The sequence below is a fragment of the Peribacillus glennii genome (assembly GCF_003429105.1).
GTDB lineage: Bacteria > Bacillota > Bacilli > Bacillales > DSM-1321 > Peribacillus > Peribacillus glennii.
Map to the genome: position 1 here is coordinate 115,344 of NZ_QVTD01000005.1, position 57,671 is coordinate 173,014.

Genomic DNA, 57,671 nt, shown 5'->3' on the forward strand with positions numbered 1-57,671 from the left:
CCAGCGGCTGACCGTTTACTTCCTGATCCAATATGGGGAAAAGCTTACGAATTTCGTATGGGTTCATTATCTGACTTTCCTTTCAATTACCTCTGTCAGCTGCTTTTTAACTCCTTCGATTGGAAGTTCATTCACAACCGGTGCAAGGAATCCATGGATGACAAGCCTTTCTGCCTCTTGCTTCGCAATGCCCCGGCTCATCAAATAATACAGCTGAATCGGATCCACACGTCCGACAGAAGCAGCATGTCCTGCGGTGACATCGTCTTCATCAATTAAAAGGATCGGGTTTGCATCCCCGCGTGCTTTTTCACTTAGCATCAGAACGCGCGATTCCTGCTCAGCATTTGATTTGGACGCACCATGTTCGATTTTGCCGATTCCATTAAAGATGGACGAAGCGCTGTCCTTCATAACACCATGCTTCAGGATATATCCTTCTGAACGTTTACCATGGTGAATGACCTGTGTGGTAAAGTTTTGCTTTTGTTCTCCTCGGCCGACCACTACTGTTTTCGTATCGCCGAAAGAACCGTCTCCCATGAGATAGGTTGTATTATCCGAAACCGTATTGCCGTCATTCATCAGGCCAAGCGCCCATTCAATGCGGGCATCACGGCTGGCTGTGCCTCGACGATTAACATAAGTAGTGTAACCTTTGGATAACGTATCAACCGCACCATACGTAACCTTCGCATTATCACCAGCAATTACTTCAGTGACAATATTGGCTACTCCGTTTTCTGCTTCTACAGTAGAAATATAGTTTTCCACGTATGTCACCGAGCTATTGACATCAGCAACGACCAGCACATGGTTAAACAGCGCAGTGTCAGCGTTGTCTACAATAAATACAGACTGGATTGGCTTGCTGATTTCAACATTCTTAGGCACATAAAGGAATGCACCGCCATTCATCAAGGCTGCATGGAGCGCAGTCAACCGGTGCTCGTTCACTTTCACGCCGTCTTTCATGAAATATTTTTGGACAAGGTCGCTATGTTCACGAGCTGCTGTTACAATATCCGTGAAAATCACGCCTTGATTCTTTAATTCTTCATTCAGGCTGATGAAGGCTGCCGTATTGTTGCGTTGAATATATAAATTGCCTGCTTCTTCTATATTAATCAATGACTTCACTTCTTCCGGAAGCTCATCCAAGGAAGAGAATGCCTGGCTCTCGACTGTATGGGATTTAAAAGAAGTGAAATTCCATTTGTCAATTTTGGTTTTATCCGGTTTAGGCATCGGAAGGTTTTCAAATTCAGCCAATGCCTGAACTCGAAGTTCCGATAGCCAGGATGGTTCATTGTTTTGCTGTGAATAGGAGCTGATAGTCTCCTTTTCGATCGGTAGTTTCGTTTCCGTAGTCATTTCTGGTCCTCCTGTTTACGCTTCTTGGCCAACTGTTTCGTCTTCGATCCCTAATTCTTGTTTAATCCAATCGTAACCTTCTGCTTCCAGGCGCTGTGCCAGCTCAGGTCCGCCGGATTTCACTACGCGGCCTTGCATCATAACGTGTACGTAATCAGGAGTAATATAATTTAATAGACGCTGATAGTGAGTGATAATCAAGCATCCGAAATCTTCCCCGCGCATTTCATTGATTCCTTTTGAAACTACTTTTAAAGCGTCGATATCCAAACCTGAATCGATTTCGTCAAGAATAGCGATCTTCGGCTCGATCATCATAAGCTGAAGGATCTCGTTCCGTTTCTTTTCACCGCCGGAGAACCCTTCGTTCAGATATCGTTGGGCCATATCTTCGCTCATTTCAAGGAATTCCATCTTTTCATCCATTTTACGGATGAATTTCATTAATGAAATTTCGTCGCCTTCTTCGCGGCGGCTGTTGATGGCTGAACGAAGGAAGTCCGCATTCGTAACACCATTGATTTCACTTGGATATTGCATAGCCAGGAAAAGACCGACGCGCGCGCGCTCGTCTACTTCCATTTCAAGTACATCCTCGCCGTCAAAAGTGATGCTTCCGCTCGTTACTTCATATTTCGGGTGGCCCATGATCGCAGAAGACAAAGTGGATTTCCCTGTTCCATTCGGTCCCATGATCGCATGGATTTCCCCGCCTTTTACTTCAAGGTTAACCCCTTTCAGGATTTCCTTTCCCTCGATTGATACATGTAGATCTTTGATAGTTAATGTAGAACCTGCCATTTTAATACCTCCGTGGACTAATTCCTTATTTATAGCATGGACAGCCTTTTACTATCCTTCTATTTATAATGTTTGGTGCTCATTCTCATTTTATTCTCATTACAATCTTATAACAAATGAAAAGTGGAAGCAACTAATATGAGCAGATTTCCCCTATAAATGTAGTGTTTAAGAATAGTGCAGTGGATTTCTTTAAGCGTATAGGAGAACTGTCTTGATTATTCCCTTTTAATTCATAACCGTTTCCCACGCCATAGCTTTTGTAATAACGTTATTCTTCATTCTGAATTATCTATATTTGTTAAAAAACCCGGATTTGGCGAGCCATTATTAAAGATGAACACATAGGGGTAGTAGGGCCCTCAGGATGTGGCTCACATAGGCATTGCTCCGAGTGCAGCGCACTTAGCCTGTGTATTTACTCTAGCAAGTTCTAAATGATTCATACTTTTTATCTGTCTGGAAAAATGAAAAAGGCCGGCCTGTAAACCCTTGTTTAATGTCCGGCCAAAAGTTTTCGCTTTATAGAAAACTTTCGCCAGGACATACATCACTTGAGCTTATTGGCCAGCCTTATATCGTATATTCATGCAAACTTACGGGTGAAGCCTGCGCTGGAGATCATTCACGATTCGATTACATTGTTCATACTCTCTTTGTCTGCGTTTTTCCACCTGGATGCGGAGATCTAATTTCCTGCTGTATTCGCTGTAGCCAAATCCATGAGATTGCTGCATCGCCTTTTCCATTTCGCTTGTAACGTTCAAATCTAGAGAGTTGATAATGAATCAATCCTTTCCATTTTTCGGTTCGCTTATATTCTATCATTGCTTATTTTGTTTACACAATGTTCTTTACCCACGATAAACTTTGATTAAACATGAAATGACCTGCTTTAGAAAAAAAGGATATATGATGCTTTACATATGCTCAGGATTGCTTTGTTTTTCTTCCATATATTAGTCTGCCATACTGTATGAACAAAAAAACCTAAGCGGAATCGGACATGCATGCATAACGCAACATTCTGCTTAGGTTTATTCTTCCTGGATAAAAAGTATACAATTTTCAACATGCATTGATGCCTAGCTTCGACCTACAAAGATGTACTAATGACGGTGTTGCGAAAGGGCGTGGCAATTCGCTAGCTGACGTTCTTATGAAGGATAGTGCACCTTTTCTTTAATGCAGCTCTGATAATTCCTGTACAGCATCCTGGACGAGCGTAACCGCCTGGCTCATGACTGCTCCGCCTCCAAAGGCAGCGGAAACGCCTATTGCTTCCATGATTTCCTGTTCACTGGCTCCATGGTCCAGGCATCCCTTGACATGATATAGGATGCAATACTCATCCTGAGTGTAGACACTTATCCCCAGCGCTATCAACTGTTTTTCTTTATAGCCAAGTGCCCCTTCCCTAAAGCAAGCTTCCGTAAAGGCATTATAATGCTGGGCAAGATCCGGCATTTTCTGCATAAAAACCCCAAGGCCCTCTTTATAATCATGGATGGCAGCTTCAGAAGGATTTCTCGGTTCATTACTCATATAATCAGCTCCTTCGAGTCAATATCTTGTTTAGTATTTTACATGCTGAATTCATATATGCAAAGAACACAACTATAAGGTAAAAGTTAAAAAGGATATCAGGAAGAAAAATTCATAAATCGAGGCTTGAACTAACAGGAAAAGGGGGCGGCTTTTTTAAAGCCACCCCCTTGTTTCACTTTTATTCTGCAGGCAATACTGCGCCTTTGTATTGGTTTGTGATGAAATCCTGGATTTCTTTAGAGTGCAATACCTCAACCAATGTTTTGATTTCTTCGCGGTCTTCATCGCCTTCACGGACAGTGATGATATTTACATATGGATTGTCCTCTTTCGATTCAACTGCGATAGGGTCATTAACCGGGTCCAATCCTGCATCAAGGGCATAATTGGCATTGATGACTACTGCATCACCTTCATTGTTATTGTATACCTGCGGCAATAACCCAGCTTCAACATCAGGCTTGAATTTAAGCTTTTTTGGGTTTTCAACAATATCATCGATTGTAGCTTCTGTCTTATCAACACCATCTTTGAGTTTGATGAGGCCTTTTTCTTGGAACATTGTTAAGATACGGCCGTGGTCAGCAACGGAGTCCCTCATGATGATGGTTCCGCCTGCCGGGATATCCTCAAGGCTTTTGTGCTTCTTGGAATAAATGCCGATTGGCTCGATATGGACTCCGCCGGCATTGGCGAATTTATAGCCTTCATCCTTCATTTGAAGTTCCATGTAAGGGATGTGCTGGAAATAGTTTGCATCAATTTCCTCGTCAGCAAGTGCCTTATTTGGAAGGATATAGTCCTGGAACTTTTTGATTTCAATATCCACGCCTTTTTCTTTCAGGATTGGCTTAGCCTTTTCCAGGATTTCAGCATGCGGGATATTGGAAGCACCCACCACAAGTTTCTTTTCATCAGATTTTGACTCAGTTGAGCCGCCGCCTCCTTCATTGCTGCCGCAAGCGGATAAAGTAAGTGCCAGCGCTGCAGAAGCAGCAATTGCAGTAAACCATTTTTTCATGTTCTTTCCTCCTGTAATTTCATATTTCACTTACCTTTTATCTATTTTAGATGTGATAGCATCCCCGATAAATTGGATGATAAAAACAATGACCAGTATAAGGATTGTTGCCAACAATGTAACATCATTATTATTTCGCTGAAAACCTTCCAGGTATGCCAAGTTTCCAAGGCCGCCGGCACCGATTGCGCCTGCCATGGCCGTGTAACCGACGAGGGCAATGGCCGTGACCGTTATCCCCGATACCAATGCAGGCATGGATTCGGGAAGTAGCACCTTGAAAATGAGTGTGCTTGTTTTTGCACCCATGGATCTTGCGGCCTCTATTACACCTTTATCAACCTCGCGCAGGCCAATTTCCACCATGCGCGCATAGAATGGTGCGGCACCGATAATCAGCGCTGGAAGGGCAGCGCTGGCTCCCAGCATTGTACCGACTACTATCCGTGTAAACGGTATAAGAAGAATAATCAATATAATGAAAGGAATCGATCGGAAAATATTCACAAACGCCGCGATGATTATATTAATAAACTTATTCTCCCACAGCTGGCCCCTAGAGGTGAGGAACAGCAGCAAACCCAGCAGGATTCCAATAAAGAAGGTTGCCACAAGCGAAATTGCTGTCATATAGAGGGTTTCCCGTGTGGCTATCCAAATGTTTTCCCAGATGACATTCGGAAACATTTCACTCATCATTTGAAATCACCTCCACGCCAACCTGCTGCCCTTTAATAAATTCGATGGCACGATTGATTTCATCCGCATTGCCGTTTATGTGGATAAACAGCGTTCCGTAAGACCCGTTTTGGGTTTGGGAAATTTTACCCTGCAGGATATTGACCTCCAGGCTGAAACTTCGAATAAGCTGGGTAATCAAAGGATTATCAGCACTGTCCCCAACAAAGGATAACTTGATCAACTGTCCATTTGGATATTGATGCAAGATATGCTCAATCGCTTCCTTTGTTTCTTCCGGTTCCGTAACCTGTTGAACAAAACGTTTTGTTATTTGTTCGGCTGGATTTCGGAACACGTCCAGTACAGGCCCCATTTCTACCACCCTGCCGCTTTCCATTACAGCCACGCGGTGGCAGATCTTGCGGATAACATGCATTTCATGGGTGATCAATACGATGGTCAATCCTAATCGATGATTGATATCCACCAGCAAATCCAAAATGGAATCAGTCGTCTGGGGATCCAGCGCTGAAGTGGCTTCATCGCAAAGGAGAACTTTTGGATCATTTGCGAGCGCCCTTGCAATGCCCACCCTTTGCTTCTGTCCGCCACTGAGCTGGGAAGGATAGGCATTTGCCCTGCCGTCAAGCCCGACAAGCTTGATTAGTTCCTCTACCCGTTTTTTTCGTTCAGCCGCCGGAACACCTGCAATTTCCAGAGGAAACGAAATATTTTCAAATACTGTACGTGACCATAAAAGGTTGAAGTGTTGAAAAATCATGCTGATATCCTGGCGCGCTTTTCGAAGCCGGGCTCCTTTGATCCTTGAAACCTCGTTGCCGGCAACTGTAACGGAACCTTCCGTTGGAGTTTCGAGGCCATTCAGCATCCTGATCAGTGTGCTTTTTCCTGCGCCACTGTACCCAATAACACCAAAGATTTCCCCTTCTTTTATAGTCACATTTACATTATCAACTGCTTTTATCGAATCGCCTGATGCACCACCAGAACGAAATATCTTGCTTACATTTGAAAGAGTAATCAAAGTCAACTCACCTCTATCCCGTGAAAACTATGAACTTAATATATTGCAGTCAGTTTTTAACGACTACAACTGCCGGCACCACTTAGGCTAAAGGTACCAGCAATAAAAAAGCCTTTCCGCATGAGCAGAAAGGCATGTATATTGAAAGCCTTCCCTCATCTCCCAAAGCATCCGCTTTGTGTGAATTGGCACCTTTACAAGGTGTTAACCTTGCCGGTTGCCGGGCTTCATCGGGCACATCCCTCCACCTCTCTTGATAAGAGCAATAATATATTCGTTTTTATTAAGTTCATGTTTTAGTACGATAGTGATTTTATCACGGTAAAAGAGAGAGTGTCAATGTATATGGCCTCATTGAATAATTTAACATCAGTCTGTTGCCGGTTTCCGAGAATAAGAGATAGGCAATTTATTGAGTTTCTGCCTTATCTGGATTTTTCCGTAAGGGAGACTTTGCCTGTTGCCTTCTCAATGGCCTGCTCCAAATCCTCGATTAAGTCGTCCGGATTTTCAATTCCGACCGATAAGCGGACCATATCCTCACTGACACCGGATTTGATAAGGTCTTCGGAATTCAATTGCTGATGGGTTGTGCTTGCAGGGTGTATGATCAGGCTCTTTGCGTCCCCTACATTCGCCACATGAGACCATAGCCTGATTGAGTTGATCAGCTTTGCACCCGCATCTTTTCCGCCTTCAATTCCGAAAATGACGACAGAACCGGCGCCTTTTGGCAAATATTTATCCGCCAAAGCTTTATCAGGATGGCCGGCATTCCCGGGATAGGTTACCCATTTGACTGCATGGTGATTTTCCAGGAATTGAATTACCTTTTTAGTATTGGCGATATGTTCTTTCATTCTAACATGGAGGGTCTCAAGCCCGAGTGTAAATTGGAAGGCATTCTGCGGACTGATGGCCGGTCCAAGGTCACGGAGCAATTGGACACGTGCCTTTGTGATATAGGCTGCGGCTCCGACTGCCTCTGTATACACGATTCCTCCGTAGCTTTCATCCGGTTCAATGAATCCCGGGAACTTAGGAGAATTCCAGTCGAAATTTCCCCCATCGACAATAATTCCTCCAAGGGTGGTCCCATTTCCCAACAGCCACTTGGTTGCTGAATGGATCACGATATCAGCACCAAACTCGATTGGACGGCATAAATATGGAGTGGCAAATGTATTGTCTATGATTAACGGTATTCCTGCCTCATGAGCTATGCCAGCAACCTTCTCTATATCAAGGATCTGCAGGCTCGGATTGCCGATTGTTTCTCCAAAAATAGCTTTTGTGTTTGGAGTGATGGCGTTCCTGAAATTTTCAGGGTCAGAAGGGTCGACCAAATGTACCTTAATTCCGTACTTAGGAAGCGTATTGGCAAAAAGATTATACGTTCCACCATATAACGCGGAAGCAGCCACAATATCGTCACCCGCCCCTGCAATATTCAGGATGGACAAAGTGATTGCAGCCATGCCGCTTGCAACCGCCAGGGCTCCGATCCCGCCTTCAAGCAGTGAGACCCTTTCTTCAAATGTTGTCACAGTCGGATTATGGATCCGTGTATAAATGTAGCCCGGCTCCTTTAATCCGAACAAGTTTGCGGCATGATCGGTATCTTTAAACAGGTACGCATTGCTCATGTATATTGGCAATGCTCTTGCACCCGTAACAGGATCGGCCTCCAGCCCGCCGTGGATGCTCAAGGTTTCAAACCGGTAGTTTTTTTGCTTTTCTGACATTTCATTACACTCCTTCTTCGCATTGTTTTGCAGGTTACGTGCGGCTGTGTACATGAGTACCGGCCAAACAAAAAGTCCACTTCATAAGAAGAGGACCTATCTCTCCTTATCTGCCAGAGCCAATACTCTGCTGGAATTAGCACCGTGTATGTTATTACCGGTTGCCGGGCTTCGCAGGGCCAGTCCCTCCGCCTCTCTTGATAAGTTATACTGAATATTCAATTAGTTCTGCTTACTGGGAATATATCACACTGCCACTTAACAGTCAATCTATTTTAATCCATTGTTTAGCACTTTAAAGCGACGGGGGTCTGACCCCCAACGACATATTTTAACGCTTTAGATTGCCCCCTTTAGAATATCATACAGGTAAGGGACGGATTGGAAGGCGTATATCTTCTTTTCCGGCTGGCCTTCTTTAAATATCAGCAGGCAGGGTACGCTTTCTATTTCATATTGTGCGGGTATGTCCTTAGCAAAGTTCATATTCATTTTGCCGCATGTGATATCCGGAAACATTTCCAGCACAATGGAAAGCATCCGGGACGCGACCTGGCAAGTCCCGCACATAGGTGTATATAAATAAACGCAAAAGGTTCTTTTCCATTGTATCGCTGTTTTCAATTCCTGTTCTGTCCAATCCTGCATAAGCCGCTAACTCATCCTTTGTTCTACAAATTCCATATTCACATCAATATTGGCGCTTAATAATACAGTTGCTATATGATAGGCGGGCGCCGTGGCGACTTCCCTGTACATTTTATCTATATACAGGTGTGAAGCCTCAGGGAGTTCCCTTTTGAATTGCTTCCTGAGTTTTTCACCTGATTCATCTGCATCCACCAGGATATACACATCCTTGTTGTACAGTTCATCAACAAGTTCATCAAGCCTGGATAAAGAAATCGTTCCATTCGTACAGATTACTTCTATGTCTTCCTTTAGCACACTTAATACTTTCCGTTTATCAGAAGTACCTTCAACAATGATCACTTTGTCATCTAGTCCGCTTTCCATCGTTATCACCTGTATTGTGGCCCCATGGGACAGGGCCGGAATGAAAGAATCTTTCTCTTTACCATTATAATTTCCTAAATCGCAGTGTGACTGCTTCAAGAAACTATTTCCTTTTTCCCGATACCCTATTGTTGAAACCATGGAAAGGCTTTATAAAAATGGAGAAGGCATATTACAGCCTTCTCCATTGGTTTTATCCTTCGTTCGTCATTTCTTCATACTGCTCGGCAGTCATTAAGTTATCCAGTTCGCTTCTGTCGGAAGGCTCGATAACGACCATCCATGCTTTTTCATAAGGAGATTCGTTTACAAATTCCGGATTGTCATTAAGGTCTTCGTTGACCTCAACAACCTTTCCGCTAACAGGTGCATATAGTTCAGAAACAGTTTTTACGGATTCAACGCTGCCAAACGGCTGGTCCGCAGTCAGCTCATCTCCTACTTCAGGAAGCTCAACGAAAACGATGTCACCTAATTCGGATTGTGCGAAGTGTGTAATGCCCACCCGAACATTGTCGCCTTCCGTTTTTACCCACTCATGCTCCTCAGAATAACGAAGTTCCTTTGGTGTTGTCATTATTATTTACCTCCAAGCTTATGTAATAAAAAATATATCTATTTCTTAAAATAGATTTAGTTATTGTTGGCAATGGATTATGATTGCCACGTTTCCTCATACTCTTCCTCTTTAAAGCCGACTGTTACTTTATGGCCGTCAGTGGCAATCGGTCTTTTGACCAGCATGCCATCGCTTGCTAACAAATCGAGCATTTCCGCTTCAGTCGCAGTCTTTAGCTTTTCCTTTAAACCAAGTTCCCTGTACTTTTGTCCACTTGTGTTAAAAAACTTTTTCAGTTCCAGTCCACTTTTGCGGTATAAATGTTCCATTTCAGAACGGGAAGGAGGGTTTTCCGCGATATGGACTTCATTGTATTCAATATCACGGCCGTCGAACCACTTTTTTGCCTTTCTGCATGTCCCGCATTTTGGATACCAGTAAAATGTTAAGGCCATTGTTTCACCACCTACTGATAGAATACCCGTTTTCTTTTCTCAATACAAAATATATGATGTAATTATTTTCTTTTTGTTTTGATAAAAACGAGATGATACAAAATAAAAAATCAAAACGGGAATACCCTAGAAAGGATATTCCCGCCAGGCAAGTTTCTGCCATTAAGGCTAAATTATAATGCGTATTTTTCTGTTTCGATGATTTTCACGGATGCTTCACGTTTCTTGGCGATTACATTGATAGGGCTGTGCCTTGTCAATTTACGAAGTGCGGACAGCATGATTCGCAATGTATCTCCGCTTTCAGAAGCGATTAGTGTTTCTTTTGCATGCTGTTCAATTTGGTTGAACGCTTCCTGACAGAAGATTTCAGTGTATAGCACTTTTTGCTGGCTCTTTTCAAGTCCAGCTGCTGCGATTGCTTTTTCCGTACGCAACACTACAGATTCCATGGCATATGCAAATGATGCAATGTCAGCGATATTCACAAGGATTTCCTGTTCTTGCTCAAGCTTTGTGCCAAATTTTTGTGCAGCAAGCCCTGCAGCCAACAAGCCGATTTTCTTGGCATTCCTCACCAAAATCTTTTCTTGTGCCAAAGGCTCGTCTCCTGGCTCTTCCGGCATCATCATCATCAATTCTTCCTGCAGCGCCTGTGCTTTTTGAAGAAGAGGCAGTTCGCCTTTCATTGCTTTCTTTAAGAATGTTCCCGGAACCAGCAGGCGGTTGATTTCGTTCGTACCTTCAAAGATACGGTTTATGCGTGAATCACGATATGCGCGTTCGATTTCATATTCCTGCATGAAACCATATCCGCCGTGCAGCTGAACGCCTTCATCAACAACATAATCCAATACTTCAGAAGCAAAGAACTTGTTCAGTGAGCACTCAATCGCATACTCGGCAATGGAGTTCGCCACTTCTTTCCCGTCTTTGACTTCTTCATCAGTAAGCCTGCTCATGCGTTGTTCAAAAAGGCCGACTGTACGCCAAACAGAGCTTTCCGATGCATATATTTTCGATGCCATTGTGGCAAGTTTTTCTTTTGTAAGGTTAAAAGAAGAAAGCGGTGTCTTGAACTGCTGGCGCTGGTTTGTATAAGCCGCAGTCAATGCCAATGCGTTCTTCGCTCCACCGACACCACCGACACCTAATTTATAACGGCCGATATTGAGGATATTGAAAGCGATGACATGGCCTTTCCCAGCTTCACCAAGAAGGTTTTCTACAGGAACCTGTGCATCTTCCAATATCAATGTACGGGTGGATGAGCTTTTAATACCCATTTTCTTTTCTTCAGCACCGGTAGAAACGCCTGGATATTCGCGTTCTACAATGAATGCTGTGAATTTCTCGCCATCGATTTTTGCATAAACCACAAATACATCAGCAAACCCTGCGTTAGTGATCCATTGCTTTTCACCGTTTAATACATAATGTGTTCCTTCGGCGTTTAATTTAGCAGTGGTTTTGGCACCAAGTGCATCAGAACCGGAACCTGGCTCAGTCAGGGCGTAAGCAGCGATCTTTTCTCCGGTAGCCAACGCTGGGAGGTATTTTTGCTTTTGTTCTTCATTACCGAAAAGGACGATAGGAAGAGACCCAATCCCCACATGTGCACCGTGCGTGATAGAGAAACCGCCGGCACGTGCCATTTTTTCCGTAATAAGAGCAGAACTTACCTTATCAAGGCCAAGACCACCGTATTCTTCCGGAACGTCAGCACCAAGCAATCCAAGCTCCCCGGCTTGCTTAAGCAGTTTGACAGAACGGTCGAACTCATGGTTTTCAAGGTGCTCAACCTGAGGAAGAACTTCGTTCGCTATATAATCCTCAGTTGTTTTCGCAATCATAATCTGTTCATCTGTAAAATCTTCCGGAGTGAAAATTTGTTCATGCGTAATTTCTTCAATTAAAAAGCCGCCGCCTTTGATTAATGTTTCTGTTTGATTCGACATTTTGTTACCTCCTGGAAAGTATCATTTTTCGGTATGAAATGTAAATGTTCCGCTCTGGAAGCTTCCCGTCCAGAGCGGATAAATTTTAAATACCTTAAGCCATCAGTTCAAATACGCCTGCAGCACCCATTCCGCCGCCGATACACATTGTGACGACCCCGAACTGTTGGTTTCTGCGCTTCATTTCATGAAGAAGAGTAAGTGTCAACTTAGCACCTGTACAGCCGAGTGGATGGCCCAGGGCAATGGCGCCCCCATTAACGTTAACCTTTTCTTCATCCAGTCCAAGTTCGCGAATGATCTGTATGGATTGGGAAGCAAAAGCTTCATTCAGTTCGAACAATCCGATATCCGACAGTTCAAGGCCGGCTAGTTTCAATGCTTTCGGAATGGCAGCAACCGGGCCGATTCCCATGATTTCCGGCGGTACACCCGCAACGGCAAATGAACGGAATTTGCCTAATGGCGCCAGGCCTAAAGATGAGGCTTTTTCCCCATCCATAACCATGACAGCTGCCGCACCGTCACTTGTCTGTGAAGCATTGCCTGCTGTGACCGATCCAGTCACGGAGAATGCAGGACGCAATTTCCCTAAAATACCGGCAGTAGTACCCGCACGCACTCCCTCATCCTGAGCAAACTGGAATGTTTTTTCCTTAAGCTTGTTATCCGGGCCTATGGAACGGAGCGTTACGTCGACAGGAACGATTTCATCTGCAAACTTTCCTTCTGCTATGGCCTTCGCTGCCTTTTCATGGCTTCGGACAGCAAATGCGTCCTGGTCTTCACGGGAAATCCCGAATCTCTTTGCAACCTCTTCAGCCGTATGGCCCATTCCCATGTAATATTCAGGAGCAGTTTCGGCCAGCTTTGCGTTCGGACGTGTGATGTGTCCCATCATCGGTACAAGGCTCATGGACTCTGCTCCGCCTGCGATGATCGTATCGCTTTGGCCAAGCATAATTCTCTCAGCACCGTAAGCAATGCTTTGAAGGCCGCTGGAACAATAACGGTTAATCGTGATTGCTGGTACATCATGGGGCAGGCCGGCCAGCGCCCCGATGTTTCTTGCCATATTCAAGCCTTGCTCTGCTTCAGGCATCGCACAGCCAATAATCAGATCATCAATATTTCCTTCATAATTTCCCGCGCGCTTTAATGTCTCTTTAACGACAAGAGCACCTAAATCATCCGGGCGTACTGTAGCAAGAGAACCCTTTTTTGCTTTCCCTACCGGAGTACGCGCCCCGGCTACAATTACCGCTTCTCTCATGAAGATCCCCCTTACCAATTTTTTTCGCAAGCAGTCCATAAAACTATCGATCATTTAAATGAATTAGTTACGCAATGGTTTTCCTTTTACGAGCATGTGCTGCATCCTAGCTTGAGATTTAGGCTGGGCGATTAAGCTTAAGAAAGCCTCCCTTTCCAAATCAAGCAAGTACTGTTCATCAACTTCAGTACCGTATGGAACTTTCCCGCCTGCAATAACGTAAGCAAGCTTTTTGGCAATATACATGTCATGGTCGGAGATATATCCGGTTAAGCGCAATGATTCCGCACCAAGAAGAAGCGCAGCGTAGCCGGTTTCGCCCACTACAGGAACCTTGGCTCTTACCGGAGCCGTATAGCCTTGCTCATAAAGGGCAAGTGCAGCTTGTTTTGCATCATGCAACAGATGGTCCGGATTTATGGATATGCCATCCGCGAAATTCAGGAAATTATTTTCACGTGCTTCTTCTCCTGAAGTCGATACCTTCGCCGTGGCTATGGATTCAAACACTTTGTTGGCAACCTTTTGCAAGTCGAACTCTACACCCTTAGGCATGCTCTTCAAATGCTTGATATACAATTCCTTGTTTCCTCCGCCGCCCGGGATCAGACCAACGCCAACCTCTACAAGACCCATATACGTTTCACTGGAAGCCTGAATGTGCGCTGCGGGCAGGCAAACTTCAGCTCCGCCGCCAAGAGCCATGTTGAATGGAGCCGCTACGACAGGTTTAGAGCTATATTTGATTTTCATCATCGCCTGTTGGAAGTGGCGGATGACCATATCCAATTCAAAAACATTGTCATCCTGGGCTTCCATCAGCATCATGGCAAGATTTGCTCCAACGCAGAAGTTCTTTGCCTGGTTACCTATGACAAGGCCCTTGTAATTCGCCTCGACTTCTTCTACCGCAAAGTTGATCATTTGGACGATATCCAGGCCAATCGCATTGTTTGGTGAGGTGAACTCTAATAGAGCCACACCGTCTCCGATATCGATCAAGCTTGCACCGCTATTTTTCTTAATTACTTTGCCTTGTTTTTTCAAAGTTTTAAGATTGATTACCTTTGGATTTTCAATTAGCTGTTTATATTCGCCGTTCGCATAGTATGAGATCTGGCCTTCTTCCGATTCTTTATAGAAAGAAGTAATGCCTGATGCGAGCATGTCCTTAATCCACTGCGGTACCTGAGTTCCCTCTTCCTCCATGCGAGCTACTGATTTTTCAAGACCGATTGCATCCCATGTCTCAAATGGTCCGGCGCTCCAGCCGAAGCCCCATTTCATCGCATTGTCAATGGCCACAATATCATCGGCAATGGTTCCAAGAAGCTCCGCAGAATAAGCAAGCACCGGGCTGAATATGTTCCAGAGCAATTCCCCTGCACGGTCTCCACTGTAAACAAGCGCTTTCATTTTGTTCGCATGGCCTTTTTGCTGCTTGCTTGCTTCGATTGAAGCTGCCTTCAATTTCTTTCTTTCAACATATTCCAATGTTTCAGGGTCCAATTCAAGGATTTCCTTGCCCTTCTTCAGGAAGAATCCCTGTCCTGATTTGCTCCCAAGCCAGCCTTTTTCAATCATTTTTTGCATGAAGCCCGGGATTTCAAAGACTTCCTTCTCCGCGCCTTCAACCTGGTCATAAACGTTTTTTGCCACATGCGCGAAAGTGTCAAGCCCTACTACATCGAGCGTCCTGAACGTCGCACTCTTCGCTCTTCCGATTAGGGGCCCTGTAATGGAATCCACTTCTCCGACGCTATAACCGCCTTTCAGCATTTCGCGGACGGTTACAAGCAGCCCGTATGTACCGATCCGGTTTGCAATGAAGTTCGGTGTGTCCTTGGCTTCGACTACTCCTTTACCCAATACATCTTCACCGAAAAGCTTCATGAACGAAAGCACTTCAGGGTCCGTATCTTTTGTAGGAATCACTTCCAATAGCTTCAAATAGCGTGGCGGGTTGAAAAAGTGCGTACCGAGGAAATTCTTTTTAAAATCTTCAGAACGCCCTTCAGCCATCGCTTCAATGGATATTCCAGAAGTATTTGAGCTGATGATGCTGCCCGGTTTGCGGTACCGATCCACTTTTTCAAAAACTTGTTGTTTCACATCAAGCCTTTCAACGACTACTTCGATGACCCAATCCACCTCGCCAAGGCGCTCCATGTCATCTTCAAGGTTCCCTGCTTCGATCAACGCCAGGTTTCTCTTCGATGTCAGAGGTGCAGGCTTTTGCTTTAAAAGCTTTTGAATTGCAGTCTGGCTTATACGGTTTCTTACTTGTTTATCTTCTAATGTCAATCCTTTTTTCTCTTCATCCTCTGTCAGTTCCCGAGGAACAATGTCTAATAATAAAGTTGGTATGCCGATGTTCGCAAGGTGTGCAGCAATCCCTGATCCCATAACTCCTGACCCTAGAACCGCAGCCTTTCGTATTTGTCGAACCAAGTTCATATCCCCCTTACATAGTGTATTGAATGAATGCTCATTCATTTTACTGTCAAAAAAATTTATTCATATTTTTCCTGCTGATATTAATATAAAATATTTTCGAAAATTCCGCAATTATAAATACTGAAAAAATTATATTTTCTTAGTATATTGTGTTCGATGATCACCAATTGGTGTACGATCAAAATAAATCTACGATAAATGATAGATCCAGTTTACCCGCGCACCTGGTTATTTGCGGTCGGTTTGCGAAAGATAATACGAAAGAACAGGAGGTGATTAAATGGCGAAGGTAGAGAAAAACCCTTCAAAACGCGGGGTAAGTTCAGCGAGCGTTAAAGGCAATGCCGGCCCCGGGGGCGAACCAAGCAGGATCAATAAGGTGAACAGCCAGAATAACCAGTATCCTCGATGAATGACCAGTAAGTAAGAGAACATATCGGGGATTAAGCGAGTATCTCGAAAATCAAGCGAAAGAAGTTACGATTAAAGCCAAAACTATTATTTAAGCAAAAAGTGTATTCAATAAAAAATCCCGCGGAAATCGTCCGGAAAACCTTGTAAGGTTCCCTCACTAATTCCCGCGGGAATCTTTCACTTAAACATGCCTTTCAAAACAAAGGCCACATTCGCAGGGCGTTCTGCGAGACGGCGCATGAAATAGCCGTACCAGTCCGTTCCATATGGAACATAGACACGCATTTTAAAGCCTTCCTTTACTAATTCCAGCTGGCGTTCATTGCGGATGCCGTATAGCATCTGAAATTCGAATTGGTCTTTCGGAATATTATATTCTGTGACAAGCTGTTTTGTATATTCGATGATTGCCTCATCATGGGATGCCACTGCCGTGTAGTTTCCATTCAGCAGGTGTGTCTTAATGATTTTTTTAAAATTGTCATCCACATCCTTTTTTTCAGGAAAGGCAACCTCAGGGGATTCTTTATATGCCCCTTTTACAAGGCGGAGATTCGGATGGAGGCTGTGTAAGCTCTCTATATCCTTTTCACTTCTGTAAAGGTAAGCCTGTATAACTGTCCCAACATTTTGATATTCATTCCTTAATTTCTTAAAAATATCTATGGTTGTTTGACAGTGGGAGTAATCCTCCATATCGATTGTTACAAATACGCTATTACTCTCTGCAGCTTCAAGGATTCTTCTCATATTTCCCATGACAACATCTTCAGAAAGATCCATTCCCATGGAGGTGAGCTTTAAAGAAAGCTGGGATTTCAAATTATGCTGGCTGATGGCTTCGATAGCCATGATCGAATTTTCAGCCATTTCATTCGCCTCTTTTTCATTATCGACAAACTCTCCAAGATAATCGATCGTGACCTCAAGGCCTGATTTGTTTAGTTCTTTTATTTTTTCCACAGCCATTTCAATCGTTTCCCCGGCGACAAAGCGGGATGCCCCAAGATGCAGTCCCCATTTTTTCGCGATCTTGGTCAAGCTTTTATTTTTAGAAAGAAAGAGAAAAAAATCTCTCATCACTTGCTCCATGACAATGCCTCCCCAAAAATAAGTAAAGAAAGAAAATAGCTAAAACTTAGACAACTTTATGGTACCATCTATCATTCTGGTTGGGTATGAAAACAGTAGAACAAACCGGAGTTACATAAGACATTTGGGTTATACTGCCAGTATATGACTCCAACAACGCCCCGGTGTCATTCTTTGCAGCTCCTCTTGGCCAATCATGCAGCACTCTACCTTTTTGTCCCCAGTTAATGCTGGAATAATAAAAAAACCCGAATAAGGGACCTTTTAAAAAATGTCCCTTATTTGGGTTAGTTCGAAATTTCACTAAAGGAAAAACCATTCCTATTGAGGGGCCTTTTCCCTTTGTTAGTGTTGATCGGGCAAATCCTTAAAAACGATTGTATCAGCTAGAGAATAGTGTGTGATAGTAAGATTTTTACCAGTATTAATTTCTTCTAATGGAGTTACTGATTTAGCTGAAAAAAGTAATGCAGAAAGAATGATGAACCTGATTATGAACTTTTTCATAAAAACACCTCGAAATTAGTCTTTTTGAATCTTCCATATTACACTAATTTCATTGTAACTTGGATTCCAAAATGAAGGATTCCGCCTATTATGCTGTATTTTTGAATATTTATCACATGAACGTCCGCTAACTATAGAACGTGAGTCTCTTAATAATAATTGGAATATTTTCGACAAAAAAACCTACACATCCAAAAGGAAAAAGGAGGATAAATAGAAACCCCGCCTATTTTGCAGGAATATCCAACGTTCCTGTGTTTTTAAGGTGGATTTCCATTAATTTTACAGACTCGACCATTTTATCATTTCCCTGAATATCGAAAGTAGTGATACTTTTCTTTATGTAAATATCTCCATTCAAGAAATCATCTAATCGGAAGTAATTGGATGCACATTGATAATACAATTCACCCAACAGATATAGAACTTCATTCTTCAAAGCATATGAAATCCCTTTTTTACAAATATCCAAGGACTTTTCATATTCTCCAATATCCGTGTACGCTTTGCCTAAACCGTACTCAATTCTCAATCTTATGGTTAGGTCCCTGGGATTTTCAATAAGCCTGATATGTTCGAGTAAACTATTGTAGAGAGTTATGGCTTCATCGTAATCCCCTTTTTCTTTATAGAGAATAGCAATGCTATTGCTTATTTCTATTTCCCTCTCTTTCATTAGCCTATTTCTTGAATAATAGGTAAGGCGGAGGGCAAAATTTAATTTCTCAATAGATTTGGTGTCATTTTTATTCAAATAAAATTCACATATTGCTTCGTGCCATAGAAAAAATTGCTTATGCTCTGTCGAAAAAAATAAAGGATTTTTCTGTTCAGCCTTAATAATGTTATGAACTGCTTCATAATCCCGCTCTCTAATATAGTATCTAATAAGATGATAAACATCCCGGATATAATCAAGTCTTGGATTTTCAGCAATATCAAAAAAGTAATTCATATCAACACCAAGCTTTTTAGCAAGTTGGTATAATAATATAGCAGAAGGTACTTCATTTGAATTCTCGATCTTGCTTATATGTGCCTGTGTACAAATTCCTTCGGCAAGATCTTTTTGGCTCATATTTGAGAATTTTCTTAGATTCTTAATTACTTTTCCGATATCAATATTCACTATCAACTTTTGGCACCACCATAACAGCAACATCTATTGGCTATTTGAACTATATAAGTTGCCTAAAAAATTAAGCATTGTGAAAAATTCAATTGATTCTTGGGCTCATTTAAGGTCGAACCGTATAGGCCGGGCAAAAAGCAGGGCTTCCTTCTCTGCCTATATTGGGGCAACCTTTCTGCTTTGATGAAAGACGTATGAAACTCGTGTTTCACATGAATGAGACAAAGATATATTGGACATTATATTTCAATTAATAAATGAAACTTATATAATTATTTAGATTCTTGGCTGCACTATTTTTCAAACGGTTTATGAAGCCCATGCTGATACAAACGTTCTGGCAAAGATAGGAAATATTTTGTTATAAATATCCCGTAATTTTAGAAATATATGACTATTTTACCATAAACGAAAACAAGCTGCCAGGCATACGATATTCAATGTGCGGCACCAAGAAATATATAAGGAAACTGCGACCTGGACATCTTTCATTGGGCTTTTAGGGCGGTTAGTTATCCTCGCTCAGTTCTTTTCTTTCTTATCATCATAGTGGTAATGCAGGTCTATCTGACTATTAATAGAGAATAAAAAAACAGGCTTGATTATCAATCAGCCTGTTTTCCATCCGCTTTCTGCCCCGAACGGTGTGCATCATTCAATTGTTTGATTTCCTTAATGATTTCCATAAGGCTGCTTTTTGCGTCCGGATGTGTTTCATTCCAATGTTTTGCAAGAGCCGGCATGGACTTCGCAATGTACGTGTAAAGTGCCCAATATCTTACCTTCTCCTGCAGTTCTGGCCCCTTTTCACCGGTTAGCAGTTCCGTGTACTTTTCCAAAAGTGCAGCAAACTTCGAATCGAACTCTTTATCCATTGAATCTCCCTTTCTATTTGCGCGAAAACCTAGGGCACCCTCCACACATTTTTTTTGCCCCTGCTTTATAAGATAAACAGCATGTTTGACGAATTCTGGCCGGTTTTTCGCGTTCAGGCAGCAAAACCTTTTCAGAGTAATAGCGGTGCAAGGGATTAGCGTGGAGATTTCCGAAAATACTGCCTGGCGCCTCGTATACCAAGTACTGGAAATCGGATTCTATCCGTTCAGTTACTTCCAAGTCCATGTATTGTTCGAGCTGCGTTTCATACAGCCAAAATATATAGATAGCAATATTCTCCCAAAGGATCAGTTTTGATAATTTTGTTTCTTTTGAAAGCATATCAATAATGGGGTAAAGATGCCCGGCAAAGGTCTGCCGGCATATTTCTGCACGTGCCTTTAAACGGTTACAGCCAATCGAGTCAGCCGATATATCGCTATATTCGATATCAGGGATAAAACCCGGTTTTCCATTGTCATGAAAAGAAATATTCTCTATGGCCCCATTGATACTCTTATTCAAGACAGACATGGCAAACAAATTAATGACCACATAAAAACTGTACCGTTTCATTAAAATCGAGGCCGTGACCTTTAGATCCGGTGCTCTCAGCCTTTCTTGAATGGCCAGCAGGGTGCCATGTAATCTCTCGCCACTAAGCAAATCAGCAGCATGAAAAGAAAAAGCGGAAGATTCAGCATTACAAGCAAAGCGGTAACCTGCTAATATCTCTATTTCATGTTCTGTCAGTTTGCTATGCATTTATGGGAGTCTCCTTCAAAATACATCTTCCCTTGCCATACGGGATGCAAAGCGGCGTGCCGAAAAGCGGATCAACAGTAACCTCACAGTCCATTTGAAACACTTCCTTCACCAGGGAACAATTAATAATATATTCCGGTTTTCCCTGAGCAAATACCGTTTTATTTTTTAATGCGACAATATGATGGGCATAACGGCTGGCCAAATTAAGGTCATGCAGTACCATGATGATTGTCCGGTTTTCCTTTTCATTCAAGTCAAACAATAAATCAAGAATCTCAATTTGGTGGGTCATGTCCAGGTATGTCGTTGGTTCATCCAACAGCAGGATGTCTGTATCCTGCGCAAGAGTCATTGCAATCCAGGCGCGTTGCCGCTGCCCCCCTGAAAGGGAATCTACGGGATGATATTTCAGATCTGAAAGACCGGTTGCACGCAGGGCTGCTTCCACCTTTTGCTCATCTTCTTCCGTCCATTGCTTAAGCCAGGTTTGGTAAGGGTATCTGCCTTGCTTTACAAGTTGCAAAATTGTCAGCCCTTCAGGTGCTACAGGTGCCTGGGGGAGAATGGCCATTTTTTTTGCCACTTCTTTAGTCGGCAGTTTCGCTATTGCTTCCCCATCGAGCAATACGGAACCTGAAACCGGCTTCAATAAGCGGGCGATTGACCGCAGAAGGGTAGATTTCCCGCAGCCATTACTTCCGATGAACACCGTTATTTCCCCTTTAGGGATGGCTAAATCGAGGTGGTCTATAATTGATTGTTCACCGTAAGATAGTGTTAAAGCTTCGGTTTTTATCGCACTTTCCATTTCCCTTACTCCTTTGCTTCTAGAATAATGTTTTCATGTGTTTCTGGTTTTATATAATAAATAGATAAAATATGGTGCCCCAATACTTGCAGTGAACACACCGGCAGGGATTTCCAGAGGAGCGAACAGCGTCCTGCCTATTAAATCGGCAACAAGTACCAAGACAGCTCCTATCAAGGCAGCTACCGGCAATAAAGCACCAAAATCGCTCCCGACCAGACGCCTTGCCATATGAGGAGCCATTAATCCCACGAACCCGATTCCTCCGCCAAATGCCACAGCCCCTCCGGTCAAGGCAGTAGCAATGACCAATAAAAACAGCCTTTGTTTCTCCACTTTAGTTCCCATTCCTAGAGCAATGTCCTCTCCAAGCTCCTGAACATTTAAATTGCGGCCTAGTGCAAACGCAATAGACATGATGATCAACACCAGTGGTACGAGGATATAAACGTCTGTCCATTTCGCCCCATTAACGGAACCTGTTATCCAAATATTCGCTTGGGACGCCCGGTAAATAGGCCCCAAAATCATCATCATTGTTGTCCCGGCCTGCATCAAGGCGGAGATACCTATTCCTATCAAGACCAGCCTGGTTGGAGCTGCCCCATTTTTCCACGCAAAGGAATAGACGATAAAAGCGGTGATTGCTGCTCCGGCAAACGCCGCCAAGGGAAGCCAGCCAATGCTTACCGTCAAGGAATTGTTCTTGTCGCTGAACAGGGCGAGGAAGGAAACAACCGCAAAGGATGCACCGCCTGTCAATCCGATTATGTCAGGTGAAGCAAGCGGATTTCGGATGATCCCCTGCAGGATTCCGCCAGCAACAGCAAGGGCCATCCCCACCATCATCGCAACCACTATGCGGGGAAGCCTGAATGAAGTAATAACCATCGTTTCCAGTTCATTTCCGGCACCCAACAATGCTTTCGCAACCTGTAATGGTGATATAAACATCTGCCCGGCACTAGCGCTAAGTAAAAATAACGCCAAAAGTAAAAGGAGCAAAACAGCAAAAACATTAATAGCCTTTTTATCCAGTAAATAAGAGATGAAACCACCAAACAAACGAAAACTTTTGTACTTATTCATTTTGCGTTGAACCCCTTTCTCGCAATATATATAAAGAAAGGAGTACCAATGATTGCAGTCATGACTCCGACTGGAATTTCCTGCGGCATGATTACATACCTGGCCAAGATATCCGCTGCTACCAGCAGAATCGCTCCAAGCAGCGCACTGTATGGCATCACCCACCTATGGTCGATGCCAACAGCCGCCCGAGTGACATGCGGAATGACTATGCCGATAAAGCCGACAGGACCAGCAATCGCCACAGCACCGCCGGCGAGTAAAATAACACAGAGTGCGGCAATAATTTTAATGGCGCCAACTCTAAGGCCAAGGCTTTTCGCCACATCATCACCCATTGAAAGAAGGTTCAACCTTGACGCAAGTAATAAAGAGATAATCCAGCCAATTACTAAATAAGGCAGTATACCAGCCAATGTTTCGAGTTTTCGTCCCTGGACTGAACCAGCCAGCCAGAATAGAACCTGTTCAAGAGCTGTCTCATCTATAACCAGAAGCCCCTGGGTCAATGATGAAAACAATGCCGCAATGGCCGCTCCTGCCAGCGTCAATTTCATTGGGGTAAGGCCTTCCCTTCCAAAGGAACCTGCGCAGTAAACTCCTATGGCAGCAACAGCCGCGCCTAAAAAGGATAACCATGTATAGGCCTGCAAACTGCCGACGGAAAAAAGTGTAGCTGCAGCAACTACAGACAATCCAGCTCCCGCATTAATGCCAAATGTACCGGGGGATGCAAGCGGGTTCTTGGTCAATGTCTGCATCAACACTCCGGCCACGGCCAGGCTTGCCCCTACGCAGGCAGCGATCAAGGATCTCGGAAGCCTTACGGATTGCAGGATGATATGTTCATTCGAGCCGTTAAAATTGGTGAAGGCTTCTTTCGCTGTACTCCAGGAAGTATCGGTATATCCGTAAACAACACTGGCACACATTATAAAAAATAAGAACACTAGTAAAAAACTAAAACCCAACGTTTTTTGGGATACGGTTTTTAAAAGCATATACGCGTTTCCTCTCTTAAATAACCTGTTTAATTCCACGTTTTAAATATCTATGTAAAAACAGCTTCTCTTAATCGCGGAAAAACTCTCTTAATATTTTTAGTCTATTGAATTTCAAAATACCTGTCAATGACAATGAAAATCGTTTTCAATTAATTATTGACATAAGCTCCTTTTGATTTTATTATCAAAACAAAGGTGATGATAATGATTATCATTAGCAATTCAATTACATAGTATTTAGGAGGAATATCATGTCAAAGAAACATGCCGTTTTATTGGCAATGCTGTCAGTTATCTTTTCCATCATTCTTTCAGCTTGCGGAGCTAAGGAGCAAAATGCGGAAACGCAAGAAGAATCTGGTTCTAAGGAAAAAGGCTATACAGTAGAACATGCCATGGGCACAACCGAAATCCCGGCAACGCCTAAAAAGGTTGTAATTTTAACTAATGAAGGAACTGAAGCCCTTTTATCCATGGGTGTTACACCAGTTGGGGCAGTTAAATCCTGGATTGGGGAGCCTTGGTACAATCATATCAAGGACGAAATGAAAGATGTCCAGGTTGTAGGAACAGAAAGTGAGATCAACCTTGAGGCCATTGCAGCCCTACAGCCCGACTTGATTATCGGAAACAAGCTGCGCCAGGAGCCCTTCTACGAAAAACTGAATCAAATTGCCCCTACTGTGTTTTCAGAGACATTGAGAGGCGATTGGAAAGAGAATTTTAGTTTATATGCGAAGGCATTGAATCGTAAGGAAAAAGGAAACGAAGTGTTAGGCCAATATGACCAAAAAGTGGCAAACCTGAAGGAAAAACTGGGTGACCAAGTGAATCAGGAGGTGTCTGTAGTACGTTTTATGGCCGGAGTCACACGTATTTATTACACCGATTCCTTTTCAGGCGTGATTTTCAATGAACTAGGCTTTAAACGTGCGAAACAACAAGAAAAACTGTTTACGGACGAGAATAAGCTTGGGAATCTTGCGGTTGAGGTAGGCAAGGAAGCCATCCCCGAAATGGATGCAGATCGCCTGTTTTATTTTACATATGCCCCTGCAGGTGACAAAAAAGCATTGGCTACGGAAAAAGAATGGCTTAACGACCCGTTGTGGAAGAATTTGAATGCTGTCAAAAAGGGAAATGCACACCAGGTTGATGACGCCATTTGGAATACAGCCGGTGGTGTTAAAGCCGCCAATCTTATGCTGGATGATATCGAAAAGATATTTATTGGTAAATAAGCTAATAAAAAGAGGAAACACAGCGCCCGTGTTTCCCTTTTTGTTTTGCATTATGTTACTGTCCTGCTCATTATGTTTAGCCAATACCTGGCTTACTGGATATATCAACAATTTGTTTCCAGTTTATTAAGCCGTCACATTGAGCTAGGTTGCATTACAAAAAAAGCAAATGCATTTGCACTTGCTTTTTTTATGTGTCAGTCGAAAACATGTACTTCTTATAGTGATACCTGATGCTGAAGATAAGTCCGATAGCAAGCATATTTCCCATTAAAGAACTTCCCCCGTAGCTTATGAACGGAAGCGGGATACCAGTGATCGGCAGGACACCGATCGTCATTCCGATATTCTGGAACACGTGGAAGGTAATCATGCTGATCACGCCTACACATACGTAGGTGTAAAAATTATTTTTTGTTTCCATTCCAATTTTGGTGATGTGATAGATTAACAGGAAAAATAAACTAATGACGATGCTCGAACCGATAAATCCAAATTCCTCGCCAATGACGCTGAAAATAAAATCGGTTTGGCTTTCGGGAAGATACACTTCCCGGGAACCGATGCCCTTTCCACCGGTTTGACCGGATCCGATCGCAAGCAGAGATTTTGTTAAGTGATAACCTGCGCTGCTTTGGTAATTATAAGGGTCAATCCAGGAATATATCCGGCCAAATTGATACTGTTGGACACCTAAATACTTCTCAAGGATCTCTGGATGCCAAAGCACAAAATACATGACCGTTCCAGCCAAAGCTGCTCCCCCGGAAAAAATCGGCAATAAAATACGCCAGGAAATGCCCGAAATAAAAACCATTCCAAGCAATATAGCCAAGAGGACGAGCGATGTCCCCAAATCCGGCTGCTGCATGACGAGCGCCAAGGGCAGCAGCGTCACAAGTCCCAGCTTGCCCAGAAGCCATAAATCGGTTTGCATTGTTTTCACAGGGGTTTTTGTATGGTGGCCCGAAATCACATTAGCAAGGGATAAAATCAAAAATACTTTCATAATTTCCGAAGGTTGCAGAGATCCCATAAAAGGGACTTGATACCAGCTTTTTGCTCCATTGACCGGTTTTGCAATACTTTCTGGGGCAATTATCAAGAACGCAAGCAAAAAACATCCGAATCCATATGCGTACCAGGAGATTTTTTTCAGTTGGTCAGAGTCGAAGGTAATGACCCCGATGATGATGCCTACCCCTACGATATACCAGACAATTTGCTTCAGCAGAAAGTTCTGTCCGTATTGGCCTGTAGTCTGGGCACTATAAATCGCAATCGAGCTTGCGATGAACAAAAGAAATATGATAAATGCCAATCCGAAATCGACACGGGAAGATATATTTTTTTCTGATTGCATGGTAACTCTCCCTTTTAAAAAGGATAAAGCAAATAGCGAACTAATTTACCCTATATCATTATACTTGATAGAGATAAAATCACAACAATATTGTAGGATGGGATTTTTTCCCCGATGACGCAAGAAATTTGTCGAACGGAAATGATTTACTTCCCTTTGTTTATTCACCATTTCCTTCTTTAATTCGATTGCAAAATAAGCGGCAGCGAGTTCAATGGAACAAAGGAAAACAATACTCAACAAACCATAAAGCATTTCAGGTTCCCCTTCCTTTTATCCTCATTTTGATGATAGGACATGAAAGGCAATCTTCCCGTCGGTCAGCCTTGATCATTATGCGGCGTTTTCTTGTGCGATGGAATTCCTCTATGAAAAGGGCTGTATGACTTACACCATTTATGTTAAAAATAGCTATTATTTACTAGTCTTCCATAAAAATATATTGCACACATTCCGATGTTTAATTATACTTCAATAGTATCAATTGAATACTTCCTCATTAACCGATGAGGTAGAGGCTGCGGCTTATATGAGTATGGCGGACGAGGTACAGCGAATATCGTTGACTCCACCAGAAGGGATAAGTCGCCGAAGTTTGGATATATTCACTGTATATCCAGGCTGGCGGTGTTTTCCGAACAGGAACACCACTGTCACGTTCTCTGTAATCGAGAACGTGGGGAGCTACTTTCGGAAGGGATTAAACGGGTTATTCAAACAGCCGTCGATCTTCTTCGACGGCTGTTTTTTATTGACCTTTCCCTCCTAAACAAAAAAGGAGTGTTAAATATGAGCAATACAAAAGCACCAAACAATCCCACTCAATTGAAAAGGGGATTGAAAGCCAGGCACTTAACGATGATCTCACTCGGGGGCACAATCGGTACCGGGTTATTCCTGGCAAGCGGCGGCAGCATCCACACGGCGGGACCAGGCGGAGCCCTTGCCGCTTATTCTGCCATTGGCATAATGGTTTACTTCCTGATGACAGGTCTTGCTGAAATGGCCGCCTTCATGCCGGTGGCCGGTTCTTTCCGCGTATATGCATCCAAGTTCGTTGATCCTGCCTTGGGATTTGCCCTGGGCTGGAATTACTGGTACAACTGGGCCATCACCATTGCGGCGGAACTGGCTGCCGTAGTCCTGATCATGAAATTCTGGTTCCCGGACAGCCAGTCCATACTTTGGAGCGCGCTTTGCCTTGCAATTATGTTCCTTTTAAATTACATGTCTGTCAAAGGGTTTGGCGAAGCTGAATACTGGTTCTCCCTCATCAAGGTTGTCACAGTCATCGTGTTTCTGATTACCGGGTTCCTGATGATCCTTGGAATCATGGGCGGTGAAGCTATCGGCTTCAAAAACTTTACAATTGATGATGCACCGTTCAATGGCGGGTTTATGACGATCATGGGGATCTTTATGGCTGCCGGCTTCTCCTTCCAGGGTACAGAGCTGCTCGGGGTTGCCGCAGGAGAAAGCGAAAATCCAAGAAAGAATATTCCAAAAGCAATCCGCCAGGTGTTTTGGCGAATCCTGTTGTTCTACATTCTTGCTATTTTCGTTATCGGACTGATCATCCCTTATACTACGGAAAGCTTATTAAGCTCCGATATTGCAGTGAGCCCGTTCACGCTCGTTTTCGAAAAAGCCGGACTCGCTTTTGCCGCTTCTGTCATGAATGCGATCATCCTCTCGGCTATCTTATCTGCCGGAAACTCAGGGATGTACGCTTCAACCAGGATGCTTTGGGATTTGGCCCGTGACGGAAAAGCCCCTAAATTCTTAGGAAAGCTTGATAAAAGAGGCATTCCGGTCAACGCGTTAATCGTAACATCACTGGTAGGTACACTTGCATTTTTAACAACCTTCTTCGGTGACGGAGTTGTGTATGTATGGCTATTAAATGCCTCAGGAATGTCAGGCTTCATTGCCTGGGTCGGAATTGCTGTCAGCCATTATCGTTTCCGCAAAGCCTATGTAGCACAGGGCCGTGATTTAAAGGACCTTCCGTATCGTGCAAAATGGTACCCGTTCGGACCGCTTTTCGCCCTGGTTGTATGCATCATCGTCATCCTCGGCCAAAATTACAGCGCATTTACCGGCGGTGCAATTGACTGGGAAGGCGCTTTGGTATCCTATATCGGCTTGCCTCTGTTCCTCATCCTCTGGATTGGATACAAGCTTATGAAGAAAACCAAAGTGGTTCGTCTTAAAGAAGCCGATTTTGATGTAGAGTAGGTAAAGGCCCTAGGCCCGGCAATATTTGCAAACAGAGACTGTGTAAAGGAACTCTTTTGCAAAAACTGCCGGGCCTTTTGTATACTCTCTTACCCTTATTTTTCAGTACGCATTATCCAAACCGGGTCCATGTGCCTTCCATCCTTGGTGGTTAAAAGCTCAGTTATTCCGTAATCCCCTCTTGGACAAGCTTTACTTTTACATGAACGGTAACAGGGATAGAGGGATAAATATCATACCAATGTTTTTTGTCGAACCTCCTGATTTGGCTTCGTGCTTTATCACCTAACGCAAGCGGGTCAACATCATTATCTTGGAACATTCGGACCATTTTCTTGAGATTCTTTTGAAAAACTTTTTCCGCATCCCTCTCCAATTTCGAAATCACAGACCTTTTTTTTAAATCAACATCCTGAACTTCCACCACACTGCCCTCGATGTGAACGGAGATATTGGCCGCCGGTTTTTTATTCGTGTTAATGTTATATTCAACACTGGAACTAATATTTTGGATATTCATATAAGAATTTTCTTTCAGCCTGATTTCGTATATTCCGTTTTTGAAATTTCCGTAAAGCATTTTAAATAAAAAACCATCCTCGTACGGGATATGTTTTCCGATGTATTTATCATTTTTAAAGAGTGCGATGCCTTTCACTCTAATATGGTCTTTCTCTTGTTTCAGCAACGGCATGACCGGGTCCATATTATCTCCATAATAATAATATAAAAAAGTGTGGAGGTTGGTTTCAGGGAGATTCGCCTGAGAGTTCTGTTCAATCAGCTCTTTCGTTTTTACATCCGGTGTTTTCAACATCTTCGACTCAATCTTTACAATGTCCTCGGCTTTCCCATCAACGACAGCTAAATACAAATTCCTCCCAATCGCTGGATCTCGCCTGTATGTATCTACATAATCGTAGATTCCCTGTTTGGCAAGCTCCTCACCGTACACAACTGCTTGAAGCCGTCCTCCTACAAGGCGTTTCGATGCTTCCGCTTCCGTTTTCTGTATAAAATTTTTTCCTGTATGGGTAGTTGCCGCATATACTTCCTTTCCCATCTGGGATTTTTCACCCGATTGGGAAACTGCCACGACTGTCGATCCCCGGATTTGATTTTTCCCTGCTGCATCATACCCGGTCACTTCAGCAAGAAGAAGATCCTCTAAAATATTATCCTGAACACCGCAGCCGGTTAAAACCAGAAAAGATATTATAAAAATAATTAATTTTTTCGTCATGGTGTTTTCTTCCTCACTTTATGGACAACTGTGTACAAGACAAACAGTATTGGGATATAAAAATACATTATCCAGAAACCCATTCGCGATAATATGGTATTGATCAGGTCTACCTGCTGGCGCGTTTCAAAATACATGCTGCACATAAGGACAATTGCCAATAGATAGATAAGAGATTTCCGTTGTTCAAAATAGAATAGCCGCTTGACCGCCCTGCTCGCGGCCCATAGGCCCAAGCATATATTTGGAATCACCCCGAACAGCCACATAGAAATTCCAACATATTCAAACCTTTCTACAAATGGCAAGTCTACAATTTTCCATAGCGTCAATGTTGCCCAAACAGAATGCTTTAGCTGATCCTGGCTGAAATACACAAATGACACCAGTGCGGATACCAAATAAATAAAAATGGAAAAGGCATGGCCGAAATGCGCCCATTTTTCAGCTTTTCGAGGTTGGTTGAGAAACGGGTAAAACATAAAAACCAGTTCAAACCCGATATAATTCAACGTCATTGTTTTAGCCGAGAGCAAGATATCTTTAATGGAATGATTAAAGACAGGGGCCAAATTGGAAAAGTGCGCTTGCTGAAGAGGAAAATATTTTAACAATAGTAGAGGAAGAGTAATTAATATGCCCATAAAGGCCGCTCCGGCAATAACCCTGAATCCTCCTATTACAAAGCTGTATACCAAAAGCCCTAATACGATCATCAGCACATAAGCGTTTAGACCCGGAAACATCCATACTTGAATGACTTCTATATATGTCCTTAAAATTGTAACTGTGATCAATAATATATAGAGAATGAAAAAAACCGTCACAACCCCGCCAATCCACTTTCCAAAAGTGAATTGGTGGATGCTGACAATATCATTCCCGTCCTTATGAAGTATTCGGAAGGACAGCCAAAGAATAACATGCACACTTAATCCGCCAATTATAATGGATATCCAGGCATCATATTCTGCATATTTGGCGATAACCCTCTCAAACCCAAGTATGCCCACACCCAATTGCATTTTATGTATGAGGAACATTGCATAGTAAGCGGAAACTTTTCTATTTTCTTTCGGCTGGATGTCCATGCTTTCCCAACTTTCTACTCATCGATATCCCTGGGCTTTGGTTCCTGCTTCGGTTCGAAACGTATAGCCTCCTCAGGCCTTAAATTGACAGGCCTTTTCTTTTGCCTTGAAAAAGGCAGTCGTATGAAGCTGTCCTTCATATCTTGCAACCGCAAAGGATACAGCGGCTCTAAATACGGGCGCCCAAGAGATGTAAGTTTTAATAGGTGGCTAAGAAAAAAAGCCGCACAGATGGCAACACCCAAAAGGCCGTAAAGCTGGGCCGCTATCAAAAATGGAAAACGGATCAGCCGGATCGTATTGCTGATCTGATAAATCGGGGTCGTGAATGATGCAAGCGCAGCCAAGGCGACAAGCATCAATAGTACGTTACTGACAAAGCCCGCCTGTACAGCGGCAGTGCCGATTACAATACCTCCCACGATACCGATTGTCTGTCCAACCTTTGTCGGCAGCCTGGCACCAGCTTCCCTAAGCAGTTCGATTGTACCCTCCAAAATCAGCGCTTCCAGGATAGGCGGGAAAGGGACGGCTCCCCGTGAAGCAATTAAGGTTGGCAGTAAATCTTCCGGTATGGATTGATAATGATACGTAATAACCGCAACATACATTGATGTTGACATTACGGAAAATAGTACAGCGAATAACCGAATTAACCGGAAGCCCGACGCAATATGCCAGTTTAATAAGTAATCTTCAAATGCAGAGAAGAATTCACCAATAGATGCCGGGCCAATAAGGGCATGGGGGGAGCCATCGACCAATATGACGACTTTCCCTTCTGACAGGACACTTGCAGCCCTGTCAGGACGCTCTGTATCGATAAACTGGGGAAATGCCGAGTTTTGGTTGTCCGCAATCATCTGCGCGATATATGAGCTATCAGCAATCGTATCGTAATCCAGTTCCGATATTCTTTGGCATACCCTATTTACATTTTCATGATTAGCAATTCCATCAATATAAAGAATCGCTGTTCTCGTTTGTGAAATCTTCCCGACCTTGATTTCTTTCAGTTGGAGTTCAGGCACAGGCAGCCGTTTCCGGATCAAATTTACATTTGTCTCCAGTGATTCCACAAAGGCTTCTTTCGGGCCTACGACACTAAATTCCGTTTCAGGAACGGAAATCTGTCTTTTTTCTGAGCTCACACATGGCACGAGCAGGCAGTTTCCATTTCCCTTTTCCAACTGAATGATCACGGCCCCCCGCATTGCGGCATTTTGGATGACCTTAAGATCGGTGGATATCTTCATGTTTTCAATTGGTATAACTTTTTTTGCTTCTATAAGAGTAGAAGGTTGTTGTTCTGCCAGGACAAGCAGGATTTCCTTATGTACTTGATTTGGGCTTACAATCGTTTTGAAATAGGAAACGGTAAAAGCACCTTCTGATGGATACTGAAATGAGAGGAAATCCTTTGAAGCTTTAAATTTTTTAAACAGTTCTTCGAAGTCTTCTGCTGGGTCACCCACATGTGGAATGGCTTTATTTTTCGGCAAAGGGGGTATTCGTTTTTTCTTTTTTTTAAAGAAATTCATTTTCAGGCCCCTTTCCACAGGAAAACATATTTTCAGAACAATAGACTAGAAAAACTAATGTTTTTATATTTAAATGTCCCTCTTTCTATCACCAATCGGGCTCTCACAATCATTGAGCATCAGGAAAAATCCGCCTTACTGTATCACTAAATTCATCGGATAATCCACGCATTTGCCTGTTATCCCCCACGATCCTGGACATAACTATCCACTCTGCACGCGAATTCAGGATTGGTTGAAATATAAACATGTTCAGCTTTTCGGTCCGCTTGTTTAACCAGCCTGACAATATTGTCTGTTAAGCCATTTGTCATTTCCATTCCTTGTTCCACCAGCACCCACATAGGCATTATTATCAGTTCGACGGCGGCATGCTCTATCTCCGGCAAGTTTTCTACTTCCTTTGCCGCATCTCCTGATACGATTAAATGACCATTACCTTGACTGCCTGCTCCTAAAATGGCCAATACATCTCGATTGTGATGTTGGTCATTTATCGTTGCGCCTACGCCCGCGCGTTCATTTATATTGATGGTACTGTGGCCGATATTATTTCTTCCCTCAAGATTGTCATTTGTCACCCGACAATCAGCAAAACCTATATTGCGCATACACTCCCTGACGATTTCATCTATTCCATTCCCTTCGAAGTATACACTGTTACTATTTGTAATGAGTGCGGTATTATTCAGTCGAAGGAATAAAAAACAGCATTCCAGTAAAAGGAATGCTGCTATATTTCTTTTATAACGTACTTCCTGCCCGGCGTCCGGACGAAAGCCTTTTTACGTTTTTTTTCTCTTTAAAGGTATGCCATATATCCATAAAAGCCTTCGGTGTCTGCTTCACGTTGTTAATTGTTTGCTGGATTGCGTCTTTTTTGAACTGTACATCTGAAGTAATTTCCTTTTGGGTTAATGCCAATTTATCCGTTTCGGTTTTTACCTGCTCTGTCTTAGCCTGTATCATGGCAGTGGTTTTTGTAATCCTGTTCATGACAGGCTTTGTATCTTTGAATATTTTTACCGCTGAAATGGCTAAGTAAATGAGTGAACCGACCACCAGGACTATACTTAAGTAAACAATAATCACGGGATGCCTCCTCCATAATGTGTTTACATATCTTTACCCACAATCCTCCATTGCAAACGGAAAACGTGCTACCCTTCAAAACATGGTTTGCTATCGCTTGCCGGCACTTCTGTCCCTATTGTCTTGGGTTTCAATCACAGGTGCTTCCTTTAAGCTTTCTCTATCCCATTTGCCCAAACCCCTGCCGGCACCGGGTGCAATGTGTGCCATCGGCAGCTGTTCCAATTCTTTTCCCCTTGGCATATTCCTCATCACCGCCTTCCTATATATACTCTTTCCTTCCGCCTTTCAATAAAATCAGGCATATATGACGCATGCTGAGACATCGCAGAAAGATGTTTTCCAAAAATCAAACGGTCCGGCACCCTAACCAATATTATCCTTTTACATTCATCGAGGATTTTAGTAGGCAAGCTTTTTATGGGTTAATGACTTTTTTCGAACAATGAGAAAATACACGAAAAGAATTTCAGCAGAAAGCTATACTTAAAAAACAAGTTCGTATTAGGGCTTTACCGCCTATATCGATTGGCCAGATTATTTAAATATAAAAAAAACAGGCAAGAAGAATATATATCTTCTTGCCTGTTCCCTATTATTACGGTGTGGTTGTTGCCTTGGAGTCAGCATCCCCGTTCGGATAGTCAAAATCATTCGGATTGATCGGGGTAAAACCGTTAGGTGTGTAGAAACGCAACAGGTCTCCATTCACTACTTCATCAGATAGCCTCAACATGGTTTCAGCCGTCTTTTGATCCTGTGAAATTATTTCGTTTTTCTCGATCAGTTCTCCCGTTGCATTATCATAATATTTCCCGTTCAGAGCAGTAACCTCTGGCGTGATAAAGTCACCATTCCGGAATGGGACGATTTCCACATGCTCTTTTGATAATAGGTCAGAGCCGAATTGTACATATTCCTTGGTGTCTATTCCAAGCAAGTGAAGCATTGTCGGCATCAGATCGATTTGTCCGCCGTATTGGTGCATTTCTCCGCCTTTGACACCCGGTACATGTATCAATAATGGAACACGCTGCAATTGTGTATTTTCAAATTTGCCCACTTCTTTCCCTAGAACCTGGGACATCGCTTTATTATGGTTTTCTGAAATGCCATAATGGTCGCCATACATGATGATCACTGAATTATCATAGAGCCCGGAAGCCTTTAAATAGTCAAAGAATTCCTTTAACGCTTCATCTGCATAACGGGCTGTCTGGAAGTAATTGTCCACAGAAGCGTCGCCGGTCGTATGCTTTTCAATCGTGGCATCCTTCTCATCCAATGGATATGGGAAGTGGTTTGATAACATAATGAACTTAGAATAAAATGGCTGCGGAAGTGTGTCCAGCATTGGGATAGACTCTTTGAAGAAAGGTTTATCCTTTAAGCCATAATTCATCACGTCTTCAGGTTTCATGCTGTAATAGCTGGCATCATAGAACTTGTCAAAGCCAAGGGATTTATAAATTTTATCACGGTTCCAGAATGACTTATAATTCCCGTGAAAAACCGCGGATGTATAGCCATGCTGCCCTAAAATAGCAGGAGCTGCATGGTACCTATTCTGGCCCTGAGTTGTAAAAGCTGCCCCCTGAGGCAAACCGTACAATGAATTCTCAAGGAGGAACTCTGCATCAGCCGTTTTCCCCTGTCCTGTCTGGTGGAAGAAATTATCAAAATACATAAAGTCTTTACTGCTGGCCAATGAATTAAGGAACGGAGTAACTTCCTCACCGTTCAATTTGTAGTCGATTATAAAGTTCTGCATCGATTCAAGATGCAGATAAATGACGTTCTTTCCTTTTGCTTTTCCAAAATAAGCCGGGTTGGGCTCTGCTTTTGTGGCTCTCGTATAGTTGACCACCTCGGCGATATCCGTGCTGTTGGCAGTCGCGCGCTGGGCATAGGTTTTCGTATTCTGGATAGCATCATATACCGTGTAGTTATACATGCCAAGGTATTTCACGATATAGTTGCGGTCAAATGTCCTTGACAATAGCTGCGGACGGTCCTTTTCTGCCAAAGCAAGGTTGACAGTAAAAGTCATAATGGCAGCCACAAACACAGTAGCAACTGTGCGGCGCTTCAGCTTGTCTGCTTCCGGCCTTACGATTTTAAATGCAAAAAGGGCAATTAAAATAATCGTATCCAGGAAGTAAAAGATATCATAGGCATGGAATAAGGCTGTGACGCTTTGTCCCAGATCCCCTGCATTCTTTACCTGTGTCAGTGTCGGCAATGTAATAAAGTCACTGAAGAACCGGTAATACATAATATTCGCATACAAAAGGAAGGAGAGCATGAAATTCAGCCCGATGATCCATTTATAGGCTTTCTTCCCCTTAGCTAACAAAGCAAGGCCAAACACAAAAACCGCGGAACTTAACGGGTTGATAAACAGCAGGAACTCCTGCATGAGATTATCTATACCTAAGTTGAACTCAGCCCTGTATGCACTGTATGTTTTAATCCAGAACAAAATGACAGCGACCGACAAAAACCCGAGTAATTTATTTTTCAATAGATGCTCGCTCTTTTTCAAGAATTGTTTCATTCAATCACCTTCTATCAATCTATTCTTAAAGGTCTTAACATTTACTCAACAATAAAAAACTCCCTTACAAGATAAGAGAGAATGGGCATGAAGTAAATAATAACACCGGGGATTGAACATTACAAGATGTTCATGGCTTTTCCCTGTATTTTACTGAATCCCATCTCTATTTCATTTACAAATTATACCAGGGGCGAATTGGACAAGATACAGTCCTAAATACTCATAATCATATGAAGCCGGCTGTCAATAAATGACAAGCATTTTTTACAAAAAGAAAATGTGGACGTAACAAGCATAACGTAAAACCATTCTATTTTACAAAAAAAAATAACCGGCAATTAAATGTCATGGATATCATGTACGCATTTAATTGGCAGCTCATGCTCGTCATGGGACAGACCATCCAACACTTTTACCATTATATAACAGCCTTAATCTTTTTGCCACTCTACTTTCATAATTTCTTTACATTGTAAGATTCATACTTAACGATAAATCCGTTCAAATCTATCCCGCCAAACACAATTCAGGGAATAGGGAACGGCTTTCTCCCATGCACTCTTGAGCCGAACTAGCCCATTTCGTTAAAGCTGCAAGGTGTCATTTTTCTTCAGGTAATTCCATCGTACTAAGCACAGGTGCTCCATCTAAATACTCCTGCATATTAGCTAGAAATCCCATTTGGATCGTGTATTGCCGGTTTATATTATCGAATGCCATCCTTGTCAGCGGATGCATCCCCATGACTCTTTCTTTAGCCTTCTGCCCGGCTTTCAAATCAGCGAGCTCCCGGCTGATTGTCTTCAGTTGTGCATCAAGTCGAGTCTTGAAGGTCTTCTTTGGAAATGTCATGGACAAAAGATAATGCAGTATATAAAGAGCTTGGCAGCATAACGGAAGATTGTTGAAACGCTTCTTTCAGCAGCCGTTTGAACTCGATTTCCCCGGTTTCCGTAACCTTATATATCGCTTTTGCCCGGTTCCCGGTATGCTCGACTGATTGTAGCTGTACCAAGCCTTCTTTATCCATTTTTTTAAAGCATGGTAAATTGAACCCGGTAGGATTCCTGCCCACTTGTCTGGTTCATCCGTAAACCCTCCTAATTATTTTGTAAAGAGCAAACAGTAAAATTTTTTTTAATTTTTTTCAGCAAAAAATAAATACCAACCGTGATAACGGGTGGTTTTCTCTGTTTTATAATAAAAACTGCCCAGCACATAGTGCTGGGCAGTGGATAAGCCTGCTATTATTTTATTCCTTCTTCCGCTTCCTTTACCATTTCCGCTAACGAAATCAAACCGCCGCCTGATAAGTACCAGTAGCCTGGATCGAGATAAACGATATTATCGTTTTTGTAAGCGTTCGTTTTCTTTACTAAGTCGTTTTCAATGACTTGTTTGGCGTTATTTCCTTCACCTACGGCAGCATCCCGGTCGATTACGTAAAGTATGTCGGGATTTTGCTCAGCAATGAATTCAAAGGAAATATTTTGGCCGTGTATCGGATCGGTTTCCAAGTTGTCAGTTGCCGGCTTAATTCCAAAAACATCATGGATTAGGCCAAAACGTGAAGCAGGCCCAAACGCAGTTACCTTGCCTCCTGACGTCAGTGTGATCAAAGCTTTGTCATCATTGCCTTCTGTTTTTTCTTTAAGGCTTGCAATGGAATCGTCAATTTTCGCAAGCTCTTCCTTGGCTTGGGCTTCTTTGCCGAAAATTTCACCGAGTGTTGTCACGTTTTCTTTAAAAGAATCCATATAATTATTATAGTCGATGCCCATAAATACGGTTGGGGCTATTTCATTGAACTTGTCATAGGAATCTTGCTGCCGCCCAGAAATGATGATTAGATCCGGCTGCAGTTCATTGATTTTCTCGAAGTCAGGCTCCATCAACCCCCCGACATTTTCGGCGTCTTTGTATTTATCCAAAAAGGCAGGAAGATTTTCCGTTGGGACGCCAGTCACGTTAACACCGAGCTTATCCAAAGTTTCCAGCGTTCCAAAGTCAAAAGTCACAACTTTTTCAGGATTCTTCTTTACTTTCGCTTCTCCTAATTGATGCTTGATCGTCATTGTTTCAGATTCCTTGGTGCCCTCTGAACCGCCTCCGTTTTCTGCTGATTCTTTAGGACCGCAAGCAGCGGCGACAATGGTTAACACTGCAATTATTAAAAACAAGGATAATTTTTTCTTCATTTAATTGCACCTCGTAAATTTTTTTATGTAAAGTGATCGACAGATAAGTGTCTTTAATTGCCTGATTGCAGGTCAAAGGGCAAAGCGGACAGCTCCAAAATTATTTGGGCGCCCAGCCATCCTTGCTTTATTCCCATATTCCCTGAAAAATTGACAAGATTAAAAGCAATCCATCGCACCTTTTACCCAATTGAATAACACTATTCTAAGCGTAGTAAACACAAATCCTGTTATCATTGATATTTTCGATACTGATATCCATGTCATAAATATCCTTCAATGCAGGCTGGCTTATGATTGCATCAGTAGGGCCTTCATGCACCACTTTCCCTTCCTTCAGTGCTACGATGTAATCAGAGTAGCAAGAGGCAAAATTAATGTCGTGGATGACAATAACCACGGTCTTTCCCAATTCTTCCGTAAGCCTGCTTAACACCTTCATAATTTGCACGGAATGTTTCATATCAAGATTATTCAGAGGTTCATCAAGCAGGATATATTCAGTATTTTGGGCGATGACCATTGCGATATAGGCTCGCTGCTGCTGTCCTCCGCTAAGCTGGTCGAGGAATTTATCCTGGATATCGCCAAGCTCCATATATTCGATTGCTTCATCTACAAACATCCAATCTTCCTTCGTCAATCTTCCCTGGGAATATGGAAAACGCCCAAAGGAAACCAATTCCCGGATCGTAAGCCGGATATTAATATGGTTCGATTGCTTCAAGATTGAGATTTTTTTAGAGAGTTCATTGCTTTTGCATTTGCTGACTTCCATTCCATCAATCAGGATTTGCCCTGAATCTTTAGTGGTAAGCCTTGCGATCATGGATAAAAGCGTACTTTTTCCAGCTCCGTTAGGGCCGATGAAAGAAGTGATTTTCCCTTTTGGGATTTCCAGGGACACGTTTTCAACAACATACTTATTGCCATATTGTTTCGAGACATTTCTTACTTCTACCATGATTTATTCTCCTTTAACAAAAGATAGATGAAATACGCCCCGCCGATAAAATTGATGATGACGCTGAGCGTTGTTGAAAAGGTGAACACCCTTTCAACGATCAAGAGGCCGCCAACTAGAGCAATGATACTGATCAGGATAGAGCTGAAGATTAAGTAACTATGCTGGTACGTCTTAATAAACTGATAAGCTACGTTAACCACAAGAAGACCAAGGAAAGTAATCGGGCCAACCAGTGCAGTAGAAATGGAAATGAGAATCGCCACCACGATTAAAAGCCTTTTTACGACATAGTTATAGTCCACACCCAGGTTGATCGCCTGCTCCTTGCCGAGTGACAGGACATCAAGGAATTTTACAAACCTGAAAAAATAGATGGAAACAGCCAGCATCAGGACAATCGAAAGCATCAGCAGATCCGTGTTGATATTATTGAAGCTTGCAAACATCCTGTCCTGGATGATCTGGAATTCATTCGGGTCAATAATGACCTGCATGAATGATGAAAAACTTTGGAACAGCGTTCCCATGACCAAACCGACTAATAAAAGAAAATAAATATTCTGTCCTTCACGCTTGAAAAGGAATTGGTATAACAACCCCGCAAACAGTACCATCAACCCAACAGATACCAAAAAGTTAACGCTTTTATTCATAACGGTTAGGTCGGTAGAGCCGAAAACGAATATCAGGAAGGTTTGTATGAGCATATACAGAGAATCCAGGCCGATGATACCCGGCGTAAGAATCCGGTTGTTGGTGATGGTTTGGAATACCACCGTTGAAAATGCTATTGCGGCCCCGGTCAGGACGAGCGCCAATATTTTTATGCTTCTATTTGGAATAACATATCCCCAGTAGTTTCCCATGTCCGTAAAGAGGAAGACGAGGATCAGGATTACGGCAATTGCTGCAAGTATTCCCATTTTGATGTTTTTATGCATATGCCTTTCTCCTCATCAGTAAGTAAAGAAAAATACCGCTTCCTATTACTCCCACCGTAAGCCCGATCGGAATTTCATATGGAAAGATGATGATCCTGCCGAGAATATCACAGAAAATCAGGAAGACTGCTCCCAATAATGCGGTATGTGACAGATTTTTTTTCAAGTTGTCACCATGATAAATGGAAACAATATTTGGAACAACCAGCCCAAGGAAAGGTATCATCCCCACGGTAAGCATCACCGCAGTTGTCGAAATGGCTACTATAACCAGGCCTGTGTTTACCACGAAACGATAATTAAGGCCAAGGTTCGTCGAAAATTCCTCCCCCATGCCGGCAACAGTAAATTTATGCGCAAACATATATGAAATGATCAAAAGGGGAACGCTTATATAAATCATTTCATACCTTCCTGACATGATCATCGAGAAATCTCCATGAAGCCAGGCGGAGATGCTTTGGATCAAATCATGCTTATAGGCGAAAAAAGTAGTGATCGAACTAATGATATTACCGAACATCAACCCAACCAGCGGGATGAAAATCGCATCTTTAAATTTGATTTTATCAAGCAGCCTCATAAACAGGAATGTCCCTGCTAGCGCAAACAAAGATGCAATCAACATTTTCTCCATCATTGTTGCCGAAGTGAACAGAATGAGTGAAACCAGGATTCCTAGCCTCGCCGCATCCATTGTCCCGGCAGTAGTCGGCGAAACGAATTTATTCCGGCTGAGCTGCTGCATGATCAATCCGCAAATACTCATGCTGGCACCGGCCAGTATGAGGCTAACCAATCTCGGAACCCGGCTGATCATCATGATTTCCATCTGTTCTTCGGTTAGACTGAACAAGTCAAGCGGCGTGATATCCTTAACACCGACAAACAATGAAGTAATTGAAAGTAGTATGAATGCTGAAAACAAATATCTCTTCTTCATGGCGGTTCCTGCTCTTCCTGGATAAATCGCATTATCACATAAGTAAATGAGACTCATTATCAATTAATCTCAAAAAAATATTCAATGAGATTCATTATCAATGACGCTCATGAAAAATAATTGAAATCATGTACTCAATGCAGTAATGATATTCATTATCAATTACATAATTATTTTAATTATTTAAACAGTTTCTGTCAATGATTTTTGATTAAAACACGATTGGCGAACCTGGTATACGGCGAAGACAGTTGCATTGGTATATAAATCCTAATATTGGCCTTCTCCGTTTCATGACGCTCCATACTGAAAGTCAGACTTCATTAGTTACAAAAAACTTCCATAAAAAAAAGAGGGAGGAACGCTTTTTCCCTCCCCCCTACTTACCCTTTTAGTTTTCCTTGCAGGAATAAAAGTTCCTCTGCCAGCTCGCTGAGCCTCCGGTTCACATCTTCATTAATGATCTCATTCTCGCGGTTAAAACTATCATTTGAAACAAAAACATTCTTGCTTGCGACCAATGCCTTGAAAAATGAAAGAATCGGGCGCAATTGATTTTCGGCTACAAGGGAATGGTGGTTAGACCCTGCTGTGGAAACAAAACCTACGACCTTTGTCTCAAAAACAGTTGTCGGCAAATGGTCAAACAGGTTTTTTAGGGCTCCGGTAATAGATGCCTGGTAAACCGGTGTGCCGATGACGAAGAAATCGGCTTCCAATATTTTTTCAACGACATTTTTCGTGTCATCATTATAAGATTCAAGCGGCCTGCCATCTACAAATTCGATTTGATAATCACGTAAATCAACAAGCTCAATGTCAAGCCCGGGATTCTTTTCTTTTGCCCGATTTAGCACTTCATTTACAATCTTAGCTGTCTTTGCGCCGATTAAAGCACCTGAAATTCCTACTAACTTCAATGTACTTCCTCCTTGATGATAAACAAATCCAATAAATACATATGTTGTCTTCATTATAAACGGTCGGGAACTGAATTATGTACTTATCTGCTCTAAGAACGACAAGGAAGACGGGGACTGACCCCCAATGCGGTAAAGAATTAATGTGGTTGGGGACTGACCCCGGAGTGGACTCCTGAATGTTTTACGGTTAACCTGAAAGAGGGAAAAACAGTACACTTAAAAAAGATAGAATTTACTTTAATGATTCAGAAATATAAATATGAAGGAAGAAGATATTGTGAAGTCATTCATTACAAAACTATTTTCAAAGGAACAGAAGGTTGTGGTCGAATTTTGCCAGAAAAACCTGGACCGGTTTTTGACGGAGGACAACTTTCCACTTTTCCAGGATTTCCTCGCACAGCCTTCGATTGAGTATAAGGAATTCGAATGTTTAAGCCACTGCAGGCTTTGCAAAAAATCGCCTTATGCCCAGGTTGATGGTGAAATGATTATGGGGGAAAGCCCTGAAGATTTATTGCAAAAATTGAAAAGGCTGAATAATGGATGAAAGATGGCAACCTTAATCGGTGCCATTTTTTTATGAGTAAATTGTAATGATTGGGTTAATTTCCCTAAAAGTTTAAAAATGTATTTGACATTTTTGAATCGGCACCATATAATTATTTCATATTCATATATCTCGAAATTGAGATAAATAATTTAAAAACTTATGGAAATAGGGGGAATTTTTTATGGCAAACATTAAATGGGCAGTAGACCCGGCGCACAGCAGCATTGATTTTTCAGTAAAACACATGATGGTAGCGAAAACAAAAGGAACATTTCACAAATTTGATGCTTCCATCGAAGCTGATCCAACTGACTTAACAACCGCTGATATTGAATTCACCATCGATGTGAATAGCATTGATACACGCAACACTGACCGCGACAACCACTTGCGCTCAGCTGATTTCTTCGACGTTGAAAAGAATCCGGCTATCACTTTTAAAACAACTAAAATCGAGAAGACGGATGACGACGAATATAACGTTACCGGGGAGCTAACGATTAACAATGTAACTCGCTCAGAAACCTTCGCTGTAGTATTCGAAGGCCAAGGGAAAAATCCGTGGGGGCAAGAGGTAGTTGGTTTCAGCGGAACGGGTGCAATCAACCGCAAAGACTATGGCCTCACCTATAACGCTGCACTTGAAACAGGTGGAGTTTTAATCGGGGATAAAATTTCAATTACCTTGGAAATTGAAGCATCTAAACAAGCATAACTGGATATAAGCAGGCAATTTTGCCCTGCACCTCTAATCGTCGGGTTTCCTGACAATTGGAGGTGCAGGGCATTTAGTGCCTGCTTATTTTGTTTCCAATATTTCCTTTCCTGCAAATCTATTTATCTTTTCAGAAACTCTATTGTTTGCCCATATGGCCCCCGAAGAAAATGCTGCTCCCCTGTTTTTGATAATACCCCAGCTGAATACGCCCTCACCTAGTTCCTAGCCAGGAACAAATCTGCTCTAAATCGCTTACTTAAAACCAAAAAAAGCAGGCTGGAGGTTATTGAAAAGAGTAATGACAATCCCCTCTCAAGCCGAATCATTCTGATAATAATCCAAATTCCAAGGTTGATCGCTATATTGCTACAGGACCGGTTCACCCTGGCTGTAGATATCCTTGAAAAAGGATAGAATGTGCCGTGCAACTTTTATCTTAGGGAGGAAACACTGTTTACAGTGAAAGGATGCAGGGAAAATATGAAAGGACAAGGAGGTAATATACATGACAGAGGTAAAAAGCTTTTATCTTGAGGATGACGGGATTATCCCGAACAATCCAAATTTACCGGTCATATTTTATCCGGCAGCGTTAAAGGGGAAGGGCAGCCAGGCAGAAGATATTTTCCATGAAAATAACTGGGGGAACAGCTGGATGGACGGTATATTTGATTTCCATCATTACCACAGTAATGCACATGAAGCTCTAGCCGTTGTAAAAGGTACTGCAACCGTCCAAATCGGCGGTTCTAATGGAAAGGAACTTCAGCTGAGCGAAGGAGATGTAGTCGTGCTTCCAGCCGGCACCGGACATAAAAGGATAGATTCCAGCCCTGACTTTAAAGTAGCCGGGGCATACCCGGATGGAAAAGAGTACAATACAAAAACTGCAAATGGCGAGGATCGGCTGATTGCACTGGAGGATATAAAAAAAGTGCCCCTCCCCAAGTACGATCCTTTATTTGGGACAGAGGGCCCGCTATTAAAATTGTGGAAAAACACCGGAGTCTGATTCCAGCACGAAAAAACCGCTTGGATATCCAAGCGGTTTTTTAGCCTTTTCATAATGGAACCCATCAATGCTCTACTAATCCTAAAGCCACATACTCGATGATTTTCTCCACGATCTCTCCTTTCGAACGATTTATTACCAGGCCGCAAGCATAGATATGTAAAGGAGCCTGAGACCATTTCTCAGCTGTTAACAGACGCAAACAAGGCATTAACGCTAACACACAGTGATTAATCAACTCTGCCTGTTTTGAAAAAGGTGAAGCAGCAGTATAGGAGAAAGATAATCTTCCGGTAGGTCGCCTGATGGCAAACGAAAACTAAATATAAGTTGATCTATCCCGCATAAAAAAAGCCTCCCGACTTGGCAGCCGGGAGGTATTTTAACAGTTATTATGCAGAAATTATTTTCAATTTTCCTTCTTCTACAACCGCTTTAAAGCTTTTGACTTCTGGTTGTTCAAAGATGAAGTCGGCAATTCCATCTTCTAATTGCTCCTGGATGATCCGGCGGAGCGGTCTTGCACCGAATGATGGGTGGTAGCCAAGTTCAGCCAATTTTTCTTTTGCATCCACAGTCACTTCCAAGGACAGTCCTTGTTCAGAGATTGTTTGGTAAAGATCCTGCAGCATAATTTCGACGATTTGAAGCAGGTCTTCTTTCTTCAATGCCGAAAACTCAATAATGCTGTCAAACCGGTTCAGGAATTCCGGCTTGAAGTAATTGCCCAGTGATTGAAGGATTGTTGCCTCTTCCACCACAGCGTCCGTACCAAAGCCCATCACTTTCCGTTTTTCGCCTACACCTGCGTTGCTAGTCATGATGATGACAGTATCCTTGAAATTCACGGTGCGGCCCTGGCTGTCAGTCAAGCGGCCGTCTTCAAGGATTTGCAGGAACATATGCATAACATCCGGGTGGGCCTTTTCAATTTCGTCCAACAGGATGATGCTATATGGTTTGCGGCGCACTTTTTCAGTAAGTTGTCCGGCTTCTTCGTGGCCGACGTAACCAGGAGGTGAACCAATGAGCTTGGAAACGCTGTGTTTTTCCATATACTCACTCATATCAAGGCGAATCATCGCATCTTTAGAACCAAATAGCCCTTCTGCAAGTGTTTTGGAAAGTTCCGTTTTACCGACACCGGTTGGACCCACGAATAAGAATGATCCTATCGGGCGGTTTTTAGATTTCAAACCAGCGCGGCTTCTGCGGATTGCTTTCGCCACTTTTCGAACTGCTTCTTCCTGGCCAATCACCTTCTTGGAAAGCTCTTCTTGCAAATGTAGCATTTTTGCCTGTTCGTCTTCTTGAAGCTTGCCGACAGGAATTCCTGTCTTCTGTTCAATGATTTCATGGATGTGTTCAACCATAACGGTTGGGCGCTTAAATACTTCATTTGATTCAAGCATTTTTTCCAGTTTAGCTTCTTCATCTCTCAGCGTGGCAGCCTCTTCATAGTCTTCTTTTTCGAGTGCTTGCTCTTTTTGTTTATCAATCTCAGCAAGGCGAGCCTTGATATCTTCTTCCTGGCCGCCCTCGATTGTCAGGTTCAATTTCGAACCCGCTTCATCCATTAGATCGATTGCCTTGTCTGGAAGGAAGCGGTCTTGGATATAACGATGTGAAAGTTCAACCGCAGTTTTAAGTGCTTCTTCACTATAAGAGACTTCATGGAAAGCTTCATAGCGCTCTTTCAAGCCATGTAAAATTTCCAAGGCCTCTGCCGGTGTTGGTTCATCGACATTAACTGGCTGGAAGCGGCGTTCAAGCGCAGCATCTTTCTCGATTTTCCGATATTCAGCCAATGTTGTCGCACCTACTAGTTGCAGTTCACCGCGAGCCAATGCAGGCTTTAGGATATTGCCTGCATCCATGGATCCTTCTGCAGATCCTGCCCCGACAATCTGGTGAATTTCGTCGATAAACAGAATAACATTCTTTCTTTCCTGCAATTCTGAAATAAGCTGTTTCATCCGTTCTTCAAATTGGCCGCGGATGCCTGTATTGGAAACGAGAGAAGCTACATCAAGCAGGTAAACTTCCTTTGAACGGAGCTTTGTTGGCACTACGCCTTCTGCTATTTTCAAAGCAAGCCCTTCTGCAATAGCTGTTTTACCTACACCTGGTTCCCCGATCAATACCGGATTATTTTTATTACGCCTATTTAGGATTTCGATTACACGCTTGACTTCTTGATCACGGCCAATTACCGGATCAATCAGGCCTGCCTTTGCGTGCTGGGTAAGGTTTCGCCCGAATTGATCGAGCAATCCATTGCCTCCGCGCCCGCCTTGAGCCGGTTTTTCCTTTTTGCTTTGAATTCCTGAATCCATTTGGTTCGACATTTGGCCGAATGACTTAAAGAACTCATCTAAAGGAAATCCGTTGTTCCCCATATTCATTCCTCCCATAGCTGCCCCCATCTTGTTGCGTTCTTCTTTATAGCAAGTGGAGCACAAATTCACATTATGTTGATGGCCATTAACACTTACATGCAGAGATATCGCTGCTGGATTACTTTGACACTTTTCACAATACATACGTGTACTCCTCCTTAAAATTTTGAATTGAGTTTTCATATTGGGTACGATTTTAACGTATAACTCTCTAGTTTGACTTTGACTTTCTTTGACTTTAATTATATATTGACCTTTTTTGTCTTTCAAGTTTTTTACCTAAGAAGGTTATTTTTCTTAGTCATTACCTGTAAATAAATGAGCTAAAATACTTTGACTTTGACTTTATTTGACCATCGTGGAATTTATTATACTCTGACCTTCTTTGACTTTCAACCCTTTTGCCCAAAAAATTTTGTCATCAGTTATTCCTCATAAATAATAGGAAAATAAGAGGAATTTGACCTGCCGTGTCAAAATATAATGAGTAATATTTCTATCCTTGTCGAAAGAGGGGTTCATATGAATAAACAATTGGAAAGTGTCGGGGAAAAAATAAAGGAACATAGCAATTTACTGGCGGAAAACACCGCTAAAATTCTTTCTGCCGAGATCTCCCCTTCTTTTAGTAATTCCTGTGACGCCCTGCCCGAAAATTGGCTGGAACTATACTTTCAAAGCATTGGCGACTTTCTGTGCAATTGCCGCTATACCGCCCAGAGAAATATTTTCACTTGTGCTGATATATTTGGCCAGAGGGCCGTCGCCTTCGAAGTTCCCCTCGATAAATCCATTTACTTTTTTGTCCATTCCCGGACAGTTATTTTTGACTTTCTATTCGAAGAGATTGATAGTTTGAAAATTACAGCGAAAACCATCCTCCATGCTATAAAAACAATCAACAATCTTATTGACCAAGCCACCATCGCGTTTTCCATCCATTACAAAAAAAGCTTTTCCTCTGCTAAGTATGCCTTGGCCGAATCATTCGAAGACTTAAAGATTACCCTAAAAGAGCTTGATGACCTGAAAAATGCTTTAAATGAAACCACGATCTTTTCGATCACCGATAAGAACGATAACATCATATATACCAACGAGAAATTTTGCGATATTACAAAGTATACAAAAGAAGAACTGCTCGGACAAAACCACGGTCGGATTCTAAATTCCGGCTTCCATTCTGAGGAGTTTTTCAGGAATGTACGGGAAACCATACAAAAAGGCCGGGTATGGAAAGGTGAAATCATGAATAAAGCGAAGGACGGGACCTTCTATTGGGTTGACACGACAATCATCCCGTTTTTGGATAGTGAGGGAAAAGCGTATCAACATATTGCCATACAGAATGACATTACAGAACAAAAGCGGACGGAAGAGCTTTTGCACAAAACGGAAAAGCTTTCTTTAGTCGGGGAGTTGGCAGCCGGGATTGCCCATGAGATACGCAATCCCCTTACTACTATTAAAGGATTCGTCCGGCTGTTATGCCAAGCGGCTGACAATAGGAATCTGCCTTATTCCGATATCATCCTCGGAGAAATTGACAGGATTAACCAGATTGTCAGTGAATTCATGGTGTTCGCGAAGCCACATACAATTGCCTTTTCGAAATGCAATGTATCCTCCATTATGTCCAGCGTGATCCATTTGCTGAATGCAGAAGCAGCGTTGAAGAATATCATCATCACACATCAGTTTTCTTCTGAGAACCTTTATATTTTCGGTGAGAAGCATCAATTAAAACAAGTCTTTCTTAATCTATTGAAGAATGCCATCGAAGCGATGCCTGATGGCGGGAATATCCATGTAACCATCAAAACCCAGGACAATAAAATTTCCATTTACATACAGGATGACGGAGTGGGGATGTCAGAGGAGCAGATTCGAAAACTGGGAGAGCCATTTTATACAACGAAGGAAACCGGTACCGGGCTGGGCCTAATGGTTAGCTACAAGATTATCCAAAGCCACAAAGGAACCATACAGGTGCGAAGCGAGAAAGGCTGCGGAACCAGCTTTACAATAACCTTTCCTGCTTTGTTGGAAAACCCATCGATTGGCGAGTCCTACAAGGTGAAATAAGAACGGCAGCTTTACTCCGTTACGGCTTAACAATGATATAACGTTCCGCTCATCTAAGAAAATGCCAGCGCAACATTATTTTTGTGTTTAGTCCATTTCACAAGAGCCTTTGGGGTCGTCCGGATATGAGCTTCGTCATAAGGTTCTCCATTTGATTCAGGTCAGTGTATTCTCCTTTTCCACGGACACTCATCCATGCTGCGCACATGTCTATTTTTTTATTAATAGCCGTCCAGTTGGATTAAAAGCCCTTGTGTATCATGTGGTATCTTGACGGCTATAAAAATCTTTTCATCTTTTCTTTTTTCCCATCATGACAAATGGCTTTTCTATGACACTAAAGGATGTATCCCCAGAGGAATCTTCATTCATACCCCCTTATTTTCCCCAGTATTTCTAGTGCATTGCAGAAGCTGCTTTTTTGTTCCCTCTGCAAATCCCTCCATTATTATGAGGTAATAATATTTGAATCCACATTTATTGTGGTCAAATTTTGGTAGTGTTTATTTCAAAATAAAGATTTCTCACCCTATTCTCCCCGAAATCCGTTCTTGTTTATTATTCCAGAAAATAGTTGACGGGAATTCACCCGATTTTATTGTGAAAACCTCTTTCCTGAATTATAATTGTAAAATATTAAATTTTCTGAAAAGGAGAGGGATATTAACTTGGAAGAGTTTGTAACTAGTTTAAATGGCATCCTTTGGAGTACCCCTGTGATTTACACTTTACTTGGGGTTGGGCTATTATTTTCTATTTTAACGCGTTTTCTGCAGGTAAGGCACATTAAGGACATGATCATGCTGATGTTCCAGGGAAAGAGTTCGGAAGCTGGAGTTTCGTCTTTCCAGGCACTTTCCATTGCACTTTCCGGCCGAGTCGGTACCGGAAATATTGCAGGAGTGGCAACAGCGATCGCATTCGGTGGACCCGGAGCTGTGTTTTGGATGTGGGCAATCGCATTTATTGGCGCAGCCAGTGCGTTTGTTGAGTCCACACTTGCACAAATCTATAAAGTAAAACAAAATGGCCAATATCGGGGCGGACCGGCTTTTTACATAGAAAAAGGGATCGGCTGGAAATGGTTTGCCGTACTTTTTGCAGCTGCGGCGATCGTGGCAATGGCAATTCTCATGCCTGGCGTTCAATCCAATTCAATCGCAGTAGGAATGAAAAATGCATTTGGGGTTCAGCCTGCGATTACGGGGAGCGCCATTGTTATCCTATTAGGTTTTATAATTTTCGGAGGGGTAAAAAGGATTGCGAATGCCGCCATGCTCATTGTTCCGTTCATGGCCTTAGGATATATTCTTTTATCCCTAGTGATCATTATTTTGAATATTACCGAATTACCTGATGTAATTTCACTTATTTTTAGAAGTGCATTTGGGCTTGATTCAGCATTCGGGGGAATTATCGGGATGGCCATATCATGGGGAGTTAAACGGGGTATTTATTCAAACGAAGCAGGACAGGGCACAGGAGCACATCCGGCAGCAGCAGCAGAAGTATCCCATCCCGCCAAGCAGGGATTGGTACAGGCATTTTCTGTTTATATTGACACACTTTTTGTCTGCTCTGCGACAGCATTCATGATTCTATTCACTGGCATGTACAACACGAAGGCAGAAGATGGCTCTTTTATTGTGCAGAATCTCGCAGGAATCAAAGAAGGCCCGGCCTTCACACAGTTCGCCATCGAAAGTGTCATTCCTGGATTTGGGGCCGGTTTTGTTGCGATCGCCCTATTCTTCTTCGCATTCACTACAATCATGGCATACTATTACATTGCAGAAACAAATATTGCTTACTTATCCCGCAAAGGCAATAAGTTGGCAATGTTAGTGTTAAAGCTTGTGATTATGGGAGCCGCCTTCTATGGGGCCGTCAAAGAATCTGAGCTCGCCTGGGCATTGGGCGATGCTGGTCTTGGAATCATGGTATGGCTGAATGTAATCGCCATTTTAATCCTAGCGAAACCTGCACTCATCACCTTAAAGGACTATGAGAGGCAAAAAAGGCAAGGCCTGGATCCGGTATTTGATCCTAAGGCATTGGGGATCAAAAATGCGGATTATTGGGAAAACGACCATAAGCATGCCGATGAACGGATATCTTAATAAAATTAGAAAGAGCAGAGTAAAACGCTTCCCGGCCTCTTTTTGGCAGCAGAAAACCCCGACTTTCCACAATCCAACTAGTGGATGTTAGGTCTTATACTAATAAAAAATACGGAGGGCGTACATGGGAACCACAACAATAAAGGAATTAACCACCGAAGCTGAATGGAAAGATGCGTTCCCGGTTATGAAACAGCTAAGAACGCATCTCGATGAAGCCACGTATATCAGTCTCGTAAACGAAGCCCAACAAAAAGATGATTATAAAATGCTAGCTTTATTTGATGGGGGAGAGATTGTAGCAGTGACAGGTTTTATGCCCATGATAACTTTGTACAATGGCCGCTTTATCTGGGTATGCGATTTGGTCACCGATGAAAGCCACCGGTCAAAAAATCACGGGGAAAAACTGTTATCCCAAGTCCATCAATGGGCGGCCGATAATGGATATGGACTTGTCTCGTTATCATCGGGGCTTCAAAGGTTAGATGCCCATCGGTTTTATGAACAGAAGATGGATTATGATAAAACGAGCTATGTGTTCGTAAAAAAATTGGAGTAACTATAGGCAACAGCACTTGGGACCACAAAGTGCTGTTTTTTTCTTACATATCCTTTTTCCGGCACACAATATACTTGACTGCTGTTCATAAAAATAGATAGATATATAAATTGATAGATTTTTTACCGGATTGTTCACTGAAAACTGTATAATATAATTGCCTAAATTTTTAGAAAAAGGAGTTTTTTATGGAATCCATCATTAATCAATTTAAAAGTATTGCAACTACATGTATTTCAGATGCCATGCAAGGCCTAAACAATCTTGATCCTGCCATCAAGCCTTTAAAGGAAGAGTATCGTTTTGCGGGAAGGGCCCTGACCGTAAAAACGGCGGTAGGCGACAATCTTGCGGTCCTTAAAGCAATCAGGGAGTCTAAACCAGGTGATGTGATCATCGTCGATGTCAAAGGTGACCGCTATAGAGCAATCGCAGGCGATTTTGTAGTGGGAATGGCTCAAACAATGGGTGCAAGCGCTTTAGTAGTGGACGGGGCGATAAGAGATATTGCGGCTATTAAAGCACTGAATTTCCCTGTCTTTAGCAAAGGGAGCACTGTGGCAGCGAGCGGCAAGGCTGGTACTGGCGAGATCAATGTACCCATTTCCTGCGGCGGCATATCGATTCAGCCGGGAGATATCATTGTCGGGGACACAGATGGCGTTGTTGCCATTCCGCAATCCATTGAACAAGAGGTGCTCGACAAGGCACTCGACAAAATGGCGAAAGATGAAGAAAGGGAAAGTAAAATTGCCGGAAATATCGAAGAAATAAAGAAATACTTGGACGGGATGCTGGCGAAGTGATTATTACCTAACCAACGTGATGTGCCATTCGTCTTTTTGCTCAATTTTGTATCGTTCTGCCTTCCTCATTATGTATGAAGTTGAACGAAAGAATTATGCATTATGAAATACTGTTGTTGATTTTTGGCTTATTTAGCTCCAGCTCCATATGCCTGGTAGAAAGCGGACTTTTCATGACCTATGGAGTTGGAGCAACCATTCGGTTTTGCTGAAAAGCAGTGAACTGGTTTATGAATGAGCTAAACATATATTTTAATTTCGATGATATATTTGGATTCGCTCATATATTTCCATTTCCGCTCATATATTTCGATTTCGCTCCTATATTTTGGATTTCGCCCATATTTCGATTTTCACTCATAAATCGGGGGACCGCTTTCCTTTCAAAAACATAACTTATATTGAAATTTTCTTTCCCCTCTGCACTTGCTATGAAGGTCTAGCTGATTGGTTTTCCAAAGCTGCATTCCTTTCCTAAACCCAATTCGGAAGTAATATTTCACCGTTTATGTTACTTATTGTGGTAAAATACATGATAAGTTACATGGACGAAAAGGTTTTAGCTTTCTTCGAACAGAAAAATGCTCATCATATTAGCCCTATATTACATACGTTAGATTATAGATAAGTATGCCATATCGGATTATAGGGAAACTGATATTCCTCGTTCTGCAAACTTCAAAATTCACTTGACTTAGAGGTGGGAAATGACAAACAACGATATTCAACATGAACATTTACTTAAAAAACAACACCGCCGGCGATCCGCGCCACAGCTTTTCCAAAGGCTTGTTTTCATCACAATCGGCGCTGTATTGATGGCAGTCGGCCTCGAGATTTTCCTTGTGCCCAACCGCGTTATTGATGGCGGGATAACAGGCATTTCCATTATGCTTTCCTCTGTTACCGGTTGGGGAATCGGCGTATTCTTATTCATTTTGAACCTTCCTTTTATCTTAATTGGCTACAAACAAATTGGAAAAACTTTTGCTTTTTCGACTCTGTACGGTATCATCATTCTTTCAATTGCCACTACCCTTTTTCATCCGGTACCGGCATTTACCGATGACCTGCTTCTTGCTACCGTATTTGGTGGAATTGCAATCGGTGTCGGAATAGGAATCGTGATCAGAAACGGCGGTTCTTTAGATGGCACTGAGGTTATGGCAATACTCGCCAATAATAAGCTCCCTTTTTCAGTCGGAGAAATCATCATGTTCCTCAATATTTTCATCCTTGGCAGTGCAGGGTTCGTATTCTCCTGGGACCGGGCCATGTATTCTCTTATTGCCTACTTCATCGCTTTTAAGGCCATTGATGTAACGATAACCGGACTGGAAGAATCCAAATCAGTTTGGATCATCAGCGACCAATATCGTGAAATAGGCGATTCGATATTGAACCGCCTTGGCCGGGGAGTAACCTATTTAAACGGAGAAGGAGCCTTTTCAGGAGATGACAAAAAAGTAATCTTTTGTATCATCACCCGCCTGGAGGAAGCCAAATTAAAGGATATTGTCGATGAGGCAGACCCTACTGCCTTCTTATCGATAGCCGACATTGCAGAAGTAAAAGGCGGACGCTTCAAAAAGAAAGGAATCCATTAGAATGCGGGGTCAGTCCCCCAGAGCTTTACCGAAGTAAAGCTCTGGGGGACTGACCCCATAATTTATTATTTGCTAGAATCTTAGCGTTTAAGTTATAATTTATTTAAACCATGACGTTATGGTTTCGAAGGAGGAGTGATTGCCAATGGGGCTGCAAGACTAAAGATTGGCGAATTGGCTGAATTAGCTAATGTCACTAGACGGACTATTGACCATTACACCCGCTTGGGTTTATTGAAAGCAGAACGTTCGAGTTCTAATTATCGCTACTATGATAGGGAATCGGTATCCCGCCTGCATTATATTGAAGAATTGAAAAAGAATCATATGACATTGCAGGAAATCAAATTAAAATTAAAAGAACAAGAGATTGACAATGTAGACATACAGGAACTTAAGGAAAAAATAAGGGAGCTTGAGCTTGATGTTTCGGCAATTGTTTCTTTATTGAAAGAAAAGGGATTACACAATCCAGACATGATAAAAAAGCATCTCTCACACGAAAGCATGTCCCTGATCCAATCTCTATTACTATTATTACTTTAGGAGGCAATAACATAAGATGATTTTCCATCCAATGGATTTTCTTATCTTTCTGGCATTAGGCATTTCAATTTGGGCACAATTCAGGGTAAAAGGCAATTTTAATAAATGGGCACAAGTGCCAACGAAAACGGGTATGTCAGGTGCTGAAACCGCGCGAAGGCTTCTTGATGAGAATGGGCTCCATTCCATTCCTATCGAAGTGGTGCCCGGCACACTCTCTGACCATTATGACCCGATCAGTAAAGTGGTCCGTCTTTCAGAGGCGGTATATTATGGCAATTCAATCGCTTCCATTTCCGTGGCAGCCCATGAAGTGGGCCATGCTATCCAACATAAACAGTCTTACGGAGCCTTGGTTCTTCGCCATCGGATTTTCCCTGTCGCAAGCATCGCTTCAGGTGCTGCCCCGTTCCTTTTCCTGGGAGGAATGCTTCTGAACCAGCTCTCCCTGATAGGTCTCGGAATTATCATATTCTCAGCAGCTGTTGCATTCCAGCTCATCACATTGCCGGTAGAATTCAACGCCAGCAGCAGGGCCAGAAATTTGATGTTGGCTGAGGGTATTCTTTATAATAATGAAGAAGCTGGAGTTAAAAAAGTATTGAATGCCGCTGCGCTTACCTATGTGGCAGCAGCATTACTGTCACTTTTTGAATTAATTAAGTTTGTCATGATCTTTTTTCAAGGACAAGAAGAAGACTAATATTTTGCATCACTTGGAGGTGAACGCCTTACTTATTGTAAGGCAACTTTTTTGGACATATTAAACTTGATCTTTCTGGTGGTTTTGATTGCCATGACCGCTTTTTTCGTGGCAACCGAATTCGCCATTATCAGGGTAAGAAGCTCAAGGATTGAACAGCTGATCGAAGAAGGGAGAACGGGTGCTGTCGCTGCAAAAAGGGTAACATCCCATCTGGACGAATACTTATCGGCGTGCCAGCTGGGAATCACCGTAACCGCATTGGGAATCGGCTGGCTCGGGGAACCTACCATCGCCCATATGCTTGAACCGGCTTTCCTAAAATATAATATCGGTGAATCGACTTCCCATATTATCGCTTTCATTATCGCTTTCTCTATTGTAACCTTTTTGCATGTGGTAGTAGGGGAACTCGCCCCCAAAACAGTTGCAATCCAGAAGGCAGAAGCTGTTACACTTGCGTTTTCAAAGCCCATTATTTGGTTTTATAAGATCATGTTTCCAATTATTTGGGCACTTAACGGTTCTGCCCGATTCATCACTGGCCTTTTTGGCTTAAAACCGGCGTCAGAACACGAACTTGCCCATTCTGAGGAAGAACTTCGTTTCCTCCTTTCCGAAAGCTACAAAAGTGGGGAAATCAATCAAAATGAATTGAAATATGTAAACAATATATTTGAGTTTGATGAACGGATCGCCAAAGAAATCATGGTTCCCCGTACGGAAATTGTGAGCTTTTCCATTGATGATACTCTTGATGATATCATCGACACCATTCAGGACGAAAAATACACCCGCTACCCTGTTGTAGATGGTGATAAAGACAATATCGTAGGGATGATCAATATAAAAGAAATTTTGACAGCGAAGATCTCCCGAGAAACATTAATGGAGGAAACCTCGCTAAAGCCGTTTATTAAACCGATCATCCGTGTCATCGAAGCGATTCCGATCCACGACCTGTTAGTGAAAATGCAAAAGGAACGGACACACATGGCCATACTCTTTGATGAATATGGAGGCACCTCAGGTCTTGTGACAGTAGAAGATATCCTCGAGGAGATTGTCGGTGAAATCCGCGATGAATTTGACGCGGATGAAATACCGGAAATTCGAAAGCTTAAACAGGATCACTATATTTTCAATTCCAGAGTCCTGATTAGCGAAGTGAATGATATGCTGGGCATTCACCTTTCTGAAGAAGATGTCGATACACTGGGCGGATGGTTCCTAACCCAAAGCTTTGATGTGAAACAAGGCGACGAATTAGAATCTGAGGGATATTCATTCAAAATAAAAGGTTTGGACGGCCATCATATTTTGTTTATTGAGGTAAAAAAATTACAGTAAAATTCAGTAATAACTTTTAACCCCTCGTATGGGTCATACGAGGGGATTTTTTTATGATGAAAATCAACTGGACATGACTCTGTATTTATTTTTTCAGATGGTACGGAACTGTAGTCACAATCACATTCCTTCTATAAAGAAGATACGCACGGATCAATAAGCTTGATTGGTTATGAAGGATATTGTGCCAGCTTTTCTTTGGAATGAACTGCGGAATCAACACAGTCACCCGATAGCCTGATTCACTCGCCTTATGCTCGACTGTATCAATGAATTTAGTCAAAGGCTGAATGATGCTACGGTAATACGAGTGCAAGGTGACAAGCCGAACATCGGGCTGCCATTTCTTCCACTTCTCTGCGAATAACTTTTCATCTTCCCTCTCAAACGCTACATAGACAGCAATGATTTGATCCGGATTCAGAGATTTGGCATAATTCATCGAGTTTTCCACCACATGGGTGATTCCCGCAACAGGTACGATAATCACATTTCCTTTCACCTTTATAGCCGGTTCACAGGTTGTCACCCTTAACTGGTCTCCAACGGATTCATAATGGTTTTTAATTTGGTGGAAACCAAAAACGATTAAAGGCAGAAAAATCAACACCGCCCATACCTGGCCGAACTTCGTGATAAAGAAAATCATCATGACCGTGAAGCTGATAAATGCGCCTGTAAAGTTGATTGATAGTTTCATGATCCAGCCTTTAGGCTTTTCACGGATCCATTTCACCAGCATCCCCGTTTGCGATAGCGTAAAGGGAATGAATACGCCTACCGCATAAAGCGGTATCAGCTGTTCCGTTTGCCCTTTAAAAGCGATGATCAACAGAATGGATGTTACACCAAGGAAAATGATCCCGTTTGAATATCCTAAACGGTCTCCTCTTATTGTAAACATCCTGGCGATATATTTATCCTTTGCCAGGTTGAAAGCAAGTAAAGGAAAAGCGGAGTAACCTGTGTTAGCTGCCAGCACCAGGATCAACGCTGTAGTTCCCTGGATAAAGAAATACACATAGTTCCTTCCGAAGGTCTCGGAGGCAATTTGTGAAACCACGGTTTCCTCCGCTTTAGGAGCAATGCCGTAGTAATATGCCAAAAACACAATGCCTGAGAATAAAATGGCAAGCAACCCGCCCATCGCCAGTAAGGTTTTGGCTGCATTTTTAGGAGCGGGATCCTTAAAATTTGGGATGGCATTGGAAATCGCTTCTACCCCTGTCAAAGCAGAACACCCGG

The 57,671-nt window shown here is 42.5% G+C and carries 55 protein-coding genes and 3 riboswitches (2 of these 58 cut by a window edge); of the genes, 14 read left to right on the forward strand and 41 right to left on the reverse strand.

The features are described 5' to 3' along the window. The 16 genes from D0466_RS10065 to D0466_RS10135 form a co-directional block, all read right to left on the reverse strand. Nucleotides 1-67: the start of a cysteine desulfurase gene (locus tag D0466_RS10065; RefSeq protein ID WP_117322438.1), read on the reverse strand. 1,163 nt of this gene lie to the left of the window's left edge; 67 of the gene's 1,230 nt are visible here — the first part of the coding sequence; its start codon is at nt 65-67; the stop codon falls past the left edge of the window. Further along, entirely contained in the window at nt 67-1,374 is a 1,308-nt protein-coding gene (gene sufD / locus D0466_RS10070; protein WP_117322439.1) for a Fe-S cluster assembly protein SufD, read from the reverse strand. The genes D0466_RS10065 and sufD overlap by 1 nt, the downstream gene beginning before the upstream one ends. 15 nt (nt 1,375-1,389) lie before the next feature. After that, nucleotides 1,390-2,175, reverse strand: coding sequence for a Fe-S cluster assembly ATPase SufC (sufC, locus tag D0466_RS10075; protein ID WP_101633524.1), 786 nt, complete (start codon nt 2,173-2,175; stop codon nt 1,390-1,392). 596 nt (nt 2,176-2,771) lie between these two features. Beyond that, entirely contained in the window at nt 2,772-2,942 is a 171-nt protein-coding gene (locus D0466_RS22545; RefSeq protein WP_199484536.1) for a hypothetical protein, read from the reverse strand. Nucleotides 2,943-3,357: 415 nt separating this feature from the next. Further along, entirely contained in the window at nt 3,358-3,720 is a 363-nt protein-coding gene (locus tag D0466_RS10080; protein ID WP_117322440.1) for a carboxymuconolactone decarboxylase family protein, read from the reverse strand. 181 nt (nt 3,721-3,901) lie between these two features. After that, nucleotides 3,902-4,744 carry a MetQ/NlpA family ABC transporter substrate-binding protein gene (locus D0466_RS10085; protein ID WP_117322441.1) on the reverse strand — a complete coding sequence of 281 codons (843 nt, stop codon included), beginning with the start codon at nt 4,742-4,744 and terminating at the stop codon, nt 3,902-3,904. 30 nt (nt 4,745-4,774) lie between these two features. Further along, nucleotides 4,775-5,443, reverse strand: a complete 669-nt coding sequence (locus D0466_RS10090) for a methionine ABC transporter permease (RefSeq protein ID WP_117322442.1) — start codon at nt 5,441-5,443, stop codon at nt 4,775-4,777. Next, complete coding sequence (locus D0466_RS10095) at nt 5,433-6,470, reverse strand: methionine ABC transporter ATP-binding protein (RefSeq protein ID WP_117322443.1); 1,038 nt, start codon at nt 6,468-6,470, stop codon at nt 5,433-5,435. The genes D0466_RS10090 and D0466_RS10095 overlap by 11 nt, the downstream gene beginning before the upstream one ends. A 152-nt stretch (nt 6,471-6,622) precedes the next feature. Next, nucleotides 6,623-6,733, reverse strand: a riboswitch (SAM riboswitch). A gap of 162 nt (nt 6,734-6,895) precedes the next feature. Beyond that, nucleotides 6,896-8,215: an O-acetylhomoserine aminocarboxypropyltransferase/cysteine synthase family protein gene (locus D0466_RS10100; RefSeq protein WP_117322444.1), complete on the reverse strand. Its 1,320-nt coding sequence runs from the start codon at nt 8,213-8,215 to the stop codon at nt 6,896-6,898. A gap of 103 nt (nt 8,216-8,318) precedes the next feature. Beyond that, nucleotides 8,319-8,422: riboswitch (SAM riboswitch) on the reverse strand. Between the two features lie 132 nt (nt 8,423-8,554). After that, nucleotides 8,555-8,863 carry a thioredoxin family protein gene (locus tag D0466_RS10105; protein ID WP_117322445.1) on the reverse strand — a complete coding sequence of 103 codons (309 nt, stop codon included), beginning with the start codon at nt 8,861-8,863 and terminating at the stop codon, nt 8,555-8,557. A 6-nt stretch (nt 8,864-8,869) separates the two neighbouring features. Next, the gene (locus D0466_RS10110; RefSeq protein ID WP_117322640.1) at nt 8,870-9,232 is read right to left on the reverse strand and encodes a toprim domain-containing protein; all 363 of its coding nucleotides are present in this window, start codon (nt 9,230-9,232) and stop codon (nt 8,870-8,872) included. A gap of 193 nt (nt 9,233-9,425) precedes the next feature. Next, nucleotides 9,426-9,809 (reverse strand): glycine cleavage system protein GcvH, encoded by a 384-nt coding sequence (gene gcvH, locus D0466_RS10115; RefSeq protein ID WP_117322446.1) that lies wholly within the window; start codon nt 9,807-9,809, stop codon nt 9,426-9,428. Between the two features lie 77 nt (nt 9,810-9,886). Further along, on the reverse strand, nt 9,887-10,246 hold the full coding sequence (locus tag D0466_RS10120) for an arsenate reductase family protein (RefSeq protein WP_117322447.1): 360 nt from the start codon (nt 10,244-10,246) through the stop codon (nt 9,887-9,889). Between the two features lie 173 nt (nt 10,247-10,419). Beyond that, nucleotides 10,420-12,204: an acyl-CoA dehydrogenase family protein gene (locus D0466_RS10125; protein WP_117322448.1), complete on the reverse strand. Its 1,785-nt coding sequence runs from the start codon at nt 12,202-12,204 to the stop codon at nt 10,420-10,422. A 94-nt stretch (nt 12,205-12,298) separates the two neighbouring features. Then, nucleotides 12,299-13,477 carry an acetyl-CoA C-acetyltransferase gene (locus D0466_RS10130; protein ID WP_117322449.1) on the reverse strand — a complete coding sequence of 393 codons (1,179 nt, stop codon included), beginning with the start codon at nt 13,475-13,477 and terminating at the stop codon, nt 12,299-12,301. Nucleotides 13,478-13,540: 63 nt separating this feature from the next. Beyond that, the gene (locus tag D0466_RS10135; protein ID WP_117322450.1) at nt 13,541-15,928 is read right to left on the reverse strand and encodes a 3-hydroxyacyl-CoA dehydrogenase/enoyl-CoA hydratase family protein; all 2,388 of its coding nucleotides are present in this window, start codon (nt 15,926-15,928) and stop codon (nt 13,541-13,543) included. Nucleotides 15,929-16,214: 286 nt separating this feature from the next. Between D0466_RS10135 and D0466_RS10140 the strand changes: the two genes are divergently transcribed. After that, the gene (locus tag D0466_RS10140) at nt 16,215-16,346 is read left to right on the forward strand and encodes a YuzL family protein (RefSeq protein WP_117322451.1); all 132 of its coding nucleotides are present in this window, start codon (nt 16,215-16,217) and stop codon (nt 16,344-16,346) included. 179 nt (nt 16,347-16,525) lie between these two features. On the opposite strand, the gene D0466_RS10145 is transcribed toward D0466_RS10140, so the two are convergent. The 7 genes from D0466_RS10145 to D0466_RS10175 form a co-directional block, all read right to left on the reverse strand. Beyond that, the gene (locus D0466_RS10145) at nt 16,526-17,440 is read right to left on the reverse strand and encodes a proline dehydrogenase family protein (protein ID WP_117322452.1); all 915 of its coding nucleotides are present in this window, start codon (nt 17,438-17,440) and stop codon (nt 16,526-16,528) included. A 733-nt stretch (nt 17,441-18,173) separates the two neighbouring features. After that, nucleotides 18,174-19,076, reverse strand: a complete 903-nt coding sequence (locus D0466_RS10150; RefSeq protein WP_233522618.1) for a helix-turn-helix domain-containing protein — start codon at nt 19,074-19,076, stop codon at nt 18,174-18,176. Between the two features lie 608 nt (nt 19,077-19,684). Next, complete coding sequence (locus D0466_RS10155; protein WP_117322454.1) at nt 19,685-19,954, reverse strand: DUF2573 family protein; 270 nt, start codon at nt 19,952-19,954, stop codon at nt 19,685-19,687. Nucleotides 19,955-19,967: 13 nt separating this feature from the next. After that, on the reverse strand, nt 19,968-20,720 hold the full coding sequence (locus D0466_RS10160; protein ID WP_117322641.1) for an IucA/IucC family C-terminal-domain containing protein: 753 nt from the start codon (nt 20,718-20,720) through the stop codon (nt 19,968-19,970). Beyond that, the gene (locus D0466_RS10165) at nt 20,713-21,531 is read right to left on the reverse strand and encodes an ABC transporter ATP-binding protein (protein WP_117322455.1); all 819 of its coding nucleotides are present in this window, start codon (nt 21,529-21,531) and stop codon (nt 20,713-20,715) included. Before D0466_RS10165 ends, D0466_RS10160 begins: the two co-directional genes overlap by 8 nt. A gap of 33 nt (nt 21,532-21,564) precedes the next feature. Continuing rightward, nucleotides 21,565-22,620 (reverse strand): FecCD family ABC transporter permease, encoded by a 1,056-nt coding sequence (locus D0466_RS10170; protein WP_117322456.1) that lies wholly within the window; start codon nt 22,618-22,620, stop codon nt 21,565-21,567. Next, entirely contained in the window at nt 22,617-23,621 is a 1,005-nt protein-coding gene (locus tag D0466_RS10175; RefSeq protein WP_117322457.1) for a FecCD family ABC transporter permease, read from the reverse strand. Before D0466_RS10175 ends, D0466_RS10170 begins: the two co-directional genes overlap by 4 nt. A gap of 254 nt (nt 23,622-23,875) precedes the next feature. Between D0466_RS10175 and D0466_RS10180 the strand changes: the two genes are divergently transcribed. Further along, complete coding sequence (locus D0466_RS10180) at nt 23,876-24,865, forward strand: ABC transporter substrate-binding protein (RefSeq protein WP_117322458.1); 990 nt, start codon at nt 23,876-23,878, stop codon at nt 24,863-24,865. Nucleotides 24,866-25,055: 190 nt separating this feature from the next. Here the strand turns inward: D0466_RS10180 and D0466_RS10185 are convergent, their stop codons facing one another. Both D0466_RS10185 and D0466_RS10190 read right to left on the reverse strand, forming a co-directional pair. After that, nucleotides 25,056-26,228: an FtsW/RodA/SpoVE family cell cycle protein gene (locus tag D0466_RS10185; protein ID WP_117322459.1), complete on the reverse strand. Its 1,173-nt coding sequence runs from the start codon at nt 26,226-26,228 to the stop codon at nt 25,056-25,058. Nucleotides 26,229-26,273: 45 nt separating this feature from the next. Beyond that, entirely contained in the window at nt 26,274-26,483 is a 210-nt protein-coding gene (locus D0466_RS10190) for a hypothetical protein (protein WP_117322460.1), read from the reverse strand. Nucleotides 26,484-26,732: 249 nt separating this feature from the next. Then, nucleotides 26,733-26,923: riboswitch (Lysine riboswitch) on the forward strand. A gap of 94 nt (nt 26,924-27,017) precedes the next feature. On the opposite strand from D0466_RS10190, the gene D0466_RS10195 reads away from it, so the two are divergent. Beyond that, on the forward strand, nt 27,018-28,466 hold the full coding sequence (locus D0466_RS10195) for an amino acid permease (protein WP_117322461.1): 1,449 nt from the start codon (nt 27,018-27,020) through the stop codon (nt 28,464-28,466). A gap of 163 nt (nt 28,467-28,629) precedes the next feature. On the opposite strand, the gene D0466_RS10200 is transcribed toward D0466_RS10195, so the two are convergent. The 14 genes from D0466_RS10200 to D0466_RS10255 form a co-directional block, all read right to left on the reverse strand. Continuing rightward, nucleotides 28,630-29,709: a Ger(x)C family spore germination protein gene (locus D0466_RS10200; protein WP_117322462.1), complete on the reverse strand. Its 1,080-nt coding sequence runs from the start codon at nt 29,707-29,709 to the stop codon at nt 28,630-28,632. Next, on the reverse strand, nt 29,706-30,800 hold the full coding sequence (locus D0466_RS10205) for a GerAB/ArcD/ProY family transporter (protein ID WP_117322463.1): 1,095 nt from the start codon (nt 30,798-30,800) through the stop codon (nt 29,706-29,708). Before D0466_RS10205 ends, D0466_RS10200 begins: the two co-directional genes overlap by 4 nt. Before the next feature lie 14 nt (nt 30,801-30,814). Continuing rightward, on the reverse strand, nt 30,815-32,341 hold the full coding sequence (locus tag D0466_RS10210) for a spore germination protein (RefSeq protein WP_117322464.1): 1,527 nt from the start codon (nt 32,339-32,341) through the stop codon (nt 30,815-30,817). Between the two features lie 179 nt (nt 32,342-32,520). Continuing rightward, complete coding sequence (locus D0466_RS10215) at nt 32,521-32,952, reverse strand: hypothetical protein (protein WP_117322465.1); 432 nt, start codon at nt 32,950-32,952, stop codon at nt 32,521-32,523. 133 nt (nt 32,953-33,085) lie between these two features. Then, nucleotides 33,086-33,433, reverse strand: coding sequence for a DUF948 domain-containing protein (locus tag D0466_RS10220; protein WP_117322466.1), 348 nt, complete (start codon nt 33,431-33,433; stop codon nt 33,086-33,088). 90 nt (nt 33,434-33,523) lie between these two features. Then, the gene (locus D0466_RS22195) at nt 33,524-33,685 is read right to left on the reverse strand and encodes a hypothetical protein (RefSeq protein WP_158555885.1); all 162 of its coding nucleotides are present in this window, start codon (nt 33,683-33,685) and stop codon (nt 33,524-33,526) included. Between the two features lie 346 nt (nt 33,686-34,031). After that, on the reverse strand, nt 34,032-35,990 hold the full coding sequence (locus D0466_RS10225; RefSeq protein WP_117322467.1) for an LTA synthase family protein: 1,959 nt from the start codon (nt 35,988-35,990) through the stop codon (nt 34,032-34,034). Nucleotides 35,991-36,593: 603 nt separating this feature from the next. After that, nucleotides 36,594-36,845: a hypothetical protein gene (locus D0466_RS21900; protein ID WP_142919922.1), complete on the reverse strand. Its 252-nt coding sequence runs from the start codon at nt 36,843-36,845 to the stop codon at nt 36,594-36,596. After that, nucleotides 36,808-37,023 (reverse strand): hypothetical protein, encoded by a 216-nt coding sequence (locus tag D0466_RS10230; protein ID WP_142919923.1) that lies wholly within the window; start codon nt 37,021-37,023, stop codon nt 36,808-36,810. Before D0466_RS10230 ends, D0466_RS21900 begins: the two co-directional genes overlap by 38 nt. Before the next feature lie 217 nt (nt 37,024-37,240). Beyond that, entirely contained in the window at nt 37,241-38,191 is a 951-nt protein-coding gene (locus tag D0466_RS10235; RefSeq protein ID WP_117322469.1) for a siderophore ABC transporter substrate-binding protein, read from the reverse strand. Nucleotides 38,192-38,396: 205 nt separating this feature from the next. Beyond that, nucleotides 38,397-39,155, reverse strand: a complete 759-nt coding sequence (locus tag D0466_RS10240) for an iron ABC transporter ATP-binding protein (protein WP_117322470.1) — start codon at nt 39,153-39,155, stop codon at nt 38,397-38,399. Next, a complete protein-coding gene (locus D0466_RS10245; protein ID WP_117322471.1) occupies nt 39,149-40,099 on the reverse strand; it encodes an iron chelate uptake ABC transporter family permease subunit in 951 nt (316 codons plus the stop codon). Before D0466_RS10245 ends, D0466_RS10240 begins: the two co-directional genes overlap by 7 nt. Beyond that, a complete protein-coding gene (locus D0466_RS10250) occupies nt 40,092-41,042 on the reverse strand; it encodes an ABC transporter permease (protein WP_117322472.1) in 951 nt (316 codons plus the stop codon). The genes D0466_RS10245 and D0466_RS10250 overlap by 8 nt, the downstream gene beginning before the upstream one ends. A 383-nt stretch (nt 41,043-41,425) precedes the next feature. Beyond that, a complete protein-coding gene (locus tag D0466_RS10255) occupies nt 41,426-41,962 on the reverse strand; it encodes an NADPH-dependent FMN reductase (protein ID WP_117322473.1) in 537 nt (178 codons plus the stop codon). A 262-nt stretch (nt 41,963-42,224) separates the two neighbouring features. On the opposite strand from D0466_RS10255, the gene D0466_RS10260 reads away from it, so the two are divergent. From D0466_RS10260 to D0466_RS10270, 3 genes are all read left to right on the forward strand, one after another. Continuing rightward, nucleotides 42,225-42,515 (forward strand): DUF1450 domain-containing protein, encoded by a 291-nt coding sequence (locus tag D0466_RS10260; protein WP_117322474.1) that lies wholly within the window; start codon nt 42,225-42,227, stop codon nt 42,513-42,515. Between the two features lie 184 nt (nt 42,516-42,699). Continuing rightward, nucleotides 42,700-43,233, forward strand: coding sequence for a YceI family protein (locus D0466_RS10265; protein ID WP_117322475.1), 534 nt, complete (start codon nt 42,700-42,702; stop codon nt 43,231-43,233). A 508-nt stretch (nt 43,234-43,741) separates the two neighbouring features. Next, nucleotides 43,742-44,248, forward strand: coding sequence for a cupin domain-containing protein (locus D0466_RS10270; RefSeq protein WP_117322476.1), 507 nt, complete (start codon nt 43,742-43,744; stop codon nt 44,246-44,248). 392 nt (nt 44,249-44,640) lie between these two features. Here the strand turns inward: D0466_RS10270 and D0466_RS10275 are convergent, their stop codons facing one another. Further along, a complete protein-coding gene (locus D0466_RS10275; RefSeq protein WP_117322477.1) occupies nt 44,641-46,791 on the reverse strand; it encodes an ATP-dependent Clp protease ATP-binding subunit in 2,151 nt (716 codons plus the stop codon). Nucleotides 46,792-47,130: 339 nt separating this feature from the next. On the opposite strand from D0466_RS10275, the gene D0466_RS10280 reads away from it, so the two are divergent. The 8 genes from D0466_RS10280 to D0466_RS10315 all read left to right on the forward strand — a co-directional run bounded on the left by D0466_RS10280 (nt 47,131) and on the right by D0466_RS10315 (nt 56,426). Continuing rightward, nucleotides 47,131-48,732, forward strand: a complete 1,602-nt coding sequence (locus D0466_RS10280) for an ATP-binding protein (RefSeq protein WP_233522606.1) — start codon at nt 47,131-47,133, stop codon at nt 48,730-48,732. 668 nt (nt 48,733-49,400) lie between these two features. Then, complete coding sequence (locus D0466_RS10285) at nt 49,401-50,852, forward strand: alanine/glycine:cation symporter family protein (RefSeq protein ID WP_117322479.1); 1,452 nt, start codon at nt 49,401-49,403, stop codon at nt 50,850-50,852. Between the two features lie 124 nt (nt 50,853-50,976). Further along, a complete protein-coding gene (locus tag D0466_RS10290; protein WP_117322480.1) occupies nt 50,977-51,414 on the forward strand; it encodes a GNAT family N-acetyltransferase in 438 nt (145 codons plus the stop codon). A 188-nt stretch (nt 51,415-51,602) separates the two neighbouring features. Then, a complete protein-coding gene (locus D0466_RS10295; protein ID WP_117322481.1) occupies nt 51,603-52,220 on the forward strand; it encodes an RraA family protein in 618 nt (205 codons plus the stop codon). A 707-nt stretch (nt 52,221-52,927) separates the two neighbouring features. Then, nucleotides 52,928-53,827 carry a YitT family protein gene (locus tag D0466_RS10300; RefSeq protein WP_117322482.1) on the forward strand — a complete coding sequence of 300 codons (900 nt, stop codon included), beginning with the start codon at nt 52,928-52,930 and terminating at the stop codon, nt 53,825-53,827. A 135-nt stretch (nt 53,828-53,962) separates the two neighbouring features. After that, a complete protein-coding gene (locus D0466_RS10305; RefSeq protein WP_233522607.1) occupies nt 53,963-54,373 on the forward strand; it encodes a MerR family transcriptional regulator in 411 nt (136 codons plus the stop codon). A 16-nt stretch (nt 54,374-54,389) separates the two neighbouring features. Continuing rightward, on the forward strand, nt 54,390-55,076 hold the full coding sequence (locus D0466_RS10310; protein ID WP_117322483.1) for a zinc metallopeptidase: 687 nt from the start codon (nt 54,390-54,392) through the stop codon (nt 55,074-55,076). 51 nt (nt 55,077-55,127) lie between these two features. After that, nucleotides 55,128-56,426 (forward strand): hemolysin family protein, encoded by a 1,299-nt coding sequence (locus D0466_RS10315; RefSeq protein WP_117322484.1) that lies wholly within the window; start codon nt 55,128-55,130, stop codon nt 56,424-56,426. A gap of 85 nt (nt 56,427-56,511) precedes the next feature. Here D0466_RS10315 and D0466_RS10320 read toward each other — a convergent pair whose 3' ends face one another. Further along, nucleotides 56,512-57,671: the 3' portion of an APC family permease gene (locus tag D0466_RS10320; RefSeq protein WP_117322485.1), read on the reverse strand. It continues 667 nt past the right edge of the window; only the last 1,160 of its 1,827 coding nucleotides appear in the window; its start codon lies beyond the right edge, outside the window; it ends in the stop codon at nt 56,512-56,514.

Coding starts and splice junctions, on each gene's coding strand:
- D0466_RS10300 (WP_117322482.1), top strand. CDS start 52,928: ATGACAAACAACGATATTCAACATGAACATTTACTTAAAAAACAACAC.
- D0466_RS10080 (WP_117322440.1), bottom strand. CDS start 3,720: ATGAGTAATGAACCGAGAAATCCTTCTGAAGCTGCCATCCATGATTAT.
- D0466_RS10280 (WP_233522606.1), top strand. CDS start 47,131: ATGAGTAATATTTCTATCCTTGTCGAAAGAGGGGTTCATATGAATAAA.
- D0466_RS10130 (WP_117322449.1), bottom strand. CDS start 13,477: ATGAGAGAAGCGGTAATTGTAGCCGGGGCGCGTACTCCGGTAGGGAAA.
- D0466_RS10250 (WP_117322472.1), bottom strand. CDS start 41,042: ATGAAGAAGAGATATTTGTTTTCAGCATTCATACTACTTTCAATTACT.
- D0466_RS10275 (WP_117322477.1), bottom strand. CDS start 46,791: ATGTATTGTGAAAAGTGTCAAAGTAATCCAGCAGCGATATCTCTGCAT.
- D0466_RS10260 (WP_117322474.1), top strand. CDS start 42,225: ATGAAGGAAGAAGATATTGTGAAGTCATTCATTACAAAACTATTTTCA.
- D0466_RS10090 (WP_117322442.1), bottom strand. CDS start 5,443: ATGATGAGTGAAATGTTTCCGAATGTCATCTGGGAAAACATTTGGATA.
- D0466_RS10270 (WP_117322476.1), top strand. CDS start 43,742: ATGACAGAGGTAAAAAGCTTTTATCTTGAGGATGACGGGATTATCCCG.
- D0466_RS10180 (WP_117322458.1), top strand. CDS start 23,876: ATGTCAAAGAAACATGCCGTTTTATTGGCAATGCTGTCAGTTATCTTT.
- D0466_RS10245 (WP_117322471.1), bottom strand. CDS start 40,099: ATGCATAAAAACATCAAAATGGGAATACTTGCAGCAATTGCCGTAATC.
- D0466_RS10125 (WP_117322448.1), bottom strand. CDS start 12,204: ATGTCGAATCAAACAGAAACATTAATCAAAGGCGGCGGCTTTTTAATT.
- D0466_RS10155 (WP_117322454.1), bottom strand. CDS start 19,954: ATGGATAAAGAGTTCGATTCGAAGTTTGCTGCACTTTTGGAAAAGTAC.
- D0466_RS10215 (WP_117322465.1), bottom strand. CDS start 32,952: ATGCGCAATATAGGTTTTGCTGATTGTCGGGTGACAAATGACAATCTT.
- D0466_RS10205 (WP_117322463.1), bottom strand. CDS start 30,800: ATGGACATCCAGCCGAAAGAAAATAGAAAAGTTTCCGCTTACTATGCA.
- D0466_RS10120 (WP_117322447.1), bottom strand. CDS start 10,246: ATGGCCTTAACATTTTACTGGTATCCAAAATGCGGGACATGCAGAAAG.
- D0466_RS22195 (WP_158555885.1), bottom strand. CDS start 33,685: ATGAGGAATATGCCAAGGGGAAAAGAATTGGAACAGCTGCCGATGGCA.
- D0466_RS21900 (WP_142919922.1), bottom strand. CDS start 36,845: ATGACATTTCCAAAGAAGACCTTCAAGACTCGACTTGATGCACAACTG.
- D0466_RS10160 (WP_117322641.1), bottom strand. CDS start 20,720: ATGCATAGCAAACTGACAGAACATGAAATAGAGATATTAGCAGGTTAC.
- sufC (WP_101633524.1), bottom strand. CDS start 2,175: ATGGCAGGTTCTACATTAACTATCAAAGATCTACATGTATCAATCGAG.
- D0466_RS10210 (WP_117322464.1), bottom strand. CDS start 32,341: ATGAATTTCTTTAAAAAAAAGAAAAAACGAATACCCCCTTTGCCGAAA.
- D0466_RS10140 (WP_117322451.1), top strand. CDS start 16,215: ATGGCGAAGGTAGAGAAAAACCCTTCAAAACGCGGGGTAAGTTCAGCG.
- D0466_RS10200 (WP_117322462.1), bottom strand. CDS start 29,709: ATGACGAAAAAATTAATTATTTTTATAATATCTTTTCTGGTTTTAACC.
- D0466_RS10165 (WP_117322455.1), bottom strand. CDS start 21,531: ATGGAAAGTGCGATAAAAACCGAAGCTTTAACACTATCTTACGGTGAA.
- D0466_RS10100 (WP_117322444.1), bottom strand. CDS start 8,215: ATGTCAGAAAAGCAAAAAAACTACCGGTTTGAAACCTTGAGCATCCAC.
- D0466_RS10290 (WP_117322480.1), top strand. CDS start 50,977: ATGGGAACCACAACAATAAAGGAATTAACCACCGAAGCTGAATGGAAA.
- D0466_RS10295 (WP_117322481.1), top strand. CDS start 51,603: ATGGAATCCATCATTAATCAATTTAAAAGTATTGCAACTACATGTATT.
- D0466_RS10235 (WP_117322469.1), bottom strand. CDS start 38,191: ATGAAGAAAAAATTATCCTTGTTTTTAATAATTGCAGTGTTAACCATT.
- D0466_RS10265 (WP_117322475.1), top strand. CDS start 42,700: ATGGCAAACATTAAATGGGCAGTAGACCCGGCGCACAGCAGCATTGAT.
- D0466_RS10085 (WP_117322441.1), bottom strand. CDS start 4,744: ATGAAAAAATGGTTTACTGCAATTGCTGCTTCTGCAGCGCTGGCACTT.
- D0466_RS10185 (WP_117322459.1), bottom strand. CDS start 26,228: ATGCAATCAGAAAAAAATATATCTTCCCGTGTCGATTTCGGATTGGCA.
- sufD (WP_117322439.1), bottom strand. CDS start 1,374: ATGACTACGGAAACGAAACTACCGATCGAAAAGGAGACTATCAGCTCC.
- D0466_RS10310 (WP_117322483.1), top strand. CDS start 54,390: ATGATTTTCCATCCAATGGATTTTCTTATCTTTCTGGCATTAGGCATT.
- D0466_RS10195 (WP_117322461.1), top strand. CDS start 27,018: ATGAGCAATACAAAAGCACCAAACAATCCCACTCAATTGAAAAGGGGA.
- D0466_RS10175 (WP_117322457.1), bottom strand. CDS start 23,621: ATGCTTTTAAAAACCGTATCCCAAAAAACGTTGGGTTTTAGTTTTTTA.
- D0466_RS10145 (WP_117322452.1), bottom strand. CDS start 17,440: ATGGAGCAAGTGATGAGAGATTTTTTTCTCTTTCTTTCTAAAAATAAA.
- D0466_RS10190 (WP_117322460.1), bottom strand. CDS start 26,483: ATGCTTTATGGTTTGTTGAGTATTGTTTTCCTTTGTTCCATTGAACTC.
- D0466_RS10105 (WP_117322445.1), bottom strand. CDS start 8,863: ATGCAGGATTGGACAGAACAGGAATTGAAAACAGCGATACAATGGAAA.
- D0466_RS10170 (WP_117322456.1), bottom strand. CDS start 22,620: ATGAATAAGTACAAAAGTTTTCGTTTGTTTGGTGGTTTCATCTCTTAT.
- D0466_RS10225 (WP_117322467.1), bottom strand. CDS start 35,990: ATGAAACAATTCTTGAAAAAGAGCGAGCATCTATTGAAAAATAAATTA.
- D0466_RS10230 (WP_142919923.1), bottom strand. CDS start 37,023: ATGGATAAAGAAGGCTTGGTACAGCTACAATCAGTCGAGCATACCGGG.
- D0466_RS10240 (WP_117322470.1), bottom strand. CDS start 39,155: ATGGTAGAAGTAAGAAATGTCTCGAAACAATATGGCAATAAGTATGTT.
- D0466_RS10110 (WP_117322640.1), bottom strand. CDS start 9,232: ATGGAAAGCGGACTAGATGACAAAGTGATCATTGTTGAAGGTACTTCT.
- gcvH (WP_117322446.1), bottom strand. CDS start 9,809: ATGACAACACCAAAGGAACTTCGTTATTCTGAGGAGCATGAGTGGGTA.